The sequence below is a fragment of the Vibrio sp. OPT24 genome (assembly GCF_015163545.1).
Taxonomy (GTDB): Bacteria; Pseudomonadota; Gammaproteobacteria; order Enterobacterales; family Vibrionaceae; genus Vibrio; species Vibrio cyclitrophicus.
Map to the genome: position 1 here is coordinate 57672 of NZ_JADDYI010000081.1, position 49554 is coordinate 107225.

General features: G+C 45.4%; 32 protein-coding genes and 2 pseudogenes (1 of these 34 cut by a window edge). 23 read left to right on the plus strand and 11 right to left on the minus strand.

Translation table 11 applies throughout. The annotated features are described in order from the left end of the window. Positions 1–59, plus strand: the 3' end of a protein-coding gene (gene sixA / locus IQO02_RS20575; RefSeq protein WP_010439440.1) for a phosphohistidine phosphatase SixA. It extends 406 nt beyond the left edge of the window; 59 of the gene's 465 nt are visible here — the last part of the coding sequence; its start codon lies beyond the left edge, outside the window; its stop codon occupies positions 57–59. 148 nt (positions 60–207) lie between these two features. Here the strand turns inward: sixA and smrB are convergent, their stop codons facing one another. Beyond that, a complete protein-coding gene (smrB, locus tag IQO02_RS20580; protein WP_010439442.1) occupies positions 208–738 on the minus strand; it encodes an endonuclease SmrB in 531 nt (176 codons plus the stop codon). Between the two features lie 62 nt (positions 739–800). On the opposite strand from smrB, the gene prmB reads away from it, so the two are divergent. The 10 genes from prmB to hflX all read left to right on the plus strand — a co-directional run bounded on the left by prmB (position 801) and on the right by hflX (position 13033). Further along, complete coding sequence (prmB, locus tag IQO02_RS20585) at positions 801–1733, plus strand: 50S ribosomal protein L3 N(5)-glutamine methyltransferase (RefSeq protein WP_010439444.1); 933 nt, start codon at positions 801–803, stop codon at positions 1731–1733. Positions 1734–1956: 223 nt separating this feature from the next. Next, positions 1957–2598: a LysE family translocator gene (locus IQO02_RS20590; protein ID WP_010439447.1), complete on the plus strand. Its 642-nt coding sequence runs from the start codon at positions 1957–1959 to the stop codon at positions 2596–2598. 479 nt (positions 2599–3077) lie between these two features. Then, complete coding sequence (locus IQO02_RS20595; RefSeq protein ID WP_010439449.1) at positions 3078–4535, plus strand: protein adenylyltransferase SelO; 1458 nt, start codon at positions 3078–3080, stop codon at positions 4533–4535. A gap of 159 nt (positions 4536–4694) precedes the next feature. Continuing rightward, on the plus strand, positions 4695–5423 hold the full coding sequence (locus tag IQO02_RS20600) for a response regulator (protein WP_016792936.1): 729 nt from the start codon (positions 4695–4697) through the stop codon (positions 5421–5423). Between the two features lie 73 nt (positions 5424–5496). Then, positions 5497–6942, plus strand: a complete 1446-nt coding sequence (locus IQO02_RS20605) for an ATP-binding protein (RefSeq protein WP_010439452.1) — start codon at positions 5497–5499, stop codon at positions 6940–6942. A gap of 110 nt (positions 6943–7052) precedes the next feature. Beyond that, on the plus strand, positions 7053–8300 hold the full coding sequence (locus IQO02_RS20610; RefSeq protein ID WP_004736057.1) for an ABC transporter substrate-binding protein: 1248 nt from the start codon (positions 7053–7055) through the stop codon (positions 8298–8300). Positions 8301–8481: 181 nt separating this feature from the next. Beyond that, positions 8482–9420, plus strand: a complete 939-nt coding sequence (locus tag IQO02_RS20615) for a carbohydrate ABC transporter permease (RefSeq protein WP_010439457.1) — start codon at positions 8482–8484, stop codon at positions 9418–9420. After that, the gene (locus IQO02_RS20620) at positions 9417–10274 is read left to right on the plus strand and encodes a carbohydrate ABC transporter permease (RefSeq protein WP_009848502.1); all 858 of its coding nucleotides are present in this window, start codon (positions 9417–9419) and stop codon (positions 10272–10274) included. The genes IQO02_RS20615 and IQO02_RS20620 overlap by 4 nt, the downstream gene beginning before the upstream one ends. A 6-nt stretch (positions 10275–10280) precedes the next feature. Further along, positions 10281–11393: an ABC transporter ATP-binding protein gene (locus IQO02_RS20625; RefSeq protein ID WP_010439463.1), complete on the plus strand. Its 1113-nt coding sequence runs from the start codon at positions 10281–10283 to the stop codon at positions 11391–11393. 272 nt (positions 11394–11665) lie between these two features. Continuing rightward, positions 11666–13033 carry a GTPase HflX gene (gene hflX / locus IQO02_RS20630; protein WP_010439465.1) on the plus strand — a complete coding sequence of 456 codons (1368 nt, stop codon included), beginning with the start codon at positions 11666–11668 and terminating at the stop codon, positions 13031–13033. Positions 13034–13130: 97 nt separating this feature from the next. Here hflX and pfaD read toward each other — a convergent pair whose 3' ends face one another. The 5 genes from pfaD to IQO02_RS22500 are packed head-to-tail and all read right to left on the minus strand — an operon-like array spanning position 13131 to position 30815. After that, positions 13131–14768, minus strand: coding sequence for an eicosapentaenoate synthase subunit PfaD (gene pfaD / locus IQO02_RS20635; RefSeq protein ID WP_016791986.1), 1638 nt, complete (start codon positions 14766–14768; stop codon positions 13131–13133). 30 nt (positions 14769–14798) lie between these two features. After that, positions 14799–20747, minus strand: a complete 5949-nt coding sequence (locus tag IQO02_RS20640; protein WP_102282541.1) for a beta-ketoacyl synthase N-terminal-like domain-containing protein — start codon at positions 20745–20747, stop codon at positions 14799–14801. Beyond that, entirely contained in the window at positions 20744–22801 is a 2058-nt protein-coding gene (locus IQO02_RS20645) for a PfaB family protein (RefSeq protein WP_016796170.1), read from the minus strand. Before IQO02_RS20645 ends, IQO02_RS20640 begins: the two co-directional genes overlap by 4 nt. Beyond that, the gene (locus tag IQO02_RS20650) at positions 22801–30624 is read right to left on the minus strand and encodes a type I polyketide synthase (RefSeq protein WP_102282542.1); all 7824 of its coding nucleotides are present in this window, start codon (positions 30622–30624) and stop codon (positions 22801–22803) included. Before IQO02_RS20650 ends, IQO02_RS20645 begins: the two co-directional genes overlap by 1 nt. Beyond that, positions 30624–30815 (minus strand): hypothetical protein, encoded by a 192-nt coding sequence (locus IQO02_RS22500; protein WP_017098773.1) that lies wholly within the window; start codon positions 30813–30815, stop codon positions 30624–30626. Before IQO02_RS22500 ends, IQO02_RS20650 begins: the two co-directional genes overlap by 1 nt. 529 nt (positions 30816–31344) lie before the next feature. Here IQO02_RS22500 and IQO02_RS20655 point away from each other — a divergent pair. Then, on the plus strand, positions 31345–32160 hold the full coding sequence (locus tag IQO02_RS20655; protein WP_102282543.1) for a 4'-phosphopantetheinyl transferase family protein: 816 nt from the start codon (positions 31345–31347) through the stop codon (positions 32158–32160). A 20-nt stretch (positions 32161–32180) separates the two neighbouring features. Here IQO02_RS20655 and IQO02_RS20660 read toward each other — a convergent pair whose 3' ends face one another. Continuing rightward, entirely contained in the window at positions 32181–32588 is a 408-nt protein-coding gene (locus IQO02_RS20660) for a thioesterase family protein (RefSeq protein WP_009847292.1), read from the minus strand. Between the two features lie 356 nt (positions 32589–32944). On the opposite strand from IQO02_RS20660, the gene IQO02_RS20665 reads away from it, so the two are divergent. The 3 genes from IQO02_RS20665 to IQO02_RS20675 all read left to right on the plus strand — a co-directional run bounded on the left by IQO02_RS20665 (position 32945) and on the right by IQO02_RS20675 (position 36124). Next, complete coding sequence (locus IQO02_RS20665; protein WP_016788636.1) at positions 32945–33940, plus strand: TRAP transporter substrate-binding protein; 996 nt, start codon at positions 32945–32947, stop codon at positions 33938–33940. Positions 33941–34004: 64 nt separating this feature from the next. Continuing rightward, positions 34005–34760, plus strand: a complete 756-nt coding sequence (locus IQO02_RS20670; RefSeq protein WP_016789153.1) for a TRAP transporter small permease — start codon at positions 34005–34007, stop codon at positions 34758–34760. A gap of 2 nt (positions 34761–34762) precedes the next feature. Continuing rightward, a complete protein-coding gene (locus IQO02_RS20675) occupies positions 34763–36124 on the plus strand; it encodes a TRAP transporter large permease (protein WP_004736074.1) in 1362 nt (453 codons plus the stop codon). A gap of 33 nt (positions 36125–36157) precedes the next feature. Here the strand turns inward: IQO02_RS20675 and IQO02_RS20680 are convergent, their stop codons facing one another. The 3 genes from IQO02_RS20680 to IQO02_RS20690 all read right to left on the minus strand — a co-directional run bounded on the left by IQO02_RS20680 (position 36158) and on the right by IQO02_RS20690 (position 39679). Then, positions 36158–36331 (minus strand): hypothetical protein, encoded by a 174-nt coding sequence (locus tag IQO02_RS20680; RefSeq protein WP_016767079.1) that lies wholly within the window; start codon positions 36329–36331, stop codon positions 36158–36160. 78 nt (positions 36332–36409) lie between these two features. Continuing rightward, the gene (locus IQO02_RS20685) at positions 36410–37759 is read right to left on the minus strand and encodes a sigma-54-dependent transcriptional regulator (protein WP_016784702.1); all 1350 of its coding nucleotides are present in this window, start codon (positions 37757–37759) and stop codon (positions 36410–36412) included. An 87-nt stretch (positions 37760–37846) separates the two neighbouring features. Continuing rightward, on the minus strand, positions 37847–39679 hold the full coding sequence (locus IQO02_RS20690) for a sensor histidine kinase (RefSeq protein WP_016767080.1): 1833 nt from the start codon (positions 39677–39679) through the stop codon (positions 37847–37849). A gap of 162 nt (positions 39680–39841) precedes the next feature. Here IQO02_RS20690 and IQO02_RS22505 point away from each other — a divergent pair. The 8 genes and pseudogenes from IQO02_RS22505 to IQO02_RS20730 form a co-directional block, all read left to right on the plus strand. Continuing rightward, positions 39842–40024 (plus strand): annotated as a pseudogene (locus IQO02_RS22505) (hypothetical protein); the annotation flags it as partial. 294 nt (positions 40025–40318) lie between these two features. After that, on the plus strand, positions 40319–41617 hold the full coding sequence (tig, locus tag IQO02_RS20700; RefSeq protein ID WP_010439497.1) for a trigger factor: 1299 nt from the start codon (positions 40319–40321) through the stop codon (positions 41615–41617). Positions 41618–41722: 105 nt separating this feature from the next. Continuing rightward, positions 41723–42349, plus strand: a complete 627-nt coding sequence (gene clpP / locus IQO02_RS20705) for an ATP-dependent Clp endopeptidase proteolytic subunit ClpP (RefSeq protein WP_004736080.1) — start codon at positions 41723–41725, stop codon at positions 42347–42349. An 81-nt stretch (positions 42350–42430) separates the two neighbouring features. Further along, the gene (gene clpX, locus IQO02_RS20710; protein ID WP_010439502.1) at positions 42431–43711 is read left to right on the plus strand and encodes an ATP-dependent protease ATP-binding subunit ClpX; all 1281 of its coding nucleotides are present in this window, start codon (positions 42431–42433) and stop codon (positions 43709–43711) included. Between the two features lie 132 nt (positions 43712–43843). After that, on the plus strand, positions 43844–46195 hold the full coding sequence (gene lon / locus IQO02_RS20715) for an endopeptidase La (RefSeq protein ID WP_010439506.1): 2352 nt from the start codon (positions 43844–43846) through the stop codon (positions 46193–46195). Between the two features lie 170 nt (positions 46196–46365). Then, entirely contained in the window at positions 46366–46659 is a 294-nt protein-coding gene (locus tag IQO02_RS20720; protein ID WP_012604504.1) for an HU family DNA-binding protein, read from the plus strand. Between the two features lie 221 nt (positions 46660–46880). Beyond that, positions 46881–48752, plus strand: a complete 1872-nt coding sequence (gene ppiD, locus IQO02_RS20725; RefSeq protein WP_016767081.1) for a peptidylprolyl isomerase — start codon at positions 46881–46883, stop codon at positions 48750–48752. A gap of 244 nt (positions 48753–48996) precedes the next feature. Next, a complete protein-coding gene (locus tag IQO02_RS20730; protein WP_102282545.1) occupies positions 48997–49296 on the plus strand; it encodes a ComEA family DNA-binding protein in 300 nt (99 codons plus the stop codon). A gap of 19 nt (positions 49297–49315) precedes the next feature. Here IQO02_RS20730 and IQO02_RS22300 read toward each other — a convergent pair. Beyond that, a pseudogene (locus IQO02_RS22300) lies at positions 49316–49554 on the minus strand (rhombosortase); the annotation flags it as partial.

The window sequence follows — 49554 nt, forward strand, 5'->3', positions numbered from 1 at the left end:
GTATTGAATTTGACCTTGAGACACAAAAGGGCGAGTTGCTTTGGAACATTAATCCATAGGCTGACAAAGCTTGGTGAAATCCTAAAGACAACAATAAGCAAAGATAAATAGAAAGGGCACCTCAATCATATTGAGGTGCCCTTTGTTGTTTTGGCTTTGGGGGAAGGAGTTAATCGGTAACAAGTAAACCCGTCGAGTAAATGAGAGTTACTTCTCAGGAATTGAAAGCAAAACCAGTAGTGCGCCATTACCACCAAATTCTAAAGGTGCTTGGTGAAAAGCCATTACATCTGGGTGTTGTGCTAACCACAAAGGCACTTTTTGTTTAAGAATGTGCTTACCGATACCATGTTGCACGCAAGCACAAGCTACGCTCTCTTTAATACAGTGAGCAATCATAGCTCCTAGTTCGCGCTTTGCTTCTTGTTGTGTCATACCATGCATATCTAGGTACACGTCAGGCACGTAAACACCGCGACGCAGTCGCTTGACTTCGTATTTAGAGACATCATCACGCGCATAGCGTGTTGGCCCTTCCTCACTAAGGTGCGGAATGAACTCGTCAGAGAAATAAAACTCGCTATCGCTGGCTTGTCTTGCCGTTCGAGTAATTTCTTTTTGTTTGGCATTTCTTTTTGGCTGCTGGACTATGGTATCCTGTTGCAACTTTTTAACGCCCTTTACTGCATCGTTGAACAGGGCGAAATCGTCATCAAAGTCGGTGTCTTTTTTGCTCATCAGGTTATGAATTCTAATTAGAAACGTAATTAGCAGTATTGTAGCGCTTTTCGGAGACAATTTTGGATAAGATTTTTGTAGAAGAAGCGGTATCAGAACTACACACGCTTCAAGATGTGATTCGTTGGACTGTTAGCCGCTTTAACGCAGCGGGCCTATTTTATGGTCACGGCACTGATAACGCGTGGGATGAGGCGGTACAACTTATTTTACCTACTCTTTATCTACCGATTGATGTTCCCTCGCACGTTATGAACTCTCGTCTAACGAGCAGCGAGCGTTTACGCATCGTTGAACGTGTGATCAAGCGTATCAATGATCGTACACCAACGGCTTACCTAACCAATAAAGCTTGGTTCTGTGGCCTTGAGTTTTTTGTTGATGAGCGTGTTCTTGTGCCTCGCTCTCCAATTGGTGAATTGATCGAAGCTCAGTTCCAACCATGGTTAACTGAAGAACCAGTTCGTATCATGGATATGTGTACGGGTAGTGGTTGTATTGCTATCGCATGTGCTCACGCTTTCCCAGATGCTGAAGTTGACGCGATTGATATCTCGACGGATGCACTACAAGTTGCAGAGCAGAACGTTCAAGATCACGGCATGGAGCAACAAGTATTCCCAATCCGTTCAGATCTTTTCCGTGATTTGCCTAAAGAGAAATACAACCTGATCGTATCGAACCCACCTTACGTGGACGAAGAAGATATGAACAGCCTACCGGAAGAGTTTACTCATGAGCCGGAACTTGGCCTAGCAGCGGGTACTGATGGCCTTAAACTGGTTCGCCGTATTCTGTCTAACGCACCAGATTACCTAACTGATGATGGTATCTTGATCTGTGAAGTGGGTAACTCAATGGTTCACATGATGGACCAATACCCTGAGATTCCATTCACTTGGATTGAGTTCTCAAATGGTGGCCATGGCGTATTCATGATCACTCGCGAGCAGTTAGTGGCTTGTGCAGATGAGTTTTCAATCTACAAAGACTAAACCGTTTTAGTTAGATAGGGATATCAGTTAACAACTGAATAAACCCTCTCGGTATTAATTCAAACGCCATACAGCAATGTATGGCGTTTTTTATTGTCCACATTGAGGCTGTTTGCGCTTAGAGCGAAGATGTTACGCTCAGTATTTAGTTGCTTAATATGAATAATTATTACATATTGATGCTTAATATTTAGACGTTCTAGTGAGTTAAGGAGAATTCGCGATGAGTTTTGATACATGGATTTATTATTTACTAGCAGTGCTGATACTGACAGCTTCACCTGGGCCAAGTTCTTTATTGTGCATGACCAAGGGTGTGCAGTCTGGTTTTAAGTTATCAATATTTACTGCCTTGGGTAGCTTGACCGCGATTACCGGAATTCTTACGTTATCGTTTACCGGTTTGGGTGTGATTATCGCTTCGTCGGAACTGGTTTTTAACATTATCAAATGGACTGGTGCTGCCTATCTTATCTACCTTGGTTGGAAATCATTACGTTCTAGCCAGCAAGATTATGACAAATTATCGAATCAAAAAGCAGATTCTCAATCTGTTAAAGAGAGCGCTGCAAAGCATTATGTCAGTGGTTTTATTGTTGGTGCGAGTAACCCTAAAGCGATTTTGTTTTTTACCGCACTTTTCCCACAGTTTATTGATCCTTCAATAGCACTTCTTCCTCAGTTTGCTGTGTTCGCTTTGACCTTCGCTGTGATGGAGTTATCTTGGTTATTGGTTTACGCCTATCTAGGAGCTAAATCATCTAATTGGTTGTTCGCTAAAGGTAGAGCCAAGGTTTTTAATCGTGTGACTGGTGGTGTCTTTATTGGTGCTGGTGCACTGCTTTCGACGACAAGCCGAGCATAACTTTCTGTTTTATAATAGAGGTGAATGATTACGGAATATTCTTGATGCTGTAATAAAAGGTTAATATTAATGTGCTTGCTGATATCGGCATAAAGTCGATATATTGGTGTTACACCATCACGTTCTCAAGGAGATACATATGCAGCATCAAGAAATGATTCAACACAGTAACTTTGGCGTAATCAGTCGTACTTGGATTTTCTCTACTCTTTCTCTTCTGGGTATTCTCGCTCTAATGTAGCCTGCTTTTCGGCTCTATATTTTCAGTTTTTATTATGAATACACTTTTCAAAAAGTCTTCAAAGTCAGAACTCTTATTCTCGTAAATGTGGCTCTTCTCATCAGTCTAGCCACCTAATTTTTCTCTTCGCAAAGCAGTCAAGTCCTTTTCGCTCAACAAACTAGACACGTAAGCCAATCTGAAGTTGTTACTAAACTGTGATAATCTTAAGTTATCTTTTATCTACAGTGTGCCTCTCATGTCTGTCTGGGATTCTATTTCATTTAACAATCGATTTACTGCATTACCTCGACTGTTCTATACCCCAATTCAACCTACACCGCTCAGTAATGTTCAATGGCTCTCATGGAACCATAACCTTGCGAATGAACTCGGCTTTCCGTCATTTGAAGATGCTTCTGAGGAATTGCTTGAGACGTTATCGGGCAATGTTGAACCTGATCAATTCTCACCAGTAGCAATGAAATACGCTGGCCATCAGTTTGGCTCTTATAACCCTGATTTAGGTGATGGAAGAGGGTTGTTATTAGCTCAAGTTGTTGCTAAATGTGGTGAAACGTTCGACTTACACCTTAAAGGTGCAGGTAAAACGCCTTATTCTCGTATGGGTGACGGGCGCGCTGTTATTCGTTCAACTGTACGTGAGTACCTGTGTAGTGAAGCAATGGCAGGGCTTAATATCCCAACCACACGTGCATTAGCCATGATGACCAGTGACACGCCAGTTTACCGCGAGAAGCAAGAGTGGGGCGCATTGTTGGTGCGTGCTGCTGAATCACACATCCGTTTCGGTCACTTTGAACACCTTTTTTATACCAATCAATTGGCTGAGCATAAGTTGTTGGCCGATAAAGTGATTGAATGGCACTTCCCTGAGTGTTTGGATGCTGAGAAACCTTACGCTGCTATGTTTAACCTGATTGTTGACCGCACCGCAGAAATGGTGGCCTTGTGGCAAGCGAATGGTTTTGCTCATGGGGTGATGAACACCGATAACATGTCGATCATCGGGCAAACCTTCGATTACGGCCCGTTTGCATTTCTTGATGAATATGATCCTCGCTTGATCTGCAACCATTCCGATTATCAAGGTCGTTATGCTTTCAATCAGCAACCTCGAATTGGATTGTGGAACCTATCGGCACTGGCTCACTCACTTTCTCCGTTGGTGGATAAGGCCGACTTAGAGGCGGCGTTAGAGCAGTACGAACCACAAATGAACGGTTATTTCAGTCAGATGATGCGTCGTAAGTTAGGGCTGCTTTCGAAACAAGAGGGCGATAGTCGTTTGTTTGAATCTATGTTCGAGCTGATGTCGCAAAACAAAGTCGATTACCCAAGGTTCTTTAGGACACTGTCGAACCTAGATACATTGAAGCCTCAAGACGTGATTGATTTGGTTATCGATCGCGAGGCCGCGAAGCTATGGGTAGATAACTATTTACAGCGCTGCGAATTAGAAGAGAGTTCAGTGGTAAAGCGCTGCGAAAACATGCGACAGGTAAACCCGAAATACATTCTCAGAAACTATCTAGCTCAACTAGCTATCGATAAAGCTGAGCGCGGTGATAGTAGCGACATTGACGCTTTGATGGTGGTGCTTGCAAACCCTTATGCGGAACATCCGGACTATGAACATCTAGCGGCTCTACCTCCTGAGTGGGGCAAAGCCATGGAGATCAGCTGCTCGTCATAATCAACCAATAGCGGATTAAGCCGTTAAGATTCAGATAGAGGTCACTAAGTTGTGATCTTTATCTGTTTGTTCTTCTAACTTTACAAACATGTCAATAATCAAACAATCGGCCAGCCTATACACTATGTGAATAAGTTGTAAATTTAATAGGTTTGGGCGATGCCAACAAATACTCGAATTCTCGTGGTGGATGATGATCAAGAAATCAGCGAACTGCTGGAAGAGTACCTCACAAAATCTGGTTTCGATGTTTCTTCTGTGGGAGATGGTGTTGAACTAGAAGCTCATTTGCAAAAGCAAGGTTATCCAGATCTGATTCTGCTTGATGTGATGCTACCCGGTGATGATGGTTTTACCTTGTGCCAACGAGTCCGCAAACGATCCAATGTGCCAATCATCATGCTAACGGCGGTATCGGATGAAACCGACCAGATTATCGGTTTAGAAATTGGTGCCGATGACTACATCGCCAAACCGTTTAGCCCTCGTCAGTTAATGGCTCGTATTAAAGCGTTATTACGACGTGTTCAAGTGGTGGATGACAAGCCAAGCGATGCACTACCAAAGCAGATCATTTTTGGTGACTGGACTCTCGATACGCTCGCGCATCGAATCTCTCACAATGAAAACTCAGAAGAGATGGACTTGTCGGGCAGCGACTTTTCATTGTTAATGTTGTTTTTAACTCGTCCAAACGAAGTTCTAGATCGTGACACCATATCTTTTGCTACTAGAGGTCGTGAAGCGCTGCCTTTTGAACGTGGCATTGATGTACAGCTTAGTCGCCTGAGAAGTCGATTGGGCGATAGCGGAAAATATCCTCACTACATCAAAACCATGCGCGGTAACGGCTATATTCTCGCTGTGCCTGTTCAGTATGAACACTAAGCATGACTTACTGTTAATGAACTAATGCTAATAGAGTCATTTCCAATGAAGTATTCCGGATAAAGTATCTCGCATGAAGTGGTTGAGTAGATTAAAACCAAACTCCTTGGTCGCAAGAACATTGTTGCTGACCTTGTTAGCCGTTGTGATTGCTCAAGGTATCGCTACATCTATTTGGTATAGCGAATCCAAACACAAAGAACTGGAGGGGATTCGTTCTGCCTCGTCGAGCATGGCAAACATGTTTGCCTCAACGGTGACTTTCTTCCAATCTTTGCCCGTCAAGTATCGTCATATCGTATTAGATCAGATCCGCAATATGGGCGGTACGCGCTTCTTCGTTTCTTTCAATAAAGAGGCTTTGATTGTTGAGCCTATCCCTGACACCCGCTTAAAAACCGCATCGATAGAAGCGATAGAAAGTGTTTTAAGTAGCAAGCTCAATAAAGTCGAATCGGTAAGGGTCGACTTTTCGCGACCTGAGCATCTTCGTTTGCTTAAAAATGATATCTATTTAAGCGACCTCCCGCGATCGTGGGCACATCATACTCTAACGTTAGAACCTCTCAATCCTCCTATTCTGGTTGTCCAAATAGAATTAAAGAGCCATGAATGGGTCTATATTGCGGCGTTGTTGCCTGCGCCTTATGTAAAGCTCGACGATACAATTCTCGGTCGGGAACAGGTGATTTTCTTAGTATCTTCAACGCTCATTCTGCTTGTACTTACCTATTTTATGATTCGTCGCCAAGTGCGTCCTCTCAAAAAGTTAGCAAGAGCGGCTAATGAAATGAGTATGGATATTCAGCAGCCTCCGCTTAACGAAGAAGGGGCAACAGAACTGGTCACCGCGACCCGAGCTTTTAATCGCATGCAGCAACGGATTCGTCGCTATGTTGCCGACCGTGAACATCTTTTCTCTGCTATTTCTCATGACTTAAAGACACCTATCACCCGACTCAGGTTACGGGCAGAATTGTTGGAAAGTGAAGTAAAGAAAGACAAATTCAATAAAGATCTCGATGAGCTTGAGATGATGGTTAAAGGTGCTCTTCAGGCTGTGAGAGACACAGACCTTCATGAAAACAATGCCATTATCGATCTCAACGAGATGATGCTCTCTGTAATTGAACTGCACAACCAACATCAAACCTTAGTTGAGTTTGAGCCGTCCGTGGTTGAACCGTTAGTCGCCAAACCATTAGCCATAAAACGTGTGCTGACCAACCTCATAGATAATGCGGTGAAATATGGGAAATCAGCTGAGGTAGATATCGGTAGTGATTCTGTATGGGTGGTTGTGACGATTCAAGATCACGGTAAGGGTATCCCTGAAGACAAGTTAGAGTTGGTTTTCGAACCCTACTTTAGGCTCGCAACCGATGACCAAGGACACGGACTTGGCCTCGGGATCTGCCGAAATATTCTGCATGGACACGGCGGAGATCTCATTATTCGCAACTGCCCTCAAGGTGGTTTAGAAGCCAAAGTCTATATCCCTAGAGGCCTAGAAGTTTAATGTAACAATTACGTTACATTGGGCTTACCTTTTGTTTCAATCTTAAAAATTAGAATAAGTAGACTCTTTATTGAACCGGACGTCGAGTCCGCTAAACATGGAAGATAATAATGAAAATTAATAAAACCCTACTTACTCTATCTCTTCTTGCTGCCTCAACATTTTCTCAAGCTGGTGAAGTGGAAGTGCTTCACTGGTGGACTGCCGGTGGTGAAGCGAAATCAGCAGCGGTACTGAAAGAGATGATTGAAGAACAAGGCCATACTTGGAAAGATTTTGCTGTTGCTGGTGGCGGCGGTGAAAGTGCGATGACTGTTTTGAAAACGCGAGCAGTATCGGGCAATCCTCCATCTGCTGCGCAGATTAAAGGTCATGATATTCAAGAGTGGGGTGGTTTAGGTTTTCTAACGTCTCTCGATGCAACTGCGAAACAAGAACAGTGGGATGAACTACTACCAGAAGTCGTGACTAAAGTGATGAAGTGGGATGGTGAATATGTCGCGGTTCCTGTCAACGTTCACCGTGTTAACTGGCTTTGGGCTAACCCTGTTGTTTTAGAAAAATCAGGCGTGACGGTTCCAACTACGTTAGATGAGTTCTTTGTTGCCGCAGACAAAATTAAAGCAGCTGGCTTTATTCCACTGGCTCATGGTGGCCAGCCTTGGCAAGACGCGACGGTATTCGAAGCAGTAGCACTTGATGTATTAGGCAGTGAAGATTACAACAAAGCGTTCGTTGATCTTGATATGGATGTGTTATCTGGCGACAAGATGGTGGAAGTCTTCACCAAGTTCAAAAAGATGCGTGACTACATCGACAGCAACTCTCCCGGTCGTGATTGGAACGTAGCAACGTCAATGGTTATCAATGGCGAAGCCGCGATGCAAATCATGGGTGATTGGGCGAAAGGTGAATTTACTGCGGCAGGTAAAGTGCCGGGTAAAGATTACATCTGTGCACCAGCTCCAGGTACTGACGGTCAATTTACCTTCAATATCGATAGCTTTGCGTTCTTTGAGTTAAGTGACAAAGAGAACCAAAAAGCGCAGCAAGACCTGGCAAAAACTATTCTTACCAAAGATTTCCAAGAAGTCTTTAACCTTAACAAAGGTTCTATCCCTGTACGTCTAGATATGGATATGTCTAAGTTTGACCAATGTGCGTTGGACTCAATGGCAACCTTCAAAGCAAGTGCTGAATCGGGCGATCTTGTTCCGAGTATGGCTCACGGCCTAGCGACAACAAGCTACGCTCAAGGCGCTATCTATGACGTAGTGACCAATTTCTTCAATGAGAAAGATGCCGATCCGAAACAAGCGGCAGCTAAGTTAGCAAAAGCAGTGAAAGCGGCTATCTAATCAAACTTGATAAGTGACACACAACGCACGTGAGTGTCGGGTTGTGTTGCTTTATCGAACCCCCAGGGTGGGTAGGCTCGTAGGGAGCCTATCTGCTCTTCACTCCCAATTCTAATATGCGTGATGCTGATGTGGTGCCGAAAGGTAAGCCATTGGCTCGATTGTGCAACAAGGATAAGTTATGGAGCATGTTTTGACTGAGTCGACTCCAAAACCCACAAGGAGCCAGCCGGCACCGAAACCGAGTTTTGCTGACAGGTTGCAACATTGGTTACCTAAAATTGTGCTGGCGCCAACTGCGTTAGTGACCGTGGTGTGTATCTACGGTTATATATTTTGGACGGCAGCTTTGTCGTTCACCAACTCTCGATTTCTGCCGAGCTTTAACTTCGTTGGTTTAACCCAATATGAAAAGCTGATGGATAACGATCGCTGGATCACCTCAATCACCAACCTCGGTGTGTTTGGTTTTCTATTCATGGCGATTGCTATCTTGTTAGGTGTTGGTTTGGCTGTGTTGCTTGACCAAAATATCCGCCAAGAAGGCGCGATTCGCACTATCTATCTCTACCCAATGGCGTTGTCATTCATTGTGACGGGTACGGCGTGGAAATGGATTCTTAACCCGGGTCTTGGCATTGAAAAGCTGATGCAAGACTGGGGCTTTACTGACTTCAAATTCGATTGGCTCGTCAATTCTGAAATGTCCGTTTACACCTTGGTTATCGCAGCACTTTGGCAGTCTTCTGGATTCGTGATGGCGATGTTCTTAGCAGGTCTGCGTGGCATCGATTCTTCAATCATCAAAGCGGCTCAAATCGATGGGGCAAGCTTACCCACTATCTATCTCAAAATCATTTTACCTTGCTTGCGCCCTGTGGTTTTCAGTGCGGTGATCATCACCTCACACATTGCAATTAAGAGCTTTGACCTTGTGACGGCAATGACGGCGGGTGGCCCGGGTTATTCATCGGATCTTCCAGCGCTATTTATGTACGCCCACTCCTTTACTCGCGGACAAATTGGCCTTGGTGCTGCCAGTGCCATGATGATGCTTGCTGGTATCTTAGCGATTCTCGTGCCTTATCTTTACTCTGAACTTAGGGAGAAAAAGTCATGATGAATAACATCAATTTTGCTCGAATCTTTATCTATTCAGCACTGCTTTTCTTCTGCTTGGTGTATTTAATGCCACTGTTTGTAATGGCGCTGACGTCATTCAAAACTCTGCCTGACATCAAGGCGGGTAACTTAATGAGCTTGCCGAAAGAGTGGGTTTTCGATGCTTGGTATAAAGCGTGGGATACCGCCTGTACGGGCGTGAAATGTGAAGGTATCAAAGGCTATTTCTGGAACTCGTTCCAAATGGTGATTCCTGCGGTTGCGATTTCAACATTGTTGGGTGCATTCAATGGTTATGTAGTGACGAAATGGCAATTCCGAGGCTCGAACCTGTTCTTCAGCTTGCTGTTGTTTGGTTGCTTCATTCCGTTCCAAGTGGTGCTACTGCCGATGGCAACCATGCTTGGCAAGATGGGCTTGGCTAACACGACCATTGGTCTGGTGATCGTGCACGTTATCTACGGCATGGCGTTTACGACCCTGTTTTTCCGTAACTTCTATATCTCGATTCCTGATGAATTGATCAAAGCGGCAAAACTGGATGGTGCAGGCTTCTTTACCATTTTCTTCAAGATCTTATTACCGATCTCAACGCCAATCATCATGGTGACGGTGATCTGGCAGTTCACCGCAATCTGGAATGATTTCTTGTTCGGGGTGGTGTATTCGGGCTCAGAAACTCAGCCGATCACCGTGGCATTAAACAACCTAGTCAACACCAGCACAGGCGTTAAAGAATATAACGTCGACATGGCTGCCGCGATCATCGCCGCACTGCCAACGCTGTTGGTGTACGTCTTCGCAGGAAAATATTTTGTTCGTGGCCTAACGGCAGGATCAGTAAAAGGATAATTACCCATGGCAACATTAGATTTAAAACAGATCCGTAAAACCTATCGCAACGCGGACAACGAAACGTTAAAGGGCATCGACATCAGTATCGATTCGGGGGAATTTTTGATACTTGTCGGCCCTTCGGGGTGTGGGAAATCCACCCTAATGAACACCATCGCTGGGCTCGAGAATATTAGCTCGGGTGAGATTGTAATTGATGGTGTAGACGTGGCGCAGGTAGAACCTAAAGATCGCGATATTGCGATGGTATTCCAGTCGTACGCGCTTTACCCAAACATGACGGTACGCGGCAATATCGCTTTCGGTTTGAAGATCCGTAAGATGCCACAGGACGAGATCGATGCAGAAGTAAACCGAGTGGCTGAAATGCTGCAAATCGAACAGTTGCTGGATCGTAAACCGTCGCAACTTTCTGGTGGTCAGCGTCAACGTGTCGCGATGGGGCGCGCCTTGGCTCGTCGTCCTAAGCTGTATCTGTTTGATGAGCCGCTTTCTAACTTGGATGCCAAGCTGCGTGTTGAAATGCGCCACCAGATCAAACGTTTGCACCAGAAGCTGAATACCACGATTGTTTATGTAACCCATGATCAGATCGAAGCTATGACTCTTGCAGATCGCATCGCAGTAATGAAAGACGGTGAACTGCAGCAACTCGGTACTCCACAAGAGATCTACACCAAGCCAAACAACATGTTCGTAGCGGGCTTTATGGGGTCACCATCAATGAACTTCATTAAGACCATGGTGGATTTGGATGAGGAACAGAATCCAATTATTAAGGTTGTGGGCACTGCCGAACAAGAACACCACATTCGATTGCCACAGAGTATGCGCGACCAAGATGGCAAGGAATTGGTGATAGGGCTACGTCCTGAGCACATTACCGAGCAAGAAAGTGATGATGTTTCTGCCTCCACAAAGCTAGACTTACAACTGGAGGTGCTGGAACCGACAGGGCCAGATACCATCGCAATGGTTAAAGTGAACGATCAAGAAGTCGCGTGTCGTTTGTCGCCAGAGTTTGAAGTATCGGTTGGTCAAATGGCACCGCTGCATTTTGACTTATCAAAGGCGGTATTCTTCGATGCTCAAACCGAAGCGAGAATCGACTTCTAGTTGCTGAGTTAGTTTAACAATCAAAGTTCATGTCTAAATCAAAGGCAGTATCACCAACTACTAATAAGTAATGTGATGCTGCCTTTTTCGTTGTCTATACTTGCTTTTTATCCCTTATAAAAACAGAGGGATAAACGATATATATGCTTCTACTGCAATAATATCTTGATTTAGTATCCCTTAGCTCTATAAAGCTGACGTAGAAACGCGTAGGATCACACTACTTTAGACCAAAAACTAGGTTGCACCTTGGTGCATAAACAGAAGAATACATGAAACTAACAGCAAAACCAGCGGCGAATAACGCTTTACTTATTTCTATTACGACACCGGATTTTAAAGGTGACGAAGCAAAAGAGTCTCTTGCCGAACTTGCTCGCTTAGTGACAACCCTAGGGTTTAAAGTCGTCGGTACACAATCGCAACACCACAGTTCATCTCAAAGACAGAATGTGTTGGGTGCAGGTAAGCTTGCCGAAATTGCACATCTAACTGGTTACCAAGGCTCTATTGAAGAAGCTGAAGATGAAGACTTTCTTGATGAGTCGGGTTTGTTTGATTCTGAAATCGATGAGTTAGATTTTGATGATCTTCCAACGGGCAACTTCCAATACGGTGCCGCTGATGTTGTGGTATTCGACTGTGATTTAAGTCCATCTCAAATGCGTACTGTTGAGGCGAGTTTGGGTGTGGAAGTATTTGACCGTACTGGTATCATCATCGAAATTTTCAGCCGTCACGCTCGTACTCGTACTGCTCGTCTGCAAGTTGATATCGCTCGTCTAAACTACTTAGTGCCGCGACTGCGTGAAACGGCTGAGGGTGATAAAGAGCGTCAAATGGGTCAGGGCGCCGGTGAAACTTCACTTGAGCTAGACCGTCGTAACGTACGTGACCAAATTGCTGCGCTTAAGCGTGAGCTAGTAAGCGTACAAGATGAAATGAAGACCCGACGCACAAGGCGTGCGGAGCTTTTCACTGTTGCTTTAGTTGGCTACACCAATGCCGGTAAATCTTCGATGATGCGTGCAATGACCGCAACCGAAGTGGTGGGTGAAGATAAACTGTTCGCAACACTAGATACTACGGTTCGTGCACTTCAACCAATTACTCAACCGCGTATCTTGGTTTCAGACACCGTTGGTTTCATCAAGAAATTGCCACACGATCTGGTTGCTTCATTCCACTCAACGCTAGCAGAAGCGCATGATGCTTCATTGCTGCTTTATGTGGTTGATGCTTCTGACGTTTCATTCCGTGCACAGCTTGATGTGGTACACGATGTATTAGCACAAGTGGGCGTTGAAGGCAGCGAAAAACTGTTAGTGCTGAATAAGTGCGATAGATTGACTGAAGAGCAGCAATTAGAGCTGATCGAAGAATTCCCAGATGCGATGCTAACGTCGACTCGTGATCCGCTAGATATCACTAAACTGCACAAGTACATCGTTGGTGTTGCAGAAGAGGGCATGATCGAAGAAGAGATCACGATTCCTTATTCTGGCCAAGGCATCATCGGTGAGATTCGCTCAAACATGAGTGTGGTTAAAGAAGAGTACGATTACGAGTGTATTAAGTTGACTGTTCGCTCTAGTGAAATTGACTTAGCTCGACTGAAAAAGCGTATGCAGAAATCTTAATCTCTTAGCTAGTTTAAGAAGAATAACCAAAAGAAAAGCGACCCGTTAAGGTCGCTTTTTTTATTCGTTGAGCTTAATTAACGCTGTATTGAAATGCCTAGGCCATTCTTTGCGTCGGCTTCCAGCGTGCTAGTTCCGGATCAAGCTTGATACCTTGCGAAGTCAGCAGGTTAACACGAGCCAAGTAGGCTGCGCCGTGCATTAGGTGTTTTGCTAGGTCGACTGCATTACGCTGCTGGTAATCATCTAGGTAGCTGTCTTTCGCCCATGCGTTGAATGCGCCAAGTGCAGGGCCAGCCCATACTTGGTAATCCATCTCACGACCTTGTTCGCCGGTGTTTGACCAACGGCTAGAAAGACCCAAGTACCAACGGAAGATCAACGCCATTTTACGCTTTGGGTTGCCTTCAGCGCGTTCTATCTGTTTAGGATCGCGCTCGTTAAAGTGCGCCACAGTCCCCGCCCAAATATCATCTAGTGTTGAACGGAATACTTGCTTCTCAAGTTTCAGGAGCTCTTCTACTGGAATCGCTTCAATTGAATCGTAGCGAGTGTAAAGTTCGTACAGTTTGTTTGCACGCATTGGGAACAAGGTACCACGCTTAACCACTTGCAGTTTCACGCCCATTTCGAACATGTCTGCTGCCGGAGCCATAGTCACGTCAGCCATTTCGGTTGTCGAAAGCAGCTTACGTGTGTGTTCGCTCGCGCCAGCCTCAACACACGCTTGGTTGATTGAACCGGTAACAATGTAAGCAGCACCCATGTTAAACGTCGCTAGAGCAGCGTCAGGCGTACCTACGCCACCACCACAACCGACACGTAGCGGAGTTTTGAATTGGTACTGTGCTTGGATTTGCTCTTTCAGTGCAAGAATCGTTGGCAGTAGAGTAACCAGTGGACGGTTATCGGTGTGACCACCAGAATCTGCTTCTGCGGTAATGTCATCAGCCATAGGAACCAGCTGCGCCAGTTCCATCTGTTCTGCTGTGATTCGACCTTCATCAACTAGAGCTTGCAGCATTTTAGCTGGAGCTGGTTGCATGAACTTACTCGCGACTTCAGTACGACTTACCTTAGCAATAACCTTGTTTCCAATCTGAATCTCACCTTGTGCATCACGGCTAAGGCCAGCTGCACGGTAGTGAACGATTTGCGGTGTTAGACCTAAGAAGGCAGAAGCCTCAACCGTTTTCACTTTGTGCTTCAAAAACAGCTCTACACTGCCGCGCTCTAGTGCGGGTTCGCTTGGGCTATGAATCAGGTTAAACGCATAAGGGCCGTTTGGCAGTGCTGCTTGGATACGGTTGATCGCTTGCTCAACGCGAGACGGGATTAAGCCCGCGGCGCCAAATGAACAAAGAATGCCAGCTTGACCAAGCGCAATCACCAACTCTTCAGATGAAATACCGTTTGCCATTGCACCTGCATAGTAAGCGTATTTCACGCCATGACAACGGCGAAAATCTTCGTCGCCTAGGCTTTGTGTACCAAGAGCAGGAGCAAAGGCGCTAACAGGTTGGCTGTTCGCTGAGCTTGCTGAATCGCCCGATGCAATCTCAGATTTTTGGCTTACGCCTAAACCTTTTTCTGGGTGGTTCACGACGTAACAAGCAAGGCTTAAGTCTTTCAATATTGTCGACATTGCTGCGTTATCAAAGCGAGTTGTGCTCTCTTCGATCTGCCAAGGCCACGGAGATAGCTTTTCGTTATTGATTGTAGTTTGAGTTGTCATACTAAATTCTTTCCTAGTTCTCTGTCAGGCTTATGCTTCTTCGATACAAATCGCGATGTCTTTCACTTCGTAAATACGCAAACCATCTTTGCTCAGGTTTGCGTCGCCAACGATGATGCGTTTGCCGTCTTCGTCTTTGATTGCAGTGATGTGTACATCCAGTGACATCTGTTTGTTCAGAGGGTTAATCTGACCACGGTATTTCCACTTCACTTCAGATTGGATTTGACCAAACTTAGGATTGCGGAAGCCAGCACCAAGATCTTTATTTAGAGCGTAGGTTTGCATCAGTTCGATGATCGCTTCGACACCTAGAGAACCTGGCATTACCGGATCTTGATGGAAGTGGAACTGGAAGAACCAATCGCTTGGGTCAATCGTACGCTCAGCGTATAGGTAACCCAGACCGTCTTTACCACCATCGCTGGTGATCTGCACCGTATCGATAAAGTTCAAGCGACCGCCAGCCAATTTGTAGTGCTCTTGCACTTGGCCAGTAGCCGAAACGGGTGCATTGAAGTAACGCGTCGTTTTGTCTAACAGATTGATGTTTACATCCGGTGTACGGTTGTTATCAACGTGCCAAGGGTGGGTCACCTTACCGTTGTCCAAACCAAGTTGGTCTTTCAGTGCTGCACCTTTGAAGTAACCAAATACCGCTGTACCTTGGTAGAACGGCACGCCATCGGTGCTCAGTTCGAAGCTAAAGCTCTGTACGATGTTGGTGCCCATCATTACGGTTGAAAGCAGGCGAGAATCGTTGGTGATCGTTTTGCCACGTAAATCGACGTTACGCAGCATTTTGCCGCTGCCGTCTAGGTTACGGAAAAACAGTTCTTCACCTGGGAAGCCCAGAGTGGTGCCCATGTAGCCTGAGATGAAGCCGTTTGGCTGCAATGAAATTTCCATCAATACCGAGTAAGGCATCAAGGTGTGATGGCTGTTTTCATCAAAGTACCATGCGTTTTCTGGCACTTCGTATTCAGCGATACATGATGAAGGCTTTTTGAAGTCACCACGCTTGCCATCGATCTCAACAACACGAGTGGTTAGCTGTAGGTCGCCACACGGAGTACGTGGTGGAATCATTCCGCGGTAGATAGAGAAATCAGGACCGAAACATTTCTCAATATCACCAGTCGCGAATTCGAACATGTGATAAGGCGTGAATGGAACCGTATCAGGTGTGCGGTTTGGGTAATCAGGAGTTACCGGAGCTTCAACGTGTTGAAGAGGAACCACACCTTTATTTGGCGCTGTTGCTAGGTCTTCAATTTGCGCCATGAGTGGTGCATTCGCTGAAGCCTGTTGGTTCACTGCTGGCGTTTGAGCAATGTGCTGAACTTCATTCTGCAACGCAGGTGTTGTGATAACCGTTTCAGTCGTCTCTAAAGAAGGCTGGTAACGGGTACATTCGTCGTCTTCTTTGATCATCACACCCAAGTTTTGGAAATCAACAATCACTTTGCCGTTGAGCAAAATATCGATGTTAGCTTTCGCGTATGGGCGAGGGCTTAGACCAATCTCAGTCACTTCCATGCGGTAAGTCAGTTCTGCCGATTGTGGTAGAACTTGACCACGGCAACGTACTTGTTGAGGGGCATTTTCAAGCGGTTGGAAACGGCCATTTTGAACAAGCGTGTGCATGCCAAGGTGCATCATGAAGAATTGCAGTAGTTGACCACAACCTTCTGCCATCAAAGATCCAGCCATTACTGAGTCATCTTTGAAGTGACAAGGGAAGTACCAGTGCTCAGGCTCTAGCTGTTTGTGACCTTCAATCAGACCAAGTCCCCATGTGCCACCTTGTGGTTCAACACGGCTAACCTTTTCGATCATCATGAACTTCTCTGAGCTGAAGCACAAAGAAGGCTGGTGGCTATTGGATTGGTGAGTTGGGCCAAAACACTCTGCGATGTTTGCAGTCAGTAGGTGGCGCAGCTCTTGGTGGTCAAACTGAGTTTTAGGGCAGTGCAGCATAGGGTCGAAGCGTTGCTTAGTTGCCAGCTTACGCGCCTTGATTTCATCTTCAGTGTGAATCACACCCTTGCCGTCTGCTAGCTCTTCATCAGTGAAGAAGCCCGCACAACCGTTGTCCATTTTCAGGATCATCTTGTCGCCAACGAAACACTCGTACGAGAAGAAGAACAGCAACGTATCGCCATTGCGAGCAAAGTTGTTGATTGAGATATCGTAACGCAGCGTATCGCCACCACGAGGCAAGTCGCCAAGGAAGGTCAGCGTACAATCAAGCAGGCGATAAACACGCTCGCCTTTGTTTTCAAAATCAATGCCTAAGTAGCTGATCAGCATTAGGTCACACTGACCAGATTCTACCGCAACAGCCCAAGGGATCTGGCCATCAACAAGATACGGCGCATCAACAGGAATGTCGTATTCGGTAGTCATTGTGCTTGGCTTGTACTCGTTGACGGTCGCGTTGAGCTTGGTTACACGAGATACCAATAGGTAGTCGGTAGTTGGCAAGCGAACGCGGCGCGAGTAGCTATCGATGATCGCGTAATCAGGGCCAAATACGTTGGCGATGTCGCCTTCAGCGTATTCAACCAGATCATCATAATCCCAGATACATGGCTTACGGATAGGTTTTACTGGTGTTGACTGAACCTGAGCTGGTTGAGCTTGAACAGGCTGAACTGATGTTTGTTGACCATTCGTTTGTTGAGAAATGGCATTGTTCTCTAAACCAGACGTAACGGCGTTTAGCTGTGCTTTTAATAGTGCATCAGCCATCTGCATGCCTTGGGCACGAGTGTGCAAGAATGCTTTGTGCACTTGCTGCGCTGCTTGCTGGTTTTGAGCAAAAGCTTGGTTGTGTGGTGTTACAGACGGCTGTGATGCTGCATCCGTATTAGCGTTGATGTTTGATACGCCATTTTTAGCGGATAGGACATGAGTCATATTGCTGTGGTTACCTGTTAGCTGACTGTGGCGAGTTGGCGCCAGAGTAGGGGATACTGATGTAGGAGTTTCGATTGCTGGCTCTACCGCGTTCTGCGCTAATGCTTTCTTCTCTAACTCTTTTTGCACAAGAGCTGCTTGAATGCTTGCTGTCGTTGGAACCGACGCCACAGTTGCTGCTTGTTTACCAGAAGCTTTCTGCTTAATTGCAGCCAAGTTAGTCACTGGAGTCTGGGCAATATGTTGATAGATATCGCGACCACCGAGAGTCACTTGCTTAACCAATTGACGTTTAGCATCACTCGCCAGTTCACTGCTTAAACGAACCGATAGTGATTGAGATTCAACACTCGACTGGCTTATTAGCAGCTGTGAACATTGTCCTTCGCTGATGTTGGCAACAATCGCGTTCTTAGAGCTGACATTTGGATTCAGAGACTCAAGGTTCAGGTTGAGCAGACCGTGTAGCAGGCTTGCCATGCCAGAAGCTGCGGAGCAGTGCCCAACACGTAGACTCGCTTGAGTCGTCCTTGTGCTCGCTAAACTTAGAGACGAAGACTGATATGACGAAGACTGATGTAATGAAGATTCAGGTGCATGGTTAAGCTCAAGCAGAGAAACATCGTTCGAGCTCATACCGACTTGAGTCAATAACTCATCAGCCACGGCGTTGTTATTCTCGCTTGAACCAAAGGCCAATGCGTTGATGCTGCCGTAAGCAGTGTCTTGGTTGCGCGCTACTCGGCTTTCTTCAACAAGAACAATTGCACCTGCGCCTTCGCCCACATTCCAACTACCGTCTTGCGGTTGTCCGAATTTTGGAGCAAGTGACACTGGGCTGACGCTGTTCTTCAGAATCACATGTTCTGCACTGCCACTAAGGTCAACGGCTGCAATCACGACTGCGTCCATTGATTCTTGCGACATTAGGTTTTGCGCGACATCGATACAACGAGCAACCGACTGTTCAGCGGCTGAAATCGTAAAGGCAGGGCCGTTAAAGTCCCACAGTGAAGAGATACGCGAAGCCATGATGTTACCAATGAAACTGGTGTATTGGTTCAGCTTGGCTGCGTCCATCACACTGTCCATCGCGATGGTTTCTAGCGATTGGTATTCATCTTGTGTTAGCTCAATCCCCATGTTGGTAAAGCTGTCAGCCAATTGGCTATGCAGGTTTACGCGTCCACGGAATTGGTGCATTTCAAGCTCTGTTTCCATCGCTACCAGTACTGCAACCTTTTGGCCTGCCACGAGCTTGGCGTCTTTGATGGCTTCGTCTGCAACTTTCATCAGTAGCAACTGCTGAGAGATCAAACGGTCATCTTCATTCGGCGGCACTTTGAAGCGTAGGAAATCGAGATCGAATTGATCGATGTACGCTCCGTTTGGAATACCATGTAAACCAAACTGATTCAGTAGTTCTAGATGTTGGTCTAAGCCTTTCCAGCGTTTCTTAGGCAAAGCAATGAAAGCATCGTTGTTGGTCTCAATCGCAGTGCTTAGCGTCTTGATACTTTGCAGAGAACCGAAGTGAGACGCGAGACCAGTAATGCTTAAATTAGACGGCTGTAGGCTTGGAGACGCTGACTCTAGAGTCTGGTTTACATGACTGGTGTCTGAATACGCTTCAAGCAGTAAGTGAGCATTACAACCACCGAAACCAAATACAGAAACACCCGCGCAGCGCTCTGAGTTGCCCGCTTTACTTGGCCAAGGTTGAACCTGCGTTGGCAGCGTCTGTGAACCAAATAAACCTTCTGGCGAAGACAGTGGCTTGTCCAAATTAATACTTGGCGGAAGTACACCTTCTTTCATCGCAAAGATCATCTTCATGATCCCTGGCATCCCTGCCGCAGTCAGCAAGTGACCGAGGTTAGACTTCGCAGAGCCAATCAATGGCGGGTTAGAACCATTCAATTTGTCAGCAAAGAAACGCTCCATTGAGGTTAACTCAACCTTGTCACCTAATGGTGTGCCGGTTGCGTGACACTCAATCACTTCGATGCTGTCTGGTGTTAGGTTTGATACCTCGTAAGCGCGTTCAAAGGCTTGTACTTGTCCTTTGCTATTTGGGCTTAATACGAACTGGCCTCGGCCATCGTTCGATAAACCAATACCGCTGACGACTGCGTAGATGTTGTCGCCATCACGCTCTGCATCAGCTAAGCGTTTTAGGACTAAAACACCCGCACCTTCGCCAGCAAACAAGCCTTTACTGTTGCTATCAAACGGAACCGAAACACCGTGGTCTGGGTAAGCGTGGAAGATGGAGAAACCCATGTTGATGAAGAATGGGTCAGCACCTGATACCGCGCCTGCCAACATCATGTCGGCTTTGCCTGTGTTCAAGTAATCACACGCTAACTTCAATGAATACACTGAGCTTGCACATGCCGCATCTAGGCTAAGTTGTACGTTGCCTAAACCTAGCGCATCAGCCACTAACTTAGAGGCGTTGTGTGCTGCCGCACCGTTGATCGGGTTGAGGTCTTGCGCGGTTTCATTGGTTGGTAGCAGTGAAAACTGGTCATTAGCCAATTTAGCTTGTAGTGCTTTCTCGACCACCGAGTGATACATCGGCAGAAACAAGTCGTTTGAACGTGTTGTTGGGAACGAAAGGGCACCCATGATCACGCCTGTGCGCTCTAAAACATCGGCATTTAAATCAATGCCAGCGTCGACTAACGCCTTACGACTGGTATCCAAAGCCCATAGGAAACTCTGGTCAACACCGTTGAACGATTCTGCTGTTAAGCGGTAGCCATTGCTATCGAAATTGAAGTTTTCGATGTAGCCGCCTTTGTCACAGTAAAAGCGGTCTGATTCACCTTGAACGCCCTGATAGCTTTCAGGTTTAGCACCTAACTTTTCAGCGCTTAATGTGGTGCGAGAATCTTTTTTATCTAACAAGTTTTGCCAAAAGTCTTTTGGCGTATCCGCTTCTGGGTATTGGTTAGCAATACCAACAATCGCGATCTTATTGCACTTCACTTGCTGCTTATTCTTAGCTTGAGCCTGAGCTTGATCTTGAGATGGCTTCGATTGAGAACTCATACTAGCTCTCCTTGATGATTCACTGCGCTGCCTTGAGATACACCACTTAATTGCTTAGCGGCGGTGACCTGTTGTTCTAGCCCTTGAATAATTGGCTCGACAGACAATGGAATTTGATGAGTAATGAGCTGACCAATGCACTTGATGAGCGTGACAATATCGTCACCACCTTTGGCATTGGAAGCGATTGTGCAGCATTGGTCGGCTACGTTGTCGCTACGATTGATCTTGTCGATCAATGTGCTAGTTTGACGATCGGCACCGACTTCTACAAACAGGCGAGCACCTTGTTGACGTGCACTCTGGATCAACGCGGTGAAATCCAGCGTTGAACAGAAAGTGTCGGCAATCGAAAGGGCGATGCTGTCGCTGTCGATATTGATTGGTGCGCCAGTCGGTAGACCTGCTGCGCTGATAAAGCGGATATGCTTTGGCAACTCGTCGAACAGTGGTTGCGTGTAAAACTCTTGCACTTGGCTATGCTGGCTCAACGCTGGCGTGGTGTGCATTGCAGTAACACGGTTAGCGGCAATGCCACGTTTACCCAGTTTCTTGAGCAATGCACGACATGAGCTTTCACAACCTGCTAGCACGCAAGTATCACCTTGGATGATAGCGAGATAAGCACGCGGAAACTCTGGTAACAGAGCCTCAATCGCTTGCGCATCACTGCGAACCACAAAGCTGTTCCATTGGATGCTTTCGTCGTCGTTCAGCTGCCAATCTTGACGCACTGCGGTGAGTTCACCAGAAATAGCCGTCGTGAAAATAGGGCTAGTTTGAGTCATCTCAATCAGCGCATGTGGGTTTTTCCAAACATTTAAGCTCGCCCACATGGAGGCTTCACCCTTGGAGTAACCCAAAGCGAAATCTGGCTGTACTTTGAATTCATCACATAGCAGTTGTTTTAACAGATAACTACTGCCGACACCGGCAATTGCCAGTTCACTGAGCGACATTTCTTGCGCGTCGTCAGCGTAGGTTTTTTCAGCCTGTAGCATCTCTTTCAAGTTACCTTCGCGTTCTAAGCGAGCAAATAACTGTGGGAAATGGTGGTGAAATTCGCGCAACATACCGGGATAAACCGTGCCAACACCAGGGTAAACAAATGTAACGCCACCTTTGCTTTGAGGCTTCGGTGAGAAACAACTGCCCGCTGGCGTTTTGTATTGGCTATTGTCAGCCATTACTTTTGGCAACGCATTTTCTAGCGCAGTGATCTCTTGTATTACAGCCTCAATTGAAGCCGCTTGAATCACGATGTTCGCACCAACGCCAGCATTGTGCTGAACGCTTTGGAAGTGGCTTAGGTTTGAATGCATCAAGTTGGCGATAGCAAGTTCGCTGTCCGCAGAATCGCTAATGCATTTAAGCTCTTCTCTTAACGAGGTTAACTTAGAAACCAATTCAGCTTGTTCGTTGCCTGAAACCACAAACATCAAACGCTCGCTAGATAGCAATGGTTTTGGTTCTTGCAAACCGGTCGCTTGAGTCAATATCAGGCTGGTGGATTTCTGGTTTTCTTCGCTGAAAGTTAACGCAGCAACACGTGCTTTGTTCGGCTCAGTGAACCAGTAATTGCTCGGTAATGAATAGCTCGGCAATGAACGGCTCGATATCGCATTAACCATATTCAACAACTCATCAAACTGCTGCGAAGCAGAAAGTGCAGAATATTGTTGTTGATGGCTTAAGTCTGAAGCGGGGCGGCGTGACATCTCTAGAGCAAGCTGAACGCTATCTCCATTATCTAGATCGAGAGCTTCGACAAAGCCCGCTAAATTCGCGTGTGGGTGAATCTTATTCTGAGCAGCGATCAGCGCACTCAACATCAACAATGATGGTGAGTGAGAATCCAAACAAAGCTTAACCATACTGCCTTGATTGACTGCCTCAATCGCTTGAGTAAGTGCTTGATTAAAATTGCCATCAACCACAACAGTCATTATGTCTGGGAACGAGGGGAATAAGTCGGCAGAAAGCTCAGCCGCATTTGCTGGCTGAGCTAAAAGAGCGATGCGTAATGGCATCGCTTTATTAGAAGGAACAGTCACTATGACAATTGCTCCTTTTCTGAGTTCTTAGTCGCTTCTTTCTTTGATACGGCTGAGCCAGATTTCGGCAAAAATGCGTCGTTTAAGCTCTTGCTGATGGTGACTATTGCACCTTTCATTACAGCACTTAAACGACCATCTTGGTGGTAAAGCGAGATATCAGCTTGCAGAGAACGAGCCGTGCTTTTTATTACACTGAGCTCTAGCCAACCTTGGTCACCATTGTGCATCGGTGCGTAGCAAACAAACTCACCGATTGCAGACGGTAGGCTTGCCGCGCCGTATTTCAATCGAGCCCAAACCAGCATTGCTTGCAACAGATAATCTTCAGCAAATGGCTGGCTATCGCCAAAACCTTGCTTAGGAATAAATGATCCGCAGTCGCTGTTTTCAATGTGAGGCAACTGGCATTGAGCCAATAAACCTAAGTCGTCAAAGCGTTCGACTGAGGTAATACCTTGCAATCTTGGTCCATGAAACAGAGTGCCGTCACTGTATAGAGCTTGTGCCGTTGTTACAGGTGCTGAAGTGTTGGCCTCAAAGCGTTTTACTGACGCTTGTTGAACATCTTCAGAGACTTGCACAGAGGCCACTTGCAACTGAGCTTGATACTGTGGTCGCCCTTGGCAACTGATCACCGCTTTTAGCTGATCTTTTGATTTAGCGTCAGAAAAAAGAACCAGTTTCAGCTCTTGCACTTCATCGGTATCAAAAATCACACCCTTAAGCAGTTTGTAGTTGTGAACGCTAACGTTCACCCCTAACAGTTGCTCTGCCACTTCACGCATCCATTGGATGGCACACACTGTCGGTAACACAGGGTTACCGGCAATGCAGTGATCTTGAATGAAAGGCAATGCCTTTGGATCAAGATGACGTGTCACAGTGATGCTTGTATTCAGCGGACTCTTTGCAAGATGCACAGACTCCGCATTAAGCTTTTTTACAGCAGCTTCCTTGTTGTCAGAACCTTGCATGCTCGTACCAACCAGCAGTTGAATGCCAGTTTCGTTCAGTAGTTGAGAACTAAATAGCTCTGCACCCGCCTGAAGAGGAATCACGTAAACACCGCGCTCTGTGAACATACGTTTCAGTGCTGCGTTGACCATGCCACCGTCCCACGGTCCCCAGTTGAAGCTCATCACTTTCGCTTGAGGGTTACGAACAGATAGTTGTAGAGCCGCTTTGTTTAGGATCTCGTTAGACATCGAGTAATCACTTTGACCTGTGTTTCCGTAGAAACCCGCCGCCGAAGAGAACATCGCAATCAGTTTTAGCTTGCTGCTATCAAGACCACCAAGAACCGCTTCTAGTCCGCCCACTTTCGTGCCGTAAACCATGTTCAGTTCATCAAGTGTTTTGTCTTGAATGTGTTTGTCAGCCAGTACACCAGCGCCGTGGATAAGACCTGTGATGCCTTCGAAATTCGCCAGCGTTTTCGCTACTGACTCATGGTTCGATACATCTAGGCTTAGGTATTCAGCGCTCGCGCCAATCTCGTTGAAAGCGGCAAGTGCTGCGTTGATTTCAAGGCTGCTCAATACAGGTTTTAGCAAGGTATCAACTTTCTTAGGCGTTGGTTTGTCACCTGTTGCTTGTAGGTGAGCGATAGCCGCTGGTTTTAGCTCTTTCTCTTGCTTGCCTTGTGCCCACTGAGGTAGCTCAGCTGAAGTAATATGCTTACTACGACCTGCAAGAATGAAGTGAGACTTACATTGCTTAGCAAGCGTCAGTGCACATTCAAACGTCACGCCTTTAGCGCCGCCTGTTACGAGAACTTTGTCGCTCTTGGTGAGTTGAGCGCCTGTGTTCTTCGTTTGTGCAGCACCTGGTGTTGCCGCAATCAATGTTGCACGACCAGATTCACCGCTTTCTGCATGGCTAAGGCCGATTTCAACCGTGTTGGTATCGATATCGAACAGTTCACCTGTGATAGCTTCAGCTAGGTGACGAGCATCAATAGAAGCGTCAGCATCCAATGCGCGGCAGAACACGTTTGACCATTCATGGCTTAGTGTCTTAGTGAGACCAGACAGCGCGGCTTGGTTAAGTTCCGCATTCATCAATTGCTTAGTATCTAGGTAACCAAAGCCACCATCGATACGGCTTAGTGTGAAGAAAACACTGCGACCAGAAGCGGTATTCAGCTGACCATTTAGGTGCTTGGCGAATAAGAACGCTGTGGTTAATGAAGCTCTTGAGTCTGCATTCAAGTTAACCGCTTGCTCGTTGCTTTGTTTCGAATCAACGATAGCTTGTAAATGAATGAAGCCAGCAATCACTTTGTTCGACGTTTTAAGGTCTGCTTCGATGTCGTTAATCACCGCAGTCACACCCGCATCATCGACGCTGTTGAGTGTGTAGCTTGCGATTTCACTGTTTAAAGGTGATGCGGCAGAAAGAGCACTACGCACTACGGCAACTTGAATGCCGTTAGCGGTCAACTTTTCTGCTAGAACACCAGCGTTGTGACCATCATCTGTGATCACGACACAAGCGTCTTTTGAGAAACAATCGACGAGTTTATCTGCCGCTGGTAGCTTTTTTAGCGCTACCTCATTGTGTGGAGGAAGTTCAGCTGTCGCTGTTTCTGCGATAGGCGTTATTGATTCAGCTTTTGGAGTCGCTACGGGTGCAGCAGCGGATAGCTTGCTTTGCATGTAAGTAACGATTTCACCAAGCGTACGACACTCAGCTAGGTCTTCAGGGTTTAGTTCTGGCAGCGTTGGTAGCTGGTCTTGAACTGTACCTAGAATTTCAACACGTTTGATAGAGTCGATACCAAGGTCTGCTTCCATGTCCATCGCTAGGTCTAGCATTTCTGCTGGGTAGCCAGTTTTGTCGGCAACCACTTCCATCATTGTTGATTGAACATGAGCAGGGTTTAGGTCATTGCTCGTGCTTTCTAAAGTTGCTGCAGCGACTTCTGTACTCGTAGTAGCAGTAGCGCCTAGCTTACTATTCATGTAGTCAACGATTTCACCCAGAGTACGACACTCAGCTAGATCTTCAGGGTTTAGCTCTGGCAATGTTGGTAGCTGGTCTTGAACTGTTCCAAGGATCTCAACACGTTTGATTGAGTCGATGCCAAGGTCTGCTTCCATGTCCATTGCTAGGTCGAGCATTTCTGTTGGGTAGCCAGTTTTATCAGCCACTACGCTCAGCATTGTGCTTTGAACTTGTTGTGCGTTTAAACCGTTTGATACTGCTTGCGCTGGTGCAGATGCTTGAGCTGCTACTGGAACAGAAGCTGGAAGCTTACTGTTCATGTAGTCAACAATTTCGCCTAGAGTGCGACATTCAGCTAAGTCTTCAGGGTTTAGCTCTGGAAGAGTCGGTAGCTCGTCTTGTACCGTACCTAGAATTTCAACACGCTTGATTGAGTCGATACCAAGGTCAGCTTCCATGTCCATTGCTAGGTCTAGCATTTCAGTCGGGTAGCCCGTCTTCTCTGCGACTACTTCTAACATGGTTTTCTGAACGACAGCCGCATCTAGTCCATTGCTAGATGTTGCCGGAGCAACCATTGGTGCCTGTGAAGACACAGGAGCTGAAGCTGGAAGCTTGCTGTTCATGTAGGCAACGATTTCGCCAAGAGTGCGACACTCAGCCAAGTCTTCAGGGTTTAGCTCTGGAAGAGTAGGCAGTTCATCTTGAACCGTACCAAGAATCTCAACACGCTTGATTGAATCGATACCAAGGTCTGCTTCCATATCCATTTCTAGATCAAGCATTTCCGTTGGGTAACCTGTCTTCTCAGCAACCACTTCTAGCATGGTTTGTTGAACGACTTTCGCATCAAGACCGGTAGCTGCTTGAACAGGAGCGGTTGCGCTTGGCTGTGCTGCAACAGGCGCTGATGCTGGCATCTTGCTGTTCATGTAAGTAACGATTTCGCCAAGAGTACGACACTCAGCTAAATCTTCAGGGTTCAGGTCAGGTAGGTTTGGCATTTCGTCTTGAACGGTACCAAGAATCTCTACGCGTTTGATTGAGTCGATACCAAGGTCTGCTTCCATGTCCATTTCTAGATCAAGCATTTCCGTTGGGTAACCCGTTTTCTCAGCGACCACTTCTAGCATCACTTTTTCAGCATCTGCTGATTGTACTGCTACTGGTGCAGCCACAGGAGCTGGTTGTGCTTTTACTGGCACAGGCTGAACTGCAACCGGTGCTGCTGCTTGAGCGGCTACTTGTGGAGCAGGAACGGCTTTCTGTAGTGGAGCTTTCTGAGTTGTTGTATTTTGAACCGGAGCAGCTTGAACAGACTGAGCTTGTACAGGAGTCGCTTGTACTTGAGCTACAGGCTGTTGAACGATAGCTGCTGGAGTAGTTGGAGCTTGAATCGCTGGTTGAGCATTTACTGGCGCAACGAAGGTTGGTTGTGCCGTTTGTACTGAACCTTGTGTCAGCATATTAAGTGCTGAGTTGTTGCTGTGCGCTTGCATTTCTAGGTAATGAGCGTGAGCTTTTAGCGTTTCAGCTTGGTGCTGGTGGAACATTTCCATAGAACGCTGAAGGTTCTCAGGAATTGCTACGCCTGCCGTTGCCATTTTCGCTTGCTCAGACATTAAGGTGTTGAATGTGTCACCGTATTGCTGAGGAATCGCCAAGAACTGCTGATGTACTTCTGCTGCTTGTTGTTGAGCATTGAAGAACGACTGCAATGAAGATTCATCAACCGTTACGTTAGACGGGGCTGTTTGAACCACTTGAGGCTGCTGAGCTGTTGTTGCTACTTGTGCGCTTGGTGCTAGAGCAGCTAACTGTTGTACATTTGAAGCTTGAGGAGCAGCCACAGGTACTTCAACGATTTCTGTTTTGATCACTTCTTTTTCCACGATTTTCTCGACTTCAACTTTCACTTCAACAATCTCAGTCTTTTCGGTGACGTTGCCCGAAGCCAATGATTGATCCATTTTCTTACGAGTAGCAGGGCTGATGTAGTTGGTTGCATTCAGCTTGATGTTCATTGGTGATGCCTTCGCAGGTTCAGCAATGTCAGCTTGGTAAGGGTCAATGTTGTCTAATGAAACACCTGCCACGCACAGTTGAACTGCAGCTAAACGAAGCTGTTGGTCACTGTCGCCTTTAGGGCTTGGGTTGATGCTGATTGCGTAAAGCTCTTCGTTCTTATCAGCCAATGTTTTCTCAACCAGCTTTTGAAGAATGTTTTTCGGACCGAACTCAACGAATACACGCGCACCGGCTTCATACATCGCTTCAATTTGCTCGCTGAAACGAACCGATTGCAGCATGTGTTGCTTGAACGCTTTCTTAATCGCTTTCGCGTCTTTGCTGTGCAGTTTGCCCGTTGCGTTCGAGTAAAGCGGCAGCGTTGGAGCGCTGAATGAAGCTTTATCAATTGCAGCAGCAAATGGTTTTTGAGCGTGAGCAACAAGTGGTGTGTGGAAAGCGCCAGATACTGGCAGAGCAATCGCTTTGAAGCCTTGTTCTGTTAGCGCTTGTGCTGCTTGTTGAACCGTCGCAGTTGGACCGGCAATAACCAGTTGAGTCGGAGCGTTGTAGTTGGCAATGCTCACGCCTTCGAATTGGCTGATGCAGCTTTCAACGGCTGGAAGTTTGTCTGCGTCTAAGATGACCGCAAACATAGTACCGCTGTCGCCTTGTTCTGGTGTCGCCGCCATAGCATCGCCACGAGCGAAAGCTAGCTGGTAGTAATCGTCTTGCGAGATAACACCCGATGCACATAACGCGCTTAGCTCACCAAAGCTGTGGCCTGCGACCATGTCTGCTTTGAAGCCAGCTTGAGTCATGATGTCGAACTGACCCATAGACACAGTACCAATCGCACTTTGAGCATTGGCCGTGTTGGTTAACACCGCTTCTTGAGCTTTGGTTGCTTCTGGTGTGAAGGTTGGAATTGGGAACAGAATTTGCGACAGAGCCGTTTTCTTGTGCTGACCAAATACTTGATCCGCTTGAGCAATCTGTTGGCGCATCTCAGGGTAGTGACAAGCAAGCTCGCGACCCATGTTTAGGTATTGCGAACCTTGACCTGCAAATAGCGCTGCCACTTTACCTGCGCCGTTTGCAGCAATCAGTGCCGACTCACGGTAGCTAGTGCCGTTTGGCATCTGCCAATGTGCTTTGGTTTGGCTCTCAAGCATAGAAAGCGCTTGAGTCAGTTGCGCTTGAAGGTCTGCTTGGTCATTGACAACTAAACCAAGACGAGCGTGCTTAGCGTCAACTTCGCGTAGAGCGTGCTGCTCAGCAAGCGCTTCTAGTTTGAACGCAGCATCTGCGGCTTGAGTTGAAATCTGCTTGAGGTCATTGATCAGTGCTTGACGAGATTCTGCGCTGAATAACAGAGTTTGCGGTACTTGGCGCTGACGGTATTTGGCACCGCGAGCGTGTTCTGGCGTGTACTCTTCCAATACAACGTGGAAGTTAGTACCACCAAAACCAAATGAGCTGATACCTGCACGGCGTGGTGTGCCATCAACACGTTGCATCCAAGGACGCGTTTGTGTGTTTAGGTAGAACGGTGAGTTCTCGATATCCAACTTAGGGTTTGGAGCGGATACGTTGATCGTTGGCGGCAGTACTTTGTGGTGCAGTGCCAACGCAGCTTTGATTAAACCTGCAGTACCCGCGGTTGATTTGGTGTGACCAATTTGAGATTTCACAGAGCCTAACGCAATGTGTTGCTTCTCTTCATTGTTCTCACTGAATACCGAGTTTAAGCCACCAAATTCAGCCACATCGCCTGCTGCTGTACCTGTGCCGTGCGCTTCTAAAAGACCAAGTGTGTGTGGTGCGAAACCAGCATCATCGTAAGCACGTTTCAGAGCTTTTGCTTGTCCTTCAGGGCGAGGCGCGTAAATACTTTTGAACTTGCCGTCTGAAGAAGAACCGACACCTTTGATTACTGAATAGATTCTGTCGCCATCGCGCTCTGCATCTTCAAGGCGCTTAAGAGCAACCATGCCAATACCTTCACCAATCATCATGCCTTTTGAGTCGATGTCGAAAGGTTGAATGGTTTCATTGGTGGTAAATGCAGGTGTTTTAGAGAAACTCATGTACATGGTTGGCGAGTTATCAGTACAAACACCACCCGTGATCATCATTTCACTGCGGCCTTCAACTAGCTCACTTAAAGCCATGCGCATTGCGGCTAGAGAACCTGCACAAGCAGCGTCTACCACACAGTTGATGCCGCCAAGATCAAAGCGGTTAGCAATACGACCTGAAATTACGTTCCCCAACGAACCAGGGAAGGAGTTCTCTTCCCAGTGGATGTATTGGTCTTGGAATTTTTTGATCAGCATTTCGCTGTCTTCGTCGTTGATGCCACTGCTCTTGAAGACTTTTTTCAAAACAGGGTATTGAAGACGAGCATTCAGGCTTTGAGCGATCTTTTGACCACCACCAACACCGAGCGTGATACCGATCTTATCGCGATCGTAGCCTTCAGGCAGCTTGGCATCTTCAAGTACTTCTTTAGCAACGATCAGAGAAAGCAGCTGTGAAGTGTCTGTCAGTTCTAGGATATTTGGCGGAAGGCCGAACTCCATTGGGTTGAAGTCTACTTCTGGGATGAAACCACCGCGCTTACAGTAAGACTTGTCTGGCGTAGTACGATCTGAATCGTAGTAATCTTCTGGACGCCAGTGCGTATCTGGTACTTCAGTAATCGCATCGATCTTTTCGCTGATAAGATCCCAAAATTTATTCAGGTAGCGAGAGTTTGCAAACATGCTCGCCATACCAACGATAGCGACAGGCATATCTTTAAGGCGTTTATTCAGTCGAGAATCGTCGACTGATTCCGGTGTATTTGTCTCGGGTTGGCTCATTATGAGTCTCCACTAGAAATCACAGAAAGTGATGTCGTGTTTTGAGGCTGCGCTTTTAAAGCTATAGAAAGAAAATCTGAAACAGACTTAGGGAAGCGCAGCTGAAAATTCAGGTTGCTGAGTGGCGGCAACCAGATAGAAATTAGTTTTTCGAAGTGCGTTGACTTACGAGAGTAGGGGAGGTGTTTCATGTGCGAAGAGAGCATTCGAATGTGAGGGTCATGTCCATTAAAATCCTGTCCAAAGTACTGCTTTTGTGCAAAGCAGGTATCCGCAAAAAAAACGTGTGAATTTGTTTAATGGTTGAGCAGGCTACCCGAGGTGAGTAGTTGATACAATGCTCCCAGCGGCCACTATGATCTGTTCAGACCAGATGAATCGAATGTGTTTTTGATTTTTGTATTTTTATTGTATTTAACTTATTGATATTTAATGGGTATGAATTGTTTTTTAGTGTTTATACTCTATTTTTTGGCCTAGTGAGATCTATGTCAGGTTTTTGTAAGTAAGGTTTAATAGATGACTGTTTAACAAGGCTGAGTGTGATCTATGTTTTAATTTGTTATTATTTTAAAATCAAGTTCCAAGCTCTCATATGAAGGATGTTTCCTTCCCGATTTCTCTATGTTTATAGCAAATCATAGGTGAGTTAAATTTGTTCGTTTTGATGTTTTTTTGATAGCTTGATGAGAGTGATTTTAATAAATGAGCGCTAGAGATATGGGAATACCGATTGTGGATTTGTGGCTTTGCTCCCTGAGTGATTTACATGATGATATCGATAGCGTGTCGTACTTAAAACAGAGGCTCACGATGGATGAGATAGCCAAAGTTGATCGCTATCGAATGCCCTCATCTCAGGTTCAAGCTTTGTACGTTCGTAACTATCTAAGAAAGGTGTTGTCTTGCTATTCTGATTTGAGGCCAGAAGAGTGGCGGTTTGAATATGGCGAGAAAGGAAAGCCAAGTTTAGTCGCCGAACAGCAACTCAAGACGGGGTTAAATTTTAATATTAGTCATAGCAAAGAACATTTGTTGATTGCAGTTTGCCAGATAGAAGGGAAGTCACTTCAATTAGGCGTCGATATCGAACATGCCAGAAGCTCGACCAATATCGACTCGATCATGAAGCACTATTTTTCAGATACGGAATTGACGGATTTACTTAAGCTCAACAAAGAAGAACAAAGAGAGCGCTTTTTCGATCTGTGGGCGCTGAAGGAGTCGTATATCAAAGCGACGGGTAAAGGGCTAGCGACATCGTTGCGAAGCTTTTCGTTTGATTTCTCTAATTTGACGGAGCAAACATTGCCAATTCACTCTTCGGATTTTCAACCAAACTTGCAGGATGAAATTAGATTGTATAGCGGGATTGGGTTGGATTTGGATTCTGCTCAAGAAGACGATATTTCTACAGATTGGCAATGTTGCTTGGGTCGATTAGATGACCAGTACCGTTTTGCCGTGACTCTTGGTGGAAATTTGCTACCCATGCAGATAGAGATGAGAACCTTTTCGTTGTCTCATCTCTTTTAAGCGAGTTTGGTGAGGTGAAGTTAGCTCGTTTCGCCAAGCATCGCTTTTAATACTTCGGCAGGCACTGGCTGCAGTTGCTTGTCTTTATCTAGGCAAACCATTTCGATATCACCAATCACCGCAGGCTTAGTTGCATCTTTGCGCCACACTTCTTGTCGCCATAGCGTTTTGTATTTTCCATCGAGTTCAAAAGAGGTTCGGATGTCGCAAATCTCAGCGAACTCAACTCCATCTTGAAAAGTCATGTTGGCTTTATAGACCGCAAACCCCAGTCCATGCTCGTTCCACAAGGTTGCCAGTTTATCGCTACCCAAGACATGTTCGCGTGCACGCTCAAAGTACTTTAGAAAGTTAGGGTGATAAACCACACCTGAGTGATCGGTATCTTCATAGTAAATTTGTACTGGGTGATGGTAGATCTGACTCATTGGTATCAACTCTTGTTAAGTAGTGAAGTGGTAAATCTGACTAAGTTGTGCAGCACTCTACAGGATAGGCCGAAATTACTTCAAGGTATCATCGGCAATGTGGCTCTTGGTCAGACCTCATTCGGCCGTATCCATTAGTGATGCGTTGGTCAACTCCCACCCATTTACAAATATTCTATGTGTCATTTCCCACCCATTGATTTTTGCAGCGAGTTGGTGATTACAGCAGGCAGATATCATGAAGCCTTATGGTTAAAGGGTTGTTAATGGTTTGTGTCAATGTGGCGCGCTAATTGCCTTAGTGAAAGCACACAGTTCCCATTGAAGGGCTGTTTTGTTTACTAAGGAGAATAATAATGTTTAAGCCTCTTACCCTGCTGTCTGTCTCTGCTCTGGCGCTCACAAGTTTTAATGCTGCTGCAAACTGTGATCCAGGTGAAATCGTGATTAAATTCAGTCATGTAACCAATACCGATAAGCACCCGAAAGGCATTGCCGCTTCTTTACTGGAAGAGCGAGTAAACACGGAAATGAACGGCAAAGCTTGTATGCAAGTTTTCCCGAACTCAACACTTTACGATGATAATAAGGTACTGGAAGCCCTGTTAAATGGTGATGTTCAAATGGCAGCACCATCGCTGTCTAAATTTGAGAAGTTCACTAAGAAATACCGCATTTTTGACCTTCCTTTCCTATTTGAAGACGTAGAAGCCGTTGACCGTTTCCAAAACTCAGAATCTGGTGAAAAGCTGAAGAATGCGATGAAGCGTCGTGGTCTACAAGGCCTAGCGTTTTGGCACAATGGCATGAAACAGATGTCGGCAAACAAACCTCTTATCAGCCCTGAAGATGCAAAAGGTTTGAAATTCCGTGTTCAAGCATCAGATGTATTGGTGGCTCAGTTTGAACAACTAGGCGCTAACCCACAAAAGATGTCTTTCAAAGAAGTGTACGGAGGCCTACAAACTAAGGTTATCGATGGCCAAGAGAACACATGGTCAAACATCTACGGTAAGAAGTTCTTCGAAGTACAAGACGGCGTGACTGAAACCAATCACGGTATCTTGGATTACCTAGTTGTAACGTCAAACGACTTCTGGAAAGACTTGCCTGAAGATGTACGCACACAACTTGGCACTATCGTTCAAGAAGTGTCTGAGACGCGTAACGCAGAATCTTCAAAAGTTAACCTAGCGAACAAAAACAACATCATCGAAGCGGGTGGTGAGGTTCGTACACTTACGCCTGAACAGCGTGAAGCATGGGTAGCTGCACTTCAACCAGTATGGAAGAAGTTTGAAAAAGACATCGGTTCAGATCTTATCGATGCAGCGTTAGCTTCAAACCAATAACACCGCTAAGGGAGTGGCGAGTGTTCGTCACTCCTTATTAAAACAATTATAAGCGGAGTCAATTATGGAAAAGCCTCAAATGGAACAACCAAATTCTAGCGAATCAGCACTGGAAACCTCTCTTTTTTCCAAAGTCGGAAGAGTTACGGATGTGATTGAAGAGTCATTAATCGCATTTTTCCTTGGCGCAATGACGCTACTTACTTTTGCCAACGTGGTATTTCGATACGCATTCAATGGCAATATCTTGTGGGCACTAGAACTGACTGTGTTCATGTTCGCTTGGATGGTGTTAGTGGGCGCATCTTATGGCGTTAAAAAACACTTCCACATTGGCGTTGATGTCATCATTAACCTTGCCCCAGAAAAGCTACGTAAAATGTATGCGTTAATTGCCGTTACAAGCTGCCTGGCCTTTTCAATCCTACTTCTTATCGGTTCTTGGAATTATTGGTACCCGTTCGCGACCGATCGTGCATGGTATGAGACCGATGATATTCCAATGCCCGAGATGCTTCAGTTTCTTTCTGACTGGATGAATGAAGGTGAGCGATACGAGAAACTGCCACGTTTTATTCCTTACATGGCACTACCTATTGGTATGGCAATGCTGACGTTCCGATTCATCCAAATCGCTTATCAAGTGGCTACGGGCAAGCTTGACCGCATGATTGCAGGCCATGAAGCCGAAGAAGAGCTGGATGCATTGAAAGCTGATGTGTTGGCGGGTTCTGATGAAGACGCGACAGCGGTATTGGATTCGACTAAGCAAAACAAGGCGAATGAGTCGGGTACAAAATCTAACGGTAAGGAAGACTAATCATGGCAATGTTATTTCTATTTTTAATGGTAATTGCTTTCATGTTGGTCGGTGTACCAATTGCGATTTCCCTTGGTTTATCGAGCGTCATATTCTTGTTGATGCACTCTGATGCGTCACTAGCTTCGGTTGCACAAACGCTGTTTAATGCATTTGCAGGCCACTACACACTCTTAGCGATCCCTTTCTTTATCTTGGCCTCTAGTTTCATGTCTACAGGTGGTGTGGCGAAACGTATTATCCGTTTTGCTATCGCAATGGTCGGCTGGTTCCGCGGCGGTTTAGCGATGGCGTCGGTTGTGGCATGTATGATGTTCGCAGCGTTATCTGGATCGTCTCCAGCAACGGTAGTGGCAATCGGTAGTATTGTTATCGCTGGTATGATCAAAAACGGCTACACAAAAGAGTTCGCGGCAGGGGTTATCTGTAATGCGGGTACTTTGGGTATCTTGATTCCACCGTCAATCGTGATGGTAGTTTACGCTGCGGCGACGGATGTATCTGTAGGTCGTATGTTCCTCGGTGGCGTGATTCCTGGCCTGTTGGCAGGTGTGATGTTGATGATTGCTATCTACATTGCAGCACGTATTAAGAAGATTCCTGCACAGCCTTTTGTGGGCTGGGGTGAGATGTTCGCAGCAGCAAAAGACGCAAGTTGGGGTCTGCTACTGATTGTCATCATTTTGGGTGGTATCTACGGCGGTATCTTTACACCGACGGAAGCGGCGGCTGTTGCAGCGGTATACGCGTTCTTTATTGCCAACTTTATCTATAAAGATATGGGGCCTTTCGCTGACAAGAAGAATACAAAGCCTGCTTTGGTTAAGGTGTTCCAAACCTTCTTCCATAAAGATACCAAAGACACGCTCTATGATGCCGGCAAGTTGACGATCATGCTGCTGTTTATCATTGCCAATGCTCTGATTCTTAAGCATGTACTGACAGAGGAACGCATTCCTCAGATGATCACTGAGTCTATGCTTTCTGCAGGCTTAGGTCCGATCACCTTCTTGATTGTGGTGAACGTTCTACTCTTGATTGGTGGGCAGTTCATGGAGCCATCAGGCTTGCTGATCATCGTAGCACCTTTGGTATTCCCAATTGCAATTGCACTTGGCATCGACCCTATTCACCTAGGTATCATGATGGTGGTGAACATGGAGATAGGGATGATAACGCCGCCTGTGGGGCTTAATCTGTTTGTGACAGCAGGTGTCGCCAAGATGTCGATGATGAACGTGGTGAAAGCGGCATTGCCTTGGGTAGGCGTGATGTTCTTATTCCTGATTATCGTAACTTACGTACCTTGGGTATCAACATGGTTACCAACCACGTTGATGGGGCCAGAAATCATCACTAAGTAGGATGTTATGTCATTTTAAAAAGGTGAGGAGGTATTAAACCTCCTCATCAATATTCCTACCGAAGTTCAAGTAAGAGTCGCTCTGTTGATAGAGGGCTCTTTTTGCTTCTAGTTCCGGCGTGTTTAAGTCGACATGTTGATCGATATAATAAACACCGTCGATCTCCATTGTGTCGGTAATTGATGGAACTTTTGTTTTCTCACCCATAACCATTTTCCTATCAACTTTATTGCATAACATCCTGTTAGCGGTTTAAGTATAGGTGATCTTGCTCGCATATCTAATTTAGTTTTCGCTCTGTCGGTATGACTCTTTCGCAAGTTGATGTTTTTGCATCTTGTCATAGAGGGTTTTGCGCGGAAGTTGCAGCCTTTCCATGGTCTCTTTTATACTGCCGTTACACTCAATAAGTGCTTGCTTTAGAGTGCTTTTCTCAAAGTCAGAGACCAACTCAGCTAGCGATAAATGCTGGTTTGATTCAACGGTGTTGTCTGATAAATGAGAAAGCTTGCCTAAAAGTACAAAACGCTCGGCAGTATTACGTAATTCTCGTACATTTCCGGGCCAATCATGAGCTAAAAGTGCGTGCAGTTCTGTTTGTGGAAGTGCAGGGGCTGTTTTGCCATAACGAGCCGCCGCGACGAGCAAGAAATGGTGAAAGAGTGCAGGTATATCTTCTTGGCGACTTCTCAATGGCGGCAAGTCTAAAGTAACTACATTGAGCCGATAATAGAGATCTTGTCGGAAAGAGCCTTCCTCAGAAGCTTTTTTTAGGTCGACTTTAGTTGCGGCAATCACGCGAATATCGAGCGGTACTAATCCGTTCGAGCCGACTCTTTCAATGACTCGCTCTTGTAATACGCGCAATAGTCGTATTTGCGCCTGCATTGGCATGGATTCTATTTCATCTAAGAATAGGGTGCCGCCTTGCGCGAACTCGAACTTACCTACACGTTTGTTTTCGGCTCCCGTAAAAGCACCTTTTTCATGACCATAGAGCTCACTTTCAATCAGGTTTTCAGGAACGGCGCCACAGTTGACCGCAACAAAGTTTTGCTCTCGGCGACTGCTTTGTTCATGCAGAGAACGAGCAACTAGCTCTTTGCCCGTCCCCGTTTCGCCAAACAATAAAATATCGGCGTTGGTATCGGCAACATGAGTGATGATAGAACGTAGCTCTGTCATAGATTGTGTGTCACCAATGATTCTCGGTCCTAGTGCTTTACTCGCCTTCAATGAGCGCTTCAGTTCTTGGTTTTCGAGAGTTAACTGGCGTTTTTCGATGGCGCGTTTGGTCGTCTCAATTAAGCGTTCATTCGCAAAGGGCTTTTCAATGAAATCATAGGCACCGTTATGGATAGCTTGAACGGCCATTGAGATATCACCATGACCAGTGATCATGATGACCGGGATTTCTTTGTCTTTATGCATGACCGTGCTGAGTAGGTCATGCCCAGAAATACCCGGCAAACAGATATCGGTAATGATCACGTGGGGAAGACCATTTTTCTGGATGGCGATCAGCGCAGATTCTGCATCGGGAAAGAATTCGGCGTCAATCTCGGCAAGTTCAAAGCTTTGCTCAATGGCCATTCTTAGATCGGATTCATCATCAATGAAATAGACGTGACACATAGTTTATTCCTTTACTCTTTTGTTCTAATTATCGTTGAGTTGGTTTGCTTGTTTGCTTGTGAAGTTAGCTAATTTAATGAGTTAGCCTTAATCTGCTTGCGCGCGTTCTGTTCGTGCACGGTGCTCATCAGGCACAATTGGGAGTTCGATACTAAAACGAGCGCCACCTTGTGGGCTGCTATCGGTCAACAGTTTTCCGTTAATTCCACCGATTATTTGTTGAGAAATCGATAGCCCGAGTCCAAGACCATTTTTTTTGGTGGTATGGAAGGGTTCAAAAAAACCTCCCGTCGAAGGTGACATAAAGCCGGGGCCATTATCATCAACGTGAATCAACAGAGTTTTTGATTGTTCATTATTTGATTCCCTAATCTCTAACAGGATAGCCAATTGTTTATCTTCTTGATTTTCCATAGCTTGAACTGCATTGGTCAGTAGGTTAATGATTACCTGTTCCAGTTGAATCGCATTGGCGAGCACGCAAGCATTGAAGGTTTCAGGGAGCTCATTTACTTTGACTCGCTCAGTTTTCAATTGCGGTTTCATCAGCTCTTTAGAGGAATGAAGAACAGGCAATATCTGCAATGTGTGTAGCTCTTCCGCCGTGGACTTTTTTGCGAAGGAGCGAAGCTGGTGGCTAATTTTCGCCATACGATCGGTGAGTGATGAAATTCGAGATAGGTTGTCATCAACACGCTCGGTCTTTTCTTTTGCAAGAAACAGCCGGCCGTTATCGGCATAACTGCGAATCGCAGCGAGTGGGTTATTCAGTTCGTGACTGATGCTCGCTGACATTTGACCCAATACCGCTAGTTTAGCGGCTTGGATAAGCTCATCTTGTGTTTGCCTGAGCACCCGTTCTGTTTCGATACGCTGTTTGATCTCGATATGGAGCTCAGAGGTTCTTTCGAGGACTTGAAACTCGAGTTTTTGTTTGGCTTCAGATTGTAGCCTATCGATTTGCGTACGCCTTTGTTGGCGGTGATGGTTGAGTTGCATCGTGAGATAGATAATGGCAAACACTAAACTCAGCACCACAAGGTAAGCGATGAGATCCCACCAAACTAAGTGTGTTGGAGAAAATACTCTGACAGTTAGTTTCGGGTCATCGAGGAAGCGTGATGAAGTAAAAAAACGTTCTTTTACGAGCTGGTGTGGTGATTGAATGCTGCTGGTGGCGCTTTCTAAGTCTCCTGAAAAGTGAAGGCTCTCGATCTTGGTATCAAGGTATTGTCTGCTTTCTTGAATGCGAGTTTTTTGCGCTTTATCTAAAGGTTGAAGGCTTTTGAACAACCATTCAGGCTTGCTCGACATAAAAACAATCTGGTCTTTATCGTCGGCAACAAAAAAACTCTGCTTTCCTTTCCAACTTGCTTCAATCAGTGATAAATCCATTTTTACGACAATCACGCCAATGATTTCGGCCGCGTAGGAGACAGGGTAAGAATAATAATAGCCTCGCTTTCCCGAGGTAGAACCTAAAGCAAAGTACTGGTTTTCATTGCCGAGAATTGCTTGTTGATAGTAGGGACGAAAAGCAAAGTTACGTCCAACGAAAGAGTGTTTCAGGTTCCAGTTACTAGCAGCTATGGTGGTACCGATACTGTCGAGTAGGTAAGTGTCGGACGCTTGAATTACTGTGTTTACGTGCTCTAGATACCGATTAGTCAGCTCGATTTGCGCGGAATTACTTGGTGAGTGTAGGGCATCGACTAGTTCTTTATCTTTTGAGAGCAGTTCTGGGATATGGGCAAACTTATCCAATTGGCTAGAAATATGAACGGAAAATCGATCTAACTTAGACTGGTGATCATTTAACAAACTTTGATGGCTTGTGCTCCATACCCAGTGACCACCGAGAACCATCAGCAAGACATAGGTGATGAGCAGTAGTAAAGGGATTCTTAAAGCTCGAAACATGAACGCTCTCCGCTAAATTCTAGGTAAACAAATACACCTGTGTTTTCTCGTTTATGACAGCAACTAGCGGTAGTTTTTTCTTAAAATAGAGAGATAACAGATGGTGGTAGGTTAAGGCTTTGTAACGGAGATTGTTGAAAAAGTTATCGACTCTGAGGGGTAAAACAAGAGCAAGATCTCTTTTTAAGGTTTTTAGCAAAAAAAGGCCTCGATTCCCTTGAAAAAGTCGCTATTGTCCCCATTTCTGTTGTGCTAAGTGATGTTTTGATCGTTTTTTTATCATTTAGTTGGACGAATTTAGAGCATTCATCATCAAGCAGAGGCGAACGGCTCGACAGAGATTAAACAGATCGCTAGAATGTCGCGTCTAAAATTTCTGTCCTGAGGCTAATCGGAGATACCTTTCTTGTTTCTGAAAACAAGCTTTGTTGCGTTTTAGTCGGCGTGTGAAGAACGAAGATATCGCTGATTAGTCTGGTGTTTAGTTGAATAATCAATTCAAACATCAATGCTCGATTTTAAATTAGGTGTTCGGATAGAGCACTACACAAGGATGCAGCCAACAACGTCGGCTTTTGAATTAAAGCTAAGTTACGGCTCATATGCTCAGATTACTGAGCCAGTTTTGAGGTTTATATAATGCAAGTTACTGTTGAAACGCTAGAAGGCCTAGAGCGCCGTCTTAATATTACTGTTCCTGCTGCTAACATCGAAGATGCAGTTACAGCTGAACTACGCAACATCGCGAAAAATCGTCGTTTCGATGGTTTCCGTAAAGGCAAAGTGCCAATGAAGATGGTTGCTAAAATGTACGGCAAAGCAGTACGTCAAGACGTGATGGGCGAAGTAATGCAACGTCACTTCATCGAAGCGATCGTTAAAGAGAAAATCAACCCAGCTGGCGCACCTACTTTCGCACCAGTTGAAAACAACGAAGGCGCTGACCTAGTATTCAATGCAACTTTTGAAGTTTACCCAGAAGTTGAGCTGAAAGGTCTAGAAAACATCACTGTTGAGAAACCAGCAGTAGAAGTTAAAGAAGCTGACGTTGAAGAGATGATCGAAACTCTACGTAAGCAACAAGCAACTTGGACTGAAGTTGAAGCTGCTGCTGACGCTGGTTCTCGTGCAACTATCGATTTCGTTGGTTCTATCGACGGTGAAGAGTTCGAAGGCGGTAAAGCTGAGAACTTCCCACTAGAAATGGGTGCTGGTCGCATGATTCCTGGTTTTGAAGACGGTATCGTTGGTAAAACAGCAGGTATGGAATTCGAAATCGACGTAAACTTCCCAGAAGATTACCACGCTGAAAACCTAAAAGGTAAAGAAGCTAAGTTTTCTATCAAGCTGAACAAAGTTGAAGCTCGTGAACTTCCAGAGCTTAACGAAGAATTCGTTTCTAAGTTTGGTGCTGCTGACGGCATTGAAGGCCTTAAAGCTGAAGTTCGTAAGAACATGGAGCGCGAGCTTAAGCAAGCTGTTAAGAACCGCATCAAAGAGCAAGCTATCGACGGTCTAGTTAACGAAAACAACATCGACGTACCTTCTGCTCTAATCGATCAAGAGATCGGTGTTCTACGTCAACAAGCTGCTCAACGTTTCGGTGGTAACACTGAAGCTGCTGACCAACTTCCTCGTGAGTTGTTCGAAGAGCAAGCTAAACGTCGCGTAGTTGTAGGTCTTCTTCTTGGTGAAGTAATCAAGACTGAAGAGCTAAAAGCTGATGATGAGAAAGTTAAAGCTATCATCGAAGAGATGGCTACAGCATACGAAGATCCAACAGAAGTTATTGCTTACTACGAGCAAAACGAGCAAATGATGAACAACATGCGCAATGTTGCTTTAGAAGAGCAAGCTATTGATGCAATCATCGCTAAAGCTCAAGTTTCTGATAAAGAAGTTAGCTTCAACGAGCTAATGAATCAGCAACCTGCTTAATATAGTAATATCTGACGTAGAAGGTTGACGTACGGTCAACAATTCTGCTAACAATGGTCCGTATGATTTAATCATTCGGGCCATTTATTTTAGGGACATAAGAATATGAGCTACCAAGAAAAAAATACAATGCCATCGATTATGGACGCACTAGTTCCTATGGTGGTTGAACAGACTTCCCGTGGTGAACGTTCTTACGATATTTATTCTCGTCTATTAAAAGAACGTATCATTTTCTTAACCGGTCAAGTGGAAGACCACATGGCAAATCTTGTCGTGGCTCAACTGCTTTTCTTGGAATCAGAAAACCCAGACAAAGATATCTATCTTTACATCAACTCACCTGGCGGTAGCGTAACAGCGGGCATGTCGATCTACGACACAATGCAGTTCATCAAGCCAAACGTGAGCACAGTATGTATGGGTCAAGCTTGCTCTATGGGTGCGTTCTTACTAGCGGGTGGTACTCCAGGTAAGCGTCACGTGCTTCCAAACTCACGTGTAATGATTCACCAGCCACTTGGCGGCTTCCAAGGCCAAGCGTCTGATATTCAAATTCACGCGCAAGAGATCCTAACGATCAAACAAAAGCTAAACAAACTATTGGCAGAGCATACAGGCCAGCCTCTAGAAGTTGTTGAGCGTGATACAGATCGTGATAATTTCATGTCTGCTGATCAAGCAGTAGAATACGGTTTGGTGGATTCAGTTCTTAATCACCGCGGTCAATAATTGCAAGGCAATTGTTTAACGCAAAGTGATTCAAATTGTTATACACTCAAACATAGAGAGTAAAGGCTAAGAGGTTAGCGAATGACAGACAAAAGCAAAGAGGGTGGTAGCGGTAAACTGCTTTACTGCTCTTTCTGTGGCAAAAGCCAGCACGAAGTTCGCAAGTTAATCGCAGGTCCTTCTGTTTACATTTGTGATGAATGTGTCGATCTTTGTAACGACATTATTCGTGAAGAAATTAAAGATGTTCTTCCTAAGAAAGAATCGGAATCGCTGCCAACGCCGCGTGAGATTCGTGAGCATCTTGACGACTATGTAATCGGTCAAGAATACGCGAAAAAAGTGCTAGCAGTTGCGGTATATAACCACTACAAGCGTTTGCGTAATGGTGATACGACAGCTGAAGGCGTAGAGCTAGGTAAGAGTAACATTCTTCTTATCGGCCCTACTGGTAGTGGTAAAACACTCCTTGCTGAAACATTGGCTCGTTTCCTAGACGTTCCTTTCACAATGGCAGATGCAACGACACTAACCGAAGCAGGTTACGTGGGCGAAGATGTTGAAAACATCATCCAGAAGTTGCTTCAAAAATGTGATTATGACGTAGCGAAAGCGGAACGTGGCATTGTTTATATCGATGAAATCGACAAGATTTCTCGTAAAGCTGAAAACCCATCCATCACGCGTGACGTGTCTGGTGAAGGTGTACAGCAGGCTCTGCTAAAACTTGTTGAAGGCACCGTTGCTTCAGTTCCACCTCAAGGTGGTCGTAAGCATCCACAGCAAGAGTTCTTGCAAGTGGATACATCTAAGATCCTATTTATCTGTGGTGGTGCGTTTGCAGGCCTAGATAAGGTGATTGAGCAACGTGTAGAAACAGGTTCCGGTATCGGCTTTGGCGCAGAAGTGCGTTCTAAAGACGAAACCAAAACTATCGGTGAACTGTTCACTCAAGTAGAACCTGAAGATCTAGTGAAGTATGGTCTAATTCCAGAATTCATTGGTCGTCTACCTGTTACAACAACACTGACAGAGCTTGATGAAGAAGCGCTAATCCAAATCCTTTGTGAACCAAAGAATGCACTGACAAAACAGTACGCTGCATTATTTGAACTTGAGGATACAGAGTTAGAATTCCGCGAAGACGCACTACGTGCCATTGCTAAGAAAGCAATGAACCGTAAAACAGGTGCTCGTGGTCTACGCTCTATTTTGGAGGGTGTTCTACTGGAAACTATGTACGAACTGCCATCTTCAACTGATGTAAGCAAAGTTGTGATTGATGAGTCGGTAATTAATGGTGAGTCAGAACCACTGTTGATTTACAGTAACTCAGATAATCAAGCAGCTGCTGCAGAGTAGGTCTTTTTTAGACCACACGCTCAAATTGAAAAAGGAGGTAAGCAATTACCTCCTTTTTTTTATTCTTCCATTGAATCCAGTCGTTTAAGCCCCATATACTGCTTTATAAGTTAAAGCGGAAGAGAGAAATATATGAACTTGGAACGTTCCGAGCGTATCGAAATCCCCGTGCTACCTCTACGTGATGTAGTGGTTTACCCACACATGGTTATTCCATTGTTTGTTGGTCGTGAAAAATCGATTACTTGCCTTGAGTCGGCAATGGAAGCTAACAAACAAGTACTACTTGTAGCGCAGAAAGAAGCGGACACTGATGAGCCTTCAATCGACGACCTATTTAACGTAGGTACAGTCGCTACCATTCTTCAGTTACTAAAGCTCCCTGATGGTACGGTTAAAGTACTTGTCGAAGGTCAGCAGCGTGCAAAAATTCACCAATTCAAAGAAAGTGAATTTTTCTTAGCGGATGCCGAATACGTTGTTACTTCAGAACTTGACGAAAAAGAACAAGAAGTGGTTGTTCGTAGTGCGATCAATCAATTCGAAGGCTTTATTAAGCTAAACAAAAAGATTCCACCAGAGGTTCTAACGTCTCTGAACGGTATTGATGAGGCTGCTCGCCTTGCTGATACGATTGCTGCGCACATGCCACTTAAATTGGTAGACAAGCAGCACGTTCTAGAAATTTTAGATGTCACTGAACGTCTGGAATTCTTGATGGGCCAAATGGAGTCAGAAATTGACATCCTACAAGTTGAAAAACGCATTCGTGGCCGCGTTAAGAAACAAATGGAGAAATCTCAGCGCGAGTACTATCTGAATGAGCAAATGAAAGCGATTCAGAAAGAACTTGGCGAGATGGACGATGCACCGGATGAATTCGAGACTCTGAAGAAGAAAATCGAAGATTCTAAGATGCCTCAAGAAGCTCGTGAGAAAACAGAGCAAGAACTGCAAAAACTGAAAATGATGTCGCCAATGTCTGCTGAAGCAACAGTAGTACGTAGCTACATCGATTGGATGGTAGGCGTTCCTTGGGCTAAGCGTTCAAAAGTTAAAAAGAATTTAGCGAAAGCGGAAGAGATCTTAAATGAAGATCACTACGGCTTAGAGCGTGTTAAAGAACGTATTCTTGAATACTTGGCTGTACAAAACCGTATCAACAAACTGAAAGGTCCAATCCTTTGTCTTGTTGGTCCTCCTGGCGTTGGTAAAACCTCTCTAGGTCGTTCTATTGCTGCGGCAACGGGTCGTAAGTACACTCGTATGGCGCTAGGCGGCGTTCGTGATGAAGCTGAGATTCGTGGTCACCGTCGTACGTACATCGGTTCTCTTCCGGGTAAACTTATCCAGAAGATGTCTAAAGTTGGCGTTAAAAACCCACTGTTCCTATTAGATGAAATCGACAAGATGTCTTCTGATATGCGTGGCGACCCATCTTCAGCGCTTCTAGAAGTACTAGACCCTGAGCAAAACAACGCATTTAACGATCATTATCTAGAAGTCGATTACGATCTGTCAGATGTTATGTTTGTTGCGACGTCGAACTCGATGGACATTCCTGGCCCTCTTCTGGACCGTATGGAAGTGATTCGTTTGTCTGGTTATACAGAAGATGAAAAGCTGAATATTGCTAAGAGCCACCTATTGGACAAGCAAGTTCAACGCAACGGTCTTAAGCCTCATGAAATTGAGATTGAAGACTCTGCAATCATCGGCATTATTCGTTATTACACGCGTGAAGCAGGTGTACGTAGCCTAGAGCGTGAAATCTCTAAGATCTGTCGTAAAGCAGTTAAAAACATTTTGCTAGACAGCGACCTTAAGTCTGTAACGGTTAACATTGATAACCTGAAAGAGTACTTAGGCGTTCAACGTCATGACTTTGGTAAAGCGGATGAGAGCAATCGTATTGGTCAGGTAACTGGTCTAGCGTGGACTCAAGTGGGTGGTGACCTACTGACAATCGAAACTGAATCAATGCCAGGTAAAGGTAAGCTAACGCAAACCGGCTCATTGGGTGATGTGATGAAAGAGTCGATTCAGGCGGCAATGACCGTGGTTCGCTCTCGTGCTGAAAATCTAGGTATCAACACTGATTTTTACGAGAAACGCGATATTCACGTTCACGTGCCTGAAGGTGCTACACCAAAAGATGGCCCAAGCGCGGGTATTGCAATGTGTACTGCACTTGTTTCTAGCTTAACGGGTAATCCTGTAAAAGCTGAGGTGGGTATGACTGGTGAAATTACCCTACGAGGTGAAGTTTTACCTATCGGCGGTTTGAAAGAAAAACTGCTTGCAGCTCACCGTGGTGGCATCAAAACAGTCTTGATTCCTAAAGACAATGAGCGTGATTTGGAAGAGATTCCAGACAACGTTATTGCTGACTTGAAGGTGATTCCAGTCCAATGGATTGATGAAGTTCTTAAGGTTGCGCTAGAACGAGATCCGTCAGGGGTCGAGTTTGACGTGAAAAAATAGTGATGCGTAGCAAAAATAAGTAAAGAATTACGCTGATAGGCTCGAAAAGGCTTGTCAGCGTTTTTTTTGGACGCTAAGTTATTCGCTAAAGCGGCAATCCCTTTTGCAATAAGGCTTGCGGCGAAATAAAAACCAAAATGGAACGTACAGTCATCGAGATTTAGTCACAGATGACACATAGGGGAAAAACAGTGAATAAAACACAACTAGTAGAATCAATCGCAGAAAACGCAGACATCTCTAAAGCTTCAGCTGGTCGCGCTCTAGACGCTTTCATCGAAGCAGTTGGCACAACGCTACAATCAGGTGACCAAGTTGCACTTGTTGGCTTTGGTACTTTCAGTGTTCGTACTCGTGCTGCTCGTACAGGTCGTAACCCAAAAACTGGTGAAGAGATCCAAATTGCAGAAGCTAAAGTACCTGGCTTCAAGGCGGGTAAAGCACTTAAAGACGCATGTAACTAATTTTTGTTTGCTGGAACCTCGAATGTGAAGAGGGGAAAGCATTAACATGCGTTTACTGTTTGAACAATGATGTTTCATTCTTAGGCAGTATGTGTGCAAAGCACATTGAACTTATTTAAATTATGCGCATCCTACTGATGCGCATTTCTTTTTCTGATAATATCGCGTGAATAGATTTTTATTTTGAAGCCAATGCTTCATATCCGGAGAGCACTTAAATTATGATGGATCGATTACGCGAAGGCGTGAATAGCATCGCGGTAAAAATTATCCTTGGGTTGATTATCCTGTCATTCGTATTCGCAGGTGTAGGCAGCTACATCACCGGTGGCGGTAACAACGCAGCAGCTAAAGTTGGCAACACAGAAATTGCTCGTGGCGAGTTTGAACAAGCTTACCAAAACGAACGTAATCGCATGCAATCTCAACTTGGCGATTACTTCGCTCAAATGCTTGCAGACCCTGCATACGTAGAGTCTTTCCGTAAATCAGTCCTTGATCGCATGATCAACGATGTTCTACTTGAGCAGCAAGCTGAGTCTTTAGGTCTACGAATCAGCGATTCTCAAATCCGTACCATGATTCTAGAAATGCCTCAGTTCCAAACGGCTGGCCAATTCGATCAAGAAGTTTACCAATCAGCACTACGTCGTGCAGGTTTCAGCGCAGAAAGCTTCGCTGAATACATGCGTCGTGACCTAATGCGTAATCAACTTGTTACTGCACTTCAAGGCAGTGAATTTGTTCTTCAAGGCGAAATCGATACTCAAAGCAAACTGATTGCTCAAACTCGTGATATTCGTACTGTGACGCTTTCTGTTGCTGATTTAGCGAAAGACATTGAGCTTACCGACGAGCAGATTGAACAGTACTACTCTGAAAACCCATTAGCTTACACTCGTCCAGAGCAAGCTAAGGTGTCTTACATCGAACTTTCAGCCGAAGCACTTAAGTCGCAGCTTAAAGTGAGTGATGAAGAAGCTCAGAAATACTATGAAGAGCATCTAGATAAGTACTCAACTTCAGAGCAGCGTAAAGTTAGTCACATCCTAGTTCAAGGCGACGATGAAGCGAAAGCGCAGTCCATCCTGGACGAACTCAACGCAGGCGCTGATTTCGCAACGTTAGCGGAAGAAAAATCTGATGACTTCGGCAGTGCTGAAGTTGGTGGTGACCTAGGTTGGATCGAACGTGATGTTATGGACCCAGCATTCGAAGAAGCCGCTTTTGCTCTTCAGAATATTGGTGATACAACGGGTTTAGTTAAATCTGATTTTGGCTACCACATCATCAAGCTAGACGAACTGAAAGCATCTCAAGCTCAGCCTTACTCTGAAGTAGCGGCAGAGATTAAGACAGAGCTTCTAGACCAGCACGCAGTAGACCAGTTCTACGAACAGCAAACTGAATTAGAGAAAGTAGCGTTTGAATTCCCTGACTCTCTAGATGACTCTGCAGAAGCAATTAACGCTAAGATCACAACGACTGATTTCATCTCTCAAGTAGATGCACCAGAAGTATTGATGACGCCTGCTGTTATGCAAGCTATCTTGAGCCCAGAAGTGAAAGAAGACGGCCTAAACTCTGAAGTTATCGAAGTGGCTCCTGAACACGTGATTGTTGTTCGTGTAGAAGAGACTCGTGACGAAACAGTTCTTCCTCTAGAACAAGTGAAGGATCAAGTTGTGGCTGCGCTGTCTGCTGTACAAGCCGAGCAGCAAGCGGTTGAGTTAGGTGTTTCTCTAGTGAACGAACTTAAGCAAGGCAATGAAGCAGTATTAGCGGATAACAACCTTGAGTTCACTGAACTTGAAACAATTGACCGTAACTCTCCATTGGCAGCTTCTGTATTCGCTCTAGCGAAGCCTGAAGGCGGTCAAGCGGTGTTTGGCCAATCTAAAGACCAAGACGGTAACATCGTTGTTGTAGAACTTTCTAAAGTAACGGCTGAAATCGACCCAGCTTACAGCACTCAAATTGGTGCTCAACTGGAACGAGTTGGCAACCAACAAGATCTGACCAACGTACTAAACGTACTTCGTGAAAACGCAGATGTTGAATACTACGTAGTAGGTCAAGGTCAAGGTCATTAAGGTTAGCTTAAACTGGCTAGCAAGATGACTTTGGTCTCTTACTACTGTCAGTCAAAACAAGGCTTTTGCTTTGCAAGTTAGGTTTATCCGATAAATCAGATTTGTGAGCTAACAAACAATCTGATGAAAACAAGATGTATAACAAAGCGGGTCACTTAGGTGACCCGCTTTATTTTTATCTGGTGATTGTGTTATCTGCCGCGGTAAATGCATAAGTTACCTTTTTTGAACAAAGGAACGGTTTATGCGAACAATATATTCAACATTACTTCTTTCATTTCTAATTACTCTGAGTGCTGGAGTGTTTGCTGATAGTCCGACTAAGGCAGAGTTGTACGACGGCATTGAAATCACCGTAAACATCAATAAAGCTACGGCTGATGAATTATCAGCATTACTTGTTGGTGTGGGTGACAAAAAAGCCCAAGAGATTGTCGATTATCGGGATAAGCATGGTGCATTTACAAAACCCAGTGACTTGGTCAATGTGAAAGGTATTGGCGAGGCAACGGTTGAAAAGAATCGTGAGCGAATTCAACTTTAATTTGGCGGGTTATTGAGGGTTACTTTTTATTCGGTAGCCATAACGCCATAGCCATGAAGCCTCCAGCGATAGCACCTGCTAGGTGGGCTTCAATGGCTACTCGAGCATTAATCAGTTCGCCAGTCGTGCTCGAAGGGCCAATAAGCTGCTCCCAAGCGATCTTAGTTATTAATCCCAACACTAGGAGCCAGCTGGACCTCCTGCCGCTCAGCGCTTCATTGAGAGCGAATAAGCCAAATAACCCATGCAAAGTGCCAG

Bases quoted from the DNA above. Each gene is read 5' to 3' on its own strand.
- smrB (WP_010439442.1), bottom strand. From the start codon at position 738: ATGAGCAAAAAAGACACCGACTTTGATGACGATTTCGCCCTGTTCAAC.
- IQO02_RS20590 (WP_010439447.1), top strand. From the start codon at position 1,957: ATGAGTTTTGATACATGGATTTATTATTTACTAGCAGTGCTGATACTG.
- IQO02_RS20595 (WP_010439449.1), top strand. From the start codon at position 3,078: ATGTCTGTCTGGGATTCTATTTCATTTAACAATCGATTTACTGCATTA.
- IQO02_RS20600 (WP_016792936.1), top strand. From the start codon at position 4,695: ATGCCAACAAATACTCGAATTCTCGTGGTGGATGATGATCAAGAAATC.
- IQO02_RS20605 (WP_010439452.1), top strand. From the start codon at position 5,497: ATGAAGTGGTTGAGTAGATTAAAACCAAACTCCTTGGTCGCAAGAACA.
- IQO02_RS20610 (WP_004736057.1), top strand. From the start codon at position 7,053: ATGAAAATTAATAAAACCCTACTTACTCTATCTCTTCTTGCTGCCTCA.
- IQO02_RS20615 (WP_010439457.1), top strand. From the start codon at position 8,482: ATGGAGCATGTTTTGACTGAGTCGACTCCAAAACCCACAAGGAGCCAG.
- IQO02_RS20620 (WP_009848502.1), top strand. From the start codon at position 9,417: ATGATGAATAACATCAATTTTGCTCGAATCTTTATCTATTCAGCACTG.
- IQO02_RS20625 (WP_010439463.1), top strand. From the start codon at position 10,281: ATGGCAACATTAGATTTAAAACAGATCCGTAAAACCTATCGCAACGCG.
- hflX (WP_010439465.1), top strand. From the start codon at position 11,666: ATGAAACTAACAGCAAAACCAGCGGCGAATAACGCTTTACTTATTTCT.
- pfaD (WP_016791986.1), bottom strand. From the start codon at position 14,768: ATGACAACTCAAACTACAATCAATAACGAAAAGCTATCTCCGTGGCCT.
- IQO02_RS20640 (WP_102282541.1), bottom strand. From the start codon at position 20,747: ATGAGTTCTCAATCGAAGCCATCTCAAGATCAAGCTCAGGCTCAAGCT.
- IQO02_RS20650 (WP_102282542.1), bottom strand. From the start codon at position 30,624: ATGAGCCAACCCGAGACAAATACACCGGAATCAGTCGACGATTCTCGA.
- IQO02_RS22500 (WP_017098773.1), bottom strand. From the start codon at position 30,815: ATGAAACACCTCCCCTACTCTCGTAAGTCAACGCACTTCGAAAAACTA.
- IQO02_RS20655 (WP_102282543.1), top strand. From the start codon at position 31,345: ATGGGAATACCGATTGTGGATTTGTGGCTTTGCTCCCTGAGTGATTTA.
- IQO02_RS20660 (WP_009847292.1), bottom strand. From the start codon at position 32,588: ATGAGTCAGATCTACCATCACCCAGTACAAATTTACTATGAAGATACC.
- IQO02_RS20665 (WP_016788636.1), top strand. From the start codon at position 32,945: ATGTTTAAGCCTCTTACCCTGCTGTCTGTCTCTGCTCTGGCGCTCACA.
- IQO02_RS20670 (WP_016789153.1), top strand. From the start codon at position 34,005: ATGGAAAAGCCTCAAATGGAACAACCAAATTCTAGCGAATCAGCACTG.
- IQO02_RS20675 (WP_004736074.1), top strand. From the start codon at position 34,763: ATGGCAATGTTATTTCTATTTTTAATGGTAATTGCTTTCATGTTGGTC.
- IQO02_RS20680 (WP_016767079.1), bottom strand. From the start codon at position 36,331: ATGGGTGAGAAAACAAAAGTTCCATCAATTACCGACACAATGGAGATC.
- IQO02_RS20685 (WP_016784702.1), bottom strand. From the start codon at position 37,759: ATGTGTCACGTCTATTTCATTGATGATGAATCCGATCTAAGAATGGCC.
- IQO02_RS20690 (WP_016767080.1), bottom strand. From the start codon at position 39,679: ATGTTTCGAGCTTTAAGAATCCCTTTACTACTGCTCATCACCTATGTC.
- tig (WP_010439497.1), top strand. From the start codon at position 40,319: ATGCAAGTTACTGTTGAAACGCTAGAAGGCCTAGAGCGCCGTCTTAAT.
- clpP (WP_004736080.1), top strand. From the start codon at position 41,723: ATGAGCTACCAAGAAAAAAATACAATGCCATCGATTATGGACGCACTA.
- clpX (WP_010439502.1), top strand. From the start codon at position 42,431: ATGACAGACAAAAGCAAAGAGGGTGGTAGCGGTAAACTGCTTTACTGC.
- lon (WP_010439506.1), top strand. From the start codon at position 43,844: ATGAACTTGGAACGTTCCGAGCGTATCGAAATCCCCGTGCTACCTCTA.
- IQO02_RS20720 (WP_012604504.1), top strand. From the start codon at position 46,366: ATGACACATAGGGGAAAAACAGTGAATAAAACACAACTAGTAGAATCA.
- ppiD (WP_016767081.1), top strand. From the start codon at position 46,881: ATGATGGATCGATTACGCGAAGGCGTGAATAGCATCGCGGTAAAAATT.
- IQO02_RS20730 (WP_102282545.1), top strand. From the start codon at position 48,997: ATGCGAACAATATATTCAACATTACTTCTTTCATTTCTAATTACTCTG.